The organism is Psychrobacillus sp. NPDC093180 (assembly GCF_044754065.1).
Taxonomy (GTDB): Bacteria; Bacillota; Bacilli; order Bacillales_A; family Planococcaceae; genus Psychrobacillus.
Window position 1 is genome coordinate 57,672 of sequence record NZ_JBIVOJ010000004.1, and the last position, 57,671, is coordinate 115,342.

54 protein-coding genes and 1 riboswitch (2 of these 55 cut by a window edge) are annotated in these 57,671 nt (G+C 37.1%); of the genes, 29 read left to right on the top strand and 25 right to left on the bottom strand.

Going from position 1 to position 57,671, the window contains the following annotated elements:
• Nucleotides 1-1,204: the 5' portion of a threonine ammonia-lyase IlvA gene (gene ilvA / locus ACIP9W_RS07400; RefSeq protein ID WP_400787756.1), read on the bottom strand. 59 nt of this gene lie to the left of the window's left edge; only the first 1,204 of its 1,263 coding nucleotides appear in the window; its start codon is at nucleotides 1,202-1,204; the stop codon falls past the left edge of the window.
• A gap of 235 nt (nucleotides 1,205-1,439) precedes the next feature.
• Between ilvA and ACIP9W_RS07405 the strand changes: the two genes are divergently transcribed.
• Nucleotides 1,440-2,360, top strand: a complete 921-nt coding sequence (locus ACIP9W_RS07405) for a DMT family transporter (RefSeq protein WP_400787759.1) — start codon at nucleotides 1,440-1,442, stop codon at nucleotides 2,358-2,360.
• On the top strand, nucleotides 2,357-3,106 hold the full coding sequence (locus ACIP9W_RS07410; protein ID WP_400787761.1) for an IclR family transcriptional regulator: 750 nt from the start codon (nucleotides 2,357-2,359) through the stop codon (nucleotides 3,104-3,106). The genes ACIP9W_RS07405 and ACIP9W_RS07410 overlap by 4 nt, the downstream gene beginning before the upstream one ends.
• A 37-nt stretch (nucleotides 3,107-3,143) precedes the next feature.
• Here ACIP9W_RS07410 and ACIP9W_RS07415 read toward each other — a convergent pair whose 3' ends face one another.
• Entirely contained in the window at nucleotides 3,144-4,130 is a 987-nt protein-coding gene (locus ACIP9W_RS07415; RefSeq protein ID WP_400787764.1) for a 5-oxoprolinase subunit C family protein, read from the bottom strand.
• Entirely contained in the window at nucleotides 4,127-4,855 is a 729-nt protein-coding gene (pxpB, locus tag ACIP9W_RS07420) for a 5-oxoprolinase subunit PxpB (protein ID WP_400787767.1), read from the bottom strand. The genes ACIP9W_RS07415 and pxpB overlap by 4 nt, the downstream gene beginning before the upstream one ends.
• A gap of 251 nt (nucleotides 4,856-5,106) precedes the next feature.
• Here pxpB and ACIP9W_RS07425 point away from each other — a divergent pair, with 251 nt between their 5' ends.
• Genes ACIP9W_RS07425 through ACIP9W_RS07435 form a run of 3 tightly spaced genes read left to right on the top strand, consistent with a single transcriptional unit; the run spans nucleotide 5,107 to nucleotide 7,913 of the window.
• A complete protein-coding gene (locus ACIP9W_RS07425) occupies nucleotides 5,107-5,868 on the top strand; it encodes a LamB/YcsF family protein (protein WP_400787769.1) in 762 nt (253 codons plus the stop codon).
• 13 nt (nucleotides 5,869-5,881) lie between these two features.
• Entirely contained in the window at nucleotides 5,882-7,102 is a 1,221-nt protein-coding gene (locus ACIP9W_RS07430; RefSeq protein ID WP_400787772.1) for an NRAMP family divalent metal transporter, read from the top strand.
• A 19-nt stretch (nucleotides 7,103-7,121) separates the two neighbouring features.
• Nucleotides 7,122-7,913, top strand: a complete 792-nt coding sequence (locus ACIP9W_RS07435) for a putative hydro-lyase (protein ID WP_400787775.1) — start codon at nucleotides 7,122-7,124, stop codon at nucleotides 7,911-7,913.
• A 64-nt stretch (nucleotides 7,914-7,977) separates the two neighbouring features.
• On the opposite strand, the gene gltC is transcribed toward ACIP9W_RS07435, so the two are convergent.
• Complete coding sequence (gene gltC / locus ACIP9W_RS07440) at nucleotides 7,978-8,880, bottom strand: glutamate biosynthesis transcriptional regulator GltC (RefSeq protein WP_400787777.1); 903 nt, start codon at nucleotides 8,878-8,880, stop codon at nucleotides 7,978-7,980.
• Between the two features lie 120 nt (nucleotides 8,881-9,000).
• Here gltC and gltB point away from each other — a divergent pair, with 120 nt between their 5' ends.
• The 4 genes from gltB (at nucleotide 9,001) to hisF (ending at nucleotide 17,100) form a co-directional block, all read left to right on the top strand.
• Nucleotides 9,001-13,536, top strand: a complete 4,536-nt coding sequence (gene gltB, locus ACIP9W_RS07445; RefSeq protein WP_400787780.1) for a glutamate synthase large subunit — start codon at nucleotides 9,001-9,003, stop codon at nucleotides 13,534-13,536.
• Nucleotides 13,537-13,553: 17 nt separating this feature from the next.
• Nucleotides 13,554-15,050 carry a glutamate synthase small subunit gene (gene gltD, locus ACIP9W_RS07450; protein WP_400787782.1) on the top strand — a complete coding sequence of 499 codons (1,497 nt, stop codon included), beginning with the start codon at nucleotides 13,554-13,556 and terminating at the stop codon, nucleotides 15,048-15,050.
• 659 nt (nucleotides 15,051-15,709) lie between these two features.
• Nucleotides 15,710-16,309, top strand: coding sequence for an imidazole glycerol phosphate synthase subunit HisH (gene hisH, locus ACIP9W_RS07455; RefSeq protein ID WP_400787785.1), 600 nt, complete (start codon nucleotides 15,710-15,712; stop codon nucleotides 16,307-16,309).
• A 14-nt stretch (nucleotides 16,310-16,323) separates the two neighbouring features.
• Nucleotides 16,324-17,100 (top strand): imidazole glycerol phosphate synthase subunit HisF, encoded by a 777-nt coding sequence (gene hisF, locus ACIP9W_RS07460; protein ID WP_400787787.1) that lies wholly within the window; start codon nucleotides 16,324-16,326, stop codon nucleotides 17,098-17,100.
• Nucleotides 17,101-17,187: 87 nt separating this feature from the next.
• Here hisF and ACIP9W_RS07465 read toward each other — a convergent pair whose 3' ends face one another.
• The 13 genes from ACIP9W_RS07465 to ACIP9W_RS07525 all read right to left on the bottom strand — a co-directional run bounded on the left by ACIP9W_RS07465 (nucleotide 17,188) and on the right by ACIP9W_RS07525 (nucleotide 26,517).
• Nucleotides 17,188-17,331: a YjcZ family sporulation protein gene (locus tag ACIP9W_RS07465; protein ID WP_400787789.1), complete on the bottom strand. Its 144-nt coding sequence runs from the start codon at nucleotides 17,329-17,331 to the stop codon at nucleotides 17,188-17,190.
• A 136-nt stretch (nucleotides 17,332-17,467) separates the two neighbouring features.
• Nucleotides 17,468-18,094, bottom strand: coding sequence for a sporulation-specific diadenylate cyclase CdaS (gene cdaS, locus ACIP9W_RS07470; RefSeq protein ID WP_400787791.1), 627 nt, complete (start codon nucleotides 18,092-18,094; stop codon nucleotides 17,468-17,470).
• 70 nt (nucleotides 18,095-18,164) lie between these two features.
• Nucleotides 18,165-18,386, bottom strand: coding sequence for an HAD family hydrolase (locus tag ACIP9W_RS07475; RefSeq protein WP_400787794.1), 222 nt, complete (start codon nucleotides 18,384-18,386; stop codon nucleotides 18,165-18,167).
• Between the two features lie 40 nt (nucleotides 18,387-18,426).
• Nucleotides 18,427-18,828 (bottom strand): haloacid dehalogenase-like hydrolase, encoded by a 402-nt coding sequence (locus ACIP9W_RS07480; RefSeq protein ID WP_400787796.1) that lies wholly within the window; start codon nucleotides 18,826-18,828, stop codon nucleotides 18,427-18,429.
• A 108-nt stretch (nucleotides 18,829-18,936) separates the two neighbouring features.
• Nucleotides 18,937-19,572: a spore coat protein gene (locus tag ACIP9W_RS07485; protein WP_400787799.1), complete on the bottom strand. Its 636-nt coding sequence runs from the start codon at nucleotides 19,570-19,572 to the stop codon at nucleotides 18,937-18,939.
• Between the two features lie 94 nt (nucleotides 19,573-19,666).
• Nucleotides 19,667-20,113: a branched-chain amino acid aminotransferase gene (locus ACIP9W_RS07490; protein WP_400787801.1), complete on the bottom strand. Its 447-nt coding sequence runs from the start codon at nucleotides 20,111-20,113 to the stop codon at nucleotides 19,667-19,669.
• Entirely contained in the window at nucleotides 20,110-20,676 is a 567-nt protein-coding gene (locus tag ACIP9W_RS07495) for an SLOG family protein (RefSeq protein ID WP_400787803.1), read from the bottom strand. The genes ACIP9W_RS07490 and ACIP9W_RS07495 overlap by 4 nt, the downstream gene beginning before the upstream one ends.
• Before the next feature lie 124 nt (nucleotides 20,677-20,800).
• Entirely contained in the window at nucleotides 20,801-21,991 is a 1,191-nt protein-coding gene (locus ACIP9W_RS07500) for a CaiB/BaiF CoA transferase family protein (protein WP_400787805.1), read from the bottom strand.
• Nucleotides 21,992-22,016: 25 nt separating this feature from the next.
• Entirely contained in the window at nucleotides 22,017-23,150 is a 1,134-nt protein-coding gene (locus ACIP9W_RS07505) for an alpha-hydroxy acid oxidase (protein ID WP_400787806.1), read from the bottom strand.
• Between the two features lie 12 nt (nucleotides 23,151-23,162).
• Nucleotides 23,163-23,939 (bottom strand): enoyl-CoA hydratase/isomerase family protein, encoded by a 777-nt coding sequence (locus tag ACIP9W_RS07510; protein WP_400787808.1) that lies wholly within the window; start codon nucleotides 23,937-23,939, stop codon nucleotides 23,163-23,165.
• Nucleotides 23,940-23,953: 14 nt separating this feature from the next.
• Nucleotides 23,954-24,625, bottom strand: a complete 672-nt coding sequence (locus ACIP9W_RS07515; RefSeq protein ID WP_400787810.1) for a methionine ABC transporter permease — start codon at nucleotides 24,623-24,625, stop codon at nucleotides 23,954-23,956.
• The gene (locus tag ACIP9W_RS07520; RefSeq protein ID WP_400787812.1) at nucleotides 24,622-25,641 is read right to left on the bottom strand and encodes a methionine ABC transporter ATP-binding protein; all 1,020 of its coding nucleotides are present in this window, start codon (nucleotides 25,639-25,641) and stop codon (nucleotides 24,622-24,624) included. Before ACIP9W_RS07520 ends, ACIP9W_RS07515 begins: the two co-directional genes overlap by 4 nt.
• Before the next feature lie 57 nt (nucleotides 25,642-25,698).
• Entirely contained in the window at nucleotides 25,699-26,517 is an 819-nt protein-coding gene (locus ACIP9W_RS07525) for a MetQ/NlpA family ABC transporter substrate-binding protein (protein WP_400787814.1), read from the bottom strand.
• 96 nt (nucleotides 26,518-26,613) lie between these two features.
• A riboswitch (SAM riboswitch) is annotated at nucleotides 26,614-26,727 on the bottom strand.
• A 149-nt stretch (nucleotides 26,728-26,876) separates the two neighbouring features.
• Between ACIP9W_RS07525 and ACIP9W_RS07530 the strand changes: the two genes are divergently transcribed.
• Nucleotides 26,877-27,383: a PPC domain-containing DNA-binding protein gene (locus ACIP9W_RS07530; RefSeq protein ID WP_400787816.1), complete on the top strand. Its 507-nt coding sequence runs from the start codon at nucleotides 26,877-26,879 to the stop codon at nucleotides 27,381-27,383.
• A gap of 447 nt (nucleotides 27,384-27,830) precedes the next feature.
• Here the strand turns inward: ACIP9W_RS07530 and ACIP9W_RS07535 are convergent, their stop codons facing one another.
• Nucleotides 27,831-28,994, bottom strand: coding sequence for a pyridoxal phosphate-dependent aminotransferase (locus ACIP9W_RS07535; RefSeq protein WP_400787818.1), 1,164 nt, complete (start codon nucleotides 28,992-28,994; stop codon nucleotides 27,831-27,833).
• An 85-nt stretch (nucleotides 28,995-29,079) separates the two neighbouring features.
• On the opposite strand from ACIP9W_RS07535, the gene ACIP9W_RS07540 reads away from it, so the two are divergent.
• Nucleotides 29,080-29,859: a carbon-nitrogen family hydrolase gene (locus tag ACIP9W_RS07540; RefSeq protein WP_400787820.1), complete on the top strand. Its 780-nt coding sequence runs from the start codon at nucleotides 29,080-29,082 to the stop codon at nucleotides 29,857-29,859.
• A gap of 182 nt (nucleotides 29,860-30,041) precedes the next feature.
• Nucleotides 30,042-30,527 carry a PaaI family thioesterase gene (locus tag ACIP9W_RS07545; RefSeq protein ID WP_400787822.1) on the top strand — a complete coding sequence of 162 codons (486 nt, stop codon included), beginning with the start codon at nucleotides 30,042-30,044 and terminating at the stop codon, nucleotides 30,525-30,527.
• A gap of 94 nt (nucleotides 30,528-30,621) precedes the next feature.
• On the opposite strand, the gene ACIP9W_RS07550 is transcribed toward ACIP9W_RS07545, so the two are convergent.
• Nucleotides 30,622-31,299, bottom strand: a complete 678-nt coding sequence (locus ACIP9W_RS07550; RefSeq protein ID WP_400788191.1) for a YczE/YyaS/YitT family protein — start codon at nucleotides 31,297-31,299, stop codon at nucleotides 30,622-30,624.
• A gap of 114 nt (nucleotides 31,300-31,413) precedes the next feature.
• Here ACIP9W_RS07550 and ACIP9W_RS07555 point away from each other — a divergent pair, with 114 nt between their 5' ends.
• Together ACIP9W_RS07555 and ACIP9W_RS07560 are read left to right on the top strand one after the other, a co-directional pair.
• Complete coding sequence (locus ACIP9W_RS07555) at nucleotides 31,414-32,286, top strand: LysR family transcriptional regulator (protein ID WP_400787824.1); 873 nt, start codon at nucleotides 31,414-31,416, stop codon at nucleotides 32,284-32,286.
• 147 nt (nucleotides 32,287-32,433) lie between these two features.
• Complete coding sequence (locus ACIP9W_RS07560; protein ID WP_400787826.1) at nucleotides 32,434-33,015, top strand: YitT family protein; 582 nt, start codon at nucleotides 32,434-32,436, stop codon at nucleotides 33,013-33,015.
• Nucleotides 33,016-33,073: 58 nt separating this feature from the next.
• Here the strand turns inward: ACIP9W_RS07560 and ACIP9W_RS07565 are convergent, their stop codons facing one another.
• On the bottom strand, nucleotides 33,074-34,351 hold the full coding sequence (locus ACIP9W_RS07565; RefSeq protein WP_400787828.1) for an MFS transporter: 1,278 nt from the start codon (nucleotides 34,349-34,351) through the stop codon (nucleotides 33,074-33,076).
• 192 nt (nucleotides 34,352-34,543) lie between these two features.
• On the opposite strand from ACIP9W_RS07565, the gene ACIP9W_RS07570 reads away from it, so the two are divergent.
• Both ACIP9W_RS07570 and ACIP9W_RS07575 read left to right on the top strand, forming a co-directional pair.
• Nucleotides 34,544-36,073 carry a Ppx/GppA phosphatase family protein gene (locus ACIP9W_RS07570; RefSeq protein ID WP_400787830.1) on the top strand — a complete coding sequence of 510 codons (1,530 nt, stop codon included), beginning with the start codon at nucleotides 34,544-34,546 and terminating at the stop codon, nucleotides 36,071-36,073.
• A gap of 18 nt (nucleotides 36,074-36,091) precedes the next feature.
• Nucleotides 36,092-38,200, top strand: coding sequence for an RNA degradosome polyphosphate kinase (locus ACIP9W_RS07575; protein WP_400787832.1), 2,109 nt, complete (start codon nucleotides 36,092-36,094; stop codon nucleotides 38,198-38,200).
• A 228-nt stretch (nucleotides 38,201-38,428) separates the two neighbouring features.
• On the opposite strand, the gene ACIP9W_RS07580 is transcribed toward ACIP9W_RS07575, so the two are convergent.
• On the bottom strand, nucleotides 38,429-38,707 hold the full coding sequence (locus ACIP9W_RS07580) for a hypothetical protein (protein WP_400787834.1): 279 nt from the start codon (nucleotides 38,705-38,707) through the stop codon (nucleotides 38,429-38,431).
• Nucleotides 38,707-39,591, bottom strand: coding sequence for a TetR/AcrR family transcriptional regulator (locus ACIP9W_RS07585; protein ID WP_400787836.1), 885 nt, complete (start codon nucleotides 39,589-39,591; stop codon nucleotides 38,707-38,709). Before ACIP9W_RS07585 ends, ACIP9W_RS07580 begins: the two co-directional genes overlap by 1 nt.
• Nucleotides 39,592-39,768: 177 nt before the next feature.
• On the opposite strand from ACIP9W_RS07585, the gene ACIP9W_RS07590 reads away from it, so the two are divergent.
• The gene (locus tag ACIP9W_RS07590) at nucleotides 39,769-41,238 is read left to right on the top strand and encodes a DHA2 family efflux MFS transporter permease subunit (protein ID WP_400787838.1); all 1,470 of its coding nucleotides are present in this window, start codon (nucleotides 39,769-39,771) and stop codon (nucleotides 41,236-41,238) included.
• A 191-nt stretch (nucleotides 41,239-41,429) separates the two neighbouring features.
• Here the strand turns inward: ACIP9W_RS07590 and pepF are convergent, their stop codons facing one another.
• Nucleotides 41,430-43,238, bottom strand: coding sequence for an oligoendopeptidase F (pepF, locus tag ACIP9W_RS07595; protein WP_400787840.1), 1,809 nt, complete (start codon nucleotides 43,236-43,238; stop codon nucleotides 41,430-41,432).
• 582 nt (nucleotides 43,239-43,820) lie between these two features.
• Between pepF and ACIP9W_RS07600 the strand changes: the two genes are divergently transcribed.
• From ACIP9W_RS07600 to ACIP9W_RS07650, 11 genes are all read left to right on the top strand, one after another.
• Nucleotides 43,821-45,023, top strand: a complete 1,203-nt coding sequence (locus ACIP9W_RS07600) for an ABC transporter substrate-binding protein (RefSeq protein ID WP_400787842.1) — start codon at nucleotides 43,821-43,823, stop codon at nucleotides 45,021-45,023.
• An 84-nt stretch (nucleotides 45,024-45,107) separates the two neighbouring features.
• Complete coding sequence (locus ACIP9W_RS07605; protein ID WP_142537096.1) at nucleotides 45,108-45,983, top strand: branched-chain amino acid ABC transporter permease; 876 nt, start codon at nucleotides 45,108-45,110, stop codon at nucleotides 45,981-45,983.
• A 13-nt stretch (nucleotides 45,984-45,996) separates the two neighbouring features.
• Nucleotides 45,997-46,947 (top strand): branched-chain amino acid ABC transporter permease, encoded by a 951-nt coding sequence (locus tag ACIP9W_RS07610; protein WP_400787845.1) that lies wholly within the window; start codon nucleotides 45,997-45,999, stop codon nucleotides 46,945-46,947.
• Nucleotides 46,937-47,725 (top strand): ABC transporter ATP-binding protein, encoded by a 789-nt coding sequence (locus ACIP9W_RS07615; protein ID WP_400787847.1) that lies wholly within the window; start codon nucleotides 46,937-46,939, stop codon nucleotides 47,723-47,725. Before ACIP9W_RS07610 ends, ACIP9W_RS07615 begins: the two co-directional genes overlap by 11 nt.
• On the top strand, nucleotides 47,718-48,425 hold the full coding sequence (locus ACIP9W_RS07620) for an ABC transporter ATP-binding protein (RefSeq protein WP_400788193.1): 708 nt from the start codon (nucleotides 47,718-47,720) through the stop codon (nucleotides 48,423-48,425). The genes ACIP9W_RS07615 and ACIP9W_RS07620 overlap by 8 nt, the downstream gene beginning before the upstream one ends.
• Nucleotides 48,426-49,063: 638 nt before the next feature.
• Nucleotides 49,064-50,242 carry an ABC transporter substrate-binding protein gene (locus ACIP9W_RS07625; protein ID WP_282245014.1) on the top strand — a complete coding sequence of 393 codons (1,179 nt, stop codon included), beginning with the start codon at nucleotides 49,064-49,066 and terminating at the stop codon, nucleotides 50,240-50,242.
• Between the two features lie 85 nt (nucleotides 50,243-50,327).
• Nucleotides 50,328-51,203, top strand: a complete 876-nt coding sequence (locus ACIP9W_RS07630) for a branched-chain amino acid ABC transporter permease (protein WP_400787849.1) — start codon at nucleotides 50,328-50,330, stop codon at nucleotides 51,201-51,203.
• Between the two features lie 13 nt (nucleotides 51,204-51,216).
• Entirely contained in the window at nucleotides 51,217-52,167 is a 951-nt protein-coding gene (locus tag ACIP9W_RS07635) for a branched-chain amino acid ABC transporter permease (protein ID WP_400787851.1), read from the top strand.
• Nucleotides 52,157-52,945, top strand: coding sequence for an ABC transporter ATP-binding protein (locus ACIP9W_RS07640; RefSeq protein ID WP_400787853.1), 789 nt, complete (start codon nucleotides 52,157-52,159; stop codon nucleotides 52,943-52,945). The genes ACIP9W_RS07635 and ACIP9W_RS07640 overlap by 11 nt, the downstream gene beginning before the upstream one ends.
• Nucleotides 52,938-53,645: an ABC transporter ATP-binding protein gene (locus ACIP9W_RS07645; RefSeq protein WP_400788196.1), complete on the top strand. Its 708-nt coding sequence runs from the start codon at nucleotides 52,938-52,940 to the stop codon at nucleotides 53,643-53,645. Before ACIP9W_RS07640 ends, ACIP9W_RS07645 begins: the two co-directional genes overlap by 8 nt.
• Nucleotides 53,646-54,623: 978 nt before the next feature.
• A complete protein-coding gene (locus tag ACIP9W_RS07650; protein ID WP_400787855.1) occupies nucleotides 54,624-56,168 on the top strand; it encodes a sensor domain-containing diguanylate cyclase in 1,545 nt (514 codons plus the stop codon).
• 43 nt (nucleotides 56,169-56,211) lie between these two features.
• On the opposite strand, the gene ACIP9W_RS07655 is transcribed toward ACIP9W_RS07650, so the two are convergent.
• Entirely contained in the window at nucleotides 56,212-56,580 is a 369-nt protein-coding gene (locus tag ACIP9W_RS07655) for a hypothetical protein (RefSeq protein WP_400787857.1), read from the bottom strand.
• Between the two features lie 88 nt (nucleotides 56,581-56,668).
• Here ACIP9W_RS07655 and ACIP9W_RS07660 point away from each other — a divergent pair, with 88 nt between their 5' ends.
• Nucleotides 56,669-57,115, top strand: a complete 447-nt coding sequence (locus tag ACIP9W_RS07660; protein WP_400787859.1) for an OsmC family protein — start codon at nucleotides 56,669-56,671, stop codon at nucleotides 57,113-57,115.
• 47 nt (nucleotides 57,116-57,162) lie between these two features.
• On the opposite strand, the gene trhA is transcribed toward ACIP9W_RS07660, so the two are convergent.
• Nucleotides 57,163-57,671 carry the 3' portion of a PAQR family membrane homeostasis protein TrhA gene (gene trhA / locus ACIP9W_RS07665; RefSeq protein WP_400787861.1) on the bottom strand. 139 nt of this gene lie beyond the right edge of the window, so only the last 509 of its 648 coding nucleotides appear in the window; its start codon lies off the right edge, out of view; it ends in the stop codon at nucleotides 57,163-57,165.

Consider the following 57,671-nt stretch of genomic DNA (forward strand, 5'->3'; position numbering starts at 1 on the left):
TCTCAGTTAAGCGAGAAATAAGAACATCATAATCTTCTTTATGTTTTAATTCGATTCCTACTAGAGCTGGACCGCTTTCTTTGTTGTTTTTCTTCGTATATTCAAATGTCGTGATATCATCCTCAGGTCCAAGCACTTTATCTAAAAATTGGCGTAGTGCTCCTGCTCTTTGTGGGAAATTCACGATAAAGTAATAGAGTAGTCCTTCATACATAAGCGATTTTTCTTTTATTTCTTGCATTCTGCCAATATCGTTATTTCCACCACTTATGACGCATACAACTGATTTTCCTTTAATTTCTTCTTTATAAAAGTCGAGTGCGGCAATCGGTAGTGCGCCAGCTGGTTCTGCGATAATTGCGTGTTTATTGTATAGATCTAAAATAGTTGTACAAACCTTTCCTTCTGGTACGAGTACGATATCATCTACATACTTTTTACATGTTTCGTACGTTAAATTACCAGCGCATTGTACCGCAGCACCGTCTACAAATTTATCGATTGTCTCCAGAACAACAGGTCCTTCATTGGCCAAAGCTGCTTTCATACTTCCAGCTCCGGCTGGTTCCACACCAATTATTTTCGTAAAAGGGGAGAGATTCTTTATATAAGTAGAAACTCCGGCTATTAGTCCGCCACCGCCAATGCTGCCGAATACATAATCCATCGACTCTTCAATATCATTCATGATTTCTACCGCCACTGTACCTTGACCTGCGATGATATCTAGGTCATCGAATGGATGAATAAAAATTCTATTTTCAGTTTCCGCAAAAGCAGTTGCGCTCGCAGCAGAATCATCAAATGTATCGCCTACAAGGGTGATTTCCACATATTCACGACCAAACATTTTCACTTGGTCAATTTTTTGTTTTGGCGTTGTTAGCGGCATGAATATATTAGCGGATATTCGCAATTGGGCACATGCATAAGCTACGCCTTGTGCGTGATTTCCAGCACTTGCACATACGATTCCTTTTTCCCTGGCTTCTTGTTCCATTGTTTTAACTTTGTAATAGGCGCCTCTTAGTTTAAAAGAGCGAACATGTTGTAAATCTTCTCGTTTAATATAAATGGTCGCCCCGTATTTTTCTGATAAGTAGTCATTTTTTTGCAATGGGGTATGTACAACCACATCCTTTAAAAATTGATGTGCAATGAGTACATTTTCTACGTGAATGGATTTCGTGTTTGTAACTTGCATAATATTGATGCCAACCTCCAATTTAATTTAAACATTTATTCATTTTAACACACTAAATCGTGAAAATTCTAGATTAGTGGGATAATTCTTAATAATATATCGATAGTGTCATAATAATTAACTGAAAACAGTATGCTACATGTTTTAAGTAGAAAAAAATCTAGTAGGCTGTTTTATTTTTTGGGTGTATAGTGGAGTAATAGAGTGGGTACAAAGGGGAAAGGAAGTTGCTGTGTTGAAAAAGATTTGGGCGAATTCTACTGTGTTACTTTTATTTCTTGTTTTTTTATGGGGTGCAAGTTGGCCGATTTATAAATTTACATTACCGTCAACTCCTCCTTTATTGTTTGCGGGAATGCGTGCTGTCATCGGTGGAACTTTACTAGGAATTATTTTGTTGAGACGACTAGATAAGATTAATTGGCGTGAAAATTGGCGTTTGTATTGTATTACTGCATTATTTAATACGATATTGTTCTTCGGTATACAAACGGTGGGGCTTAATTATTTACCTGGTGGATTGTTTTCCATTCTTGTGTATTTTCAACCGGTGCTTTTAGGTTTGTTTGCGTGGATCTGGTTAGGGGAACAGATGAATGCGGTTAAAATAATCGGTCTATTAATTGGTTTTCTCGGTATCGTCGTAGTAAGTCTGGATGGATTAACTTTTCATGTTTCTGTAATTGGAGTTGCTTTAGGCTTAGTGACTGCGGTATGTTGGGCTTTTGGTGTAATTTATGTAAAAAAAGTAAGCCATCGATTAGATGCATATTGGATGGTTTCATTACAATCGATCATTGGCGGGGCATTTTTATTAGGGACCGGCACTATTTTTGAAAGTTGGTCGGATATTATATGGAATGGTAGATACTTATTTGGTGTCAGTTTTGGTGCTGTTTTTGGCATTCCATTAGCCTATATTATTTATTACAAGCTGATCAATGAAGGGGAGGCAAGTAAAGTTGGTGCTTTTACTTTTCTTGTCCCAATTATCGCCGTATTTTTAGGAGTTGTTTTTTTAGGCGAACCAGTTACTTATTTGCTTCTGATTGGGTTAGTAATGGTAGGGTTAAGTATTTTTATCGTTAATTATCGAGGGAATAAGGAGCTTCTTAGCATTAGAAAAGCAAATAATAAAATAAAGGAGAGCATATGAAAAATAAAACAGTTGTCCGTTCCATGGATATTTTAAACTTGTTTATGGAGCATGCTGCGTTGTCATTTCAAGATATCATAGAATTATCGAGCATTCCCAAAACATCGGTTTATCGAATGCTCTTAACTTTAGAGGAAATGGGGTTTATAGAAAAGGGAGCTGATTCAAAATATCGTTTAGGTCTCCTATTTCTTACGTACGGAAATTTGGTTTCATCTAGATTAGATCTTCGTCAAATTGCCTATCCTATAATGCAAGAATTACATAAAGAGTTAAAAGAAGCGATAAATCTCATCGTTAAACAAGGTGATGAAGCGATTTATATTGAAAAAGTCGATGTTTTTCAAAAAGTTCGTTTGTATACTGCGATTGGAAGAAGAAGTCCGTTATATGCCGGGGCTTGCTCAAGAGTTATATTGTCATTTTTGCAAGAGGAGGAAATAGAAAGTTATTTAGAAAATATCCAATTAGAACCTTTCGCGTTAGGCACAATTATAAACAAAGAACAATTGATAGAAAGTATCCAAAGTGCAAGAACTAATGGCTATACAATTAGTCATTCAGAATTAGAAAATCATACATCAGCAATCGCAGCACCTATTTTTAATTATAAGGGGGAAGTTATTGCTGGAATTAGTATCGCTGGAATTGAAGCGAATTATCAGAATGAAAATGTAGCGGTTTTCTCCCAAAAAATAATTGCTGCTGCAAATGAGATTTCCGAAAAACTAGGCTATATTAGATAAGAAAAGTCCTCTAGCATGATTAGAGGACTTTTTTTGATTAATGAAACAATTTGTAGTGTATAGCAGTTTTTAAGTTATGTATGAACTGCTCATTTTTTAGTAAAACAGTCTCCGCTTCTTTCAATGACACTTCCTTAAATCGTATGGTCGAGCTTGGTTGGAGCTGTGCCAAACTCGGTAAGTCGGCAGAAATTACTTGTCCAAATTTAGGATAGCCACCAGTGGTTTGTCTGTCTGCCATGAGGATGATAGGTTGACCACTTGGAGGGATTTGAATTGTTCCAAATGTCACACCTTCTGATAATAGTTCGAATTTTTCCGAAAGGGAAAGAGAAGGACCTTCTAAACGATATCCCATGCGATCGGACTGAACTGTTAATGTATAGGGTTCTTGAAAAAATAATTGTTGGCTTTCTTTGTCAAACCGTTCAAACTCGGTGCCTTTAAGTACACGAATGATTGGTTCTTGTTTGAAGTTTATTAGTTCATTGAAATTAACGGACCAAGGGACATTTTTATCATCTAGATGTTTAAGAAGTGCTTCACTAAGGGTACTTTTTACACCGATGTTTAGTTTATCTCCTTTTTGCAGAGCTCTGCCTTCGAATCCGCCAATACTTGCTCGGATATATGTACTTTTGCTTCCCATCATTTGCGGGATATCTATGCCCCCAGCAAAAGCGATATAGGCTCGACTTCCTTTAATGGCTGAATGGAACTTTAAGATAGAATTTTTCTTTACGAGCACAGGACGCCATAAAGGAGCAATTATTCCATCAATCGTCGTAAGAAAATCTCCTCCTGTAATGGCGATTAACGTATCTTCTTCAAATTGAAGAGTAGTTCCGTATATAGTAATCTCGAGAGCAGCCTCGTTTTCTTTATTGCCAACTAAAATGTTGGCCAGGCGTAAAGAATAACTGTCCATTGCACCACTAACAATTACCCCATACTTTTGGGAACCGTATCTTCCGATGTCTTGAACTGTTGTTAGCAGCCCTGGATGCAACACATTTATACTCATTGTTTCATCTCCTTATACTCTAAGTATTCACTAGGAGAAATAGGAACAAATTTAATCTTATCTCCTGGTTGAAGTAAAGTTGGGGGAGACATTTTAGGAAGAAATAAATCTAATGGCGTTCTTCCGATAATTTGCCATCCTCCAGGAGTTTCCAGCGGATATATTCCAGTCTGTTTACCAGCAATGCCAACAGATCCAGGCGGTATGGATAACCTAGGTGTTTCTTTTCGGGGTGTTGCAATGCGAGTATCCATTCCACCCATAAAAGGAAAACCAGGTGCAAAACCTAGCATATAAACTAAGCATTCTTCTCCCGAATGAATTTGAATAACTTCTTCAGGAGTCATTTTGTGATACTCGGCAACATTTTCTAGATCAGGTCCCAGCTCTCCCCCGTAACATACTGGTATGGACACAATTCTTGGACTTTCATTTTTATCGATCTTAACCTGCTCGACTAAATGGTTTATATGGTTACGTACTTTTACAAAAGCAGTTGATGCCCCTAATTGTGAAGTATGAACAATATATGGATTGTAATAGACGGTTATATTATTGTAAGCAGGCACCAGTTCAATGAAACCTTCAAATGGATGATTGGTTAATAGTTCTGAAAGGTTCTTCACTTTTTCGTGAATAGTTGGATCCATACCTTCCCCAAGCTGTACGATTAGTGCAGAATCTCCCAATGGTTTCATGGTTGCTTTTATCTGTTGATTGGGCACAAAAACAGCTCCTTTGGTTTCGCAATTTGGTACTTCAGTTCCTAAATATGAATTATAGTAATAATTATAATTCTCTAAAAATAAATTACAAGTTAAATAATATCTTACTGTTATATAGCAAACACAAAATAATATCTATTCAGAAAAATCTAACTGTGCTAAAATTGTTTTATGTTTCAAAACATGAGTTCCGTATTTTGGAACCAAAAGTATTTTCGTAGGACAAGTATTTACTTCAGGAGGGGATAAGAATGTTTCGAGTAGATTTAAATTGTGACCTAGGGGAAAGTTTTGGTCGATATAAACTAGGAGAACAAAAAGAAATATTGAAATATGTAACTTCCGCAAATATTGCTTGTGGATTTCATGCGGGAGATCCAAGTGTAATGAGAGAAACGGTCAAGTTAGCAATTGAAAATGGCGTAAAGATAGGTGCTCATCCTGGATTGCCAGATTTAAATGGATTTGGTAGAAGAGAGATGAATATATCTTCTCAAGAAGCTTATGACCTCGTTGTTTATCAAATTGGCGCTTTAAATGGGTTTTTAGCTACTTTTGGAGAGCAGATGCAACATGTGAAGCCTCATGGAGCTCTGTATAATATGGCTTCTAAAGATTCGGAGCTCGCACAAGCAATAGCTCAAGCGGTATACGATGTTTCTCCCAAATTAGTATTATTCGGTTTAGCAGGTAGTAAATTAACGGCTGCTGGAGAAAAAATTGGTTTACATACAGCCCATGAAGTATTTGCAGACCGTACTTATCAGTCAGATGGATCACTAACTTCTCGTCAACAAACGGATGCACTTATAACGGATAAGGACCAATCTGTTGAACAGGTAGTTAGAATGGTCACTGAAGGAAAAGTAATTTCTCAACAGCATACAGAAGTGTTGATAAACGCTGATACGGTTTGTATTCATGGGGATGGGGAACACGCTGTATCTTTTGCTAAATATATTAAAGAAACTTTGGAGAGAAACAGTATTGTAGTTTCCGCAGTGTTCGAATAAGGGGAGAATTGGTATGGGAAAGCAAAAAATAGAGACAGCTAATACAAATAAGAAAGTCGGAAAAAGCGTCTTACTCGGTGCAGCATTTTTAATGGCCACATCTTCTATAGGACCTGGATTTTTAACACAAACAACGGTCTTTACTCAGCAACTTGCGGCTAGTTTTGGATTCGTTATTTTAATTTCTTTATTGCTCGATGTTTTTGCCCAAGTGAATGTGTGGAGAATCATCGCAGTTTCAGGTTTACGTGGTCAGGAAATCGCTAACAAAGTAATACCTGGTTTAGGCGTACTTTTAGCAATTCTTATCGTAATGGGTGGACTAGCTTTTAATATTGGGAACGTTGCTGGAGCAGGGCTTGGTTTAAATGCAATGCTTGGTATGGATCCGATTACAGGGGCTATAATCAGTGCAGCATTTGCGATTTTTATATTTGTTGTAAAAGAAGCAGGAAAAGCGATGGATAAAGTTGCTCAAGTTGCCGGTTTTGTCATGATCATATTAATGGTATATGTTGCTGTTATTACATCGCCTCCGGTAGGAGAAGCTGTTATCAATACATTTGCTCCAGCCGAAATAAGTATATTCGCTATAGTGACACTTGTTGGTGGTACTGTTGGAGGATACATTACTTTTGCCGGGGGGCACCGTCTTTTAGATGCTGGAGTAAAAGGTGTGGAATCGTTACCACAGGTGACAAAAAGCTCTGTTACTGGAATTGCTGTGACAGGAATCATGCGAATTGCTCTATTTTTAGCAGTGCTTGGTGTTGTGAGTCAAGGATTGGCAATTGATCCGGCAAATCCACCGGCATCCGTCTTTCAACTAGCAGCTGGTGAGATTGGATTTAGAATGTTTGGTGTTATTATGTGGGCTGCAGCCATCACATCTGTTGTAGGAGCGGCTTATACATCTGTTTCATTTATCCGTTCATTCCATCCGTTGATTGAAAAATACCATAACTGGATTATTATATTATTCATTTTATTATCGACTCTAACATTTGCCTTAGTCGGACGTCCGGTCAATATTCTCCTTCTTGTTGGTGCACTAAATGCACTAATTTTACCGTTAGCGCTTGGAACCATGTTGGTAGCTGCCCATAAGAAAAATATAGTTGGCGATTATAAGCATCCACTTTGGTTAACGATCACGGGGGGATTAGTAGTGGTTATTATGGGAGTGTTAGGTATTATGACGCTAATTGAACAAATTCCATTGCTATTTAAATAACGAGGAGTGTGTGATAAACATGTTAGATTTTGAAACAATGTCGCCAAATGACTTGCGTGCTAAAATTCGTGTTGGAGAAATTACTGGTCCCACTGCTGGAATGGCAAAAGGTTATACACAAGCGAATTTAGCCATCTTAAAGAAAGAACATGCATTTGACTTTTTACTGTTTTGCCAGCGAAATCCAAAATCCTGCCCTTTAGTGGATGTAACAGAGATAGGATCATATACGCCAAGTTTAATTGGAAATGAAGCAGATATTCGAACGGATATTCCTAAATACCGCATATATAAAGACGGTGTTTTTACTGATGAGGTTACGGATATTAAAGAATACTGGGAAGAGGATATGGTCGCATTTTTGATCGGCTGTAGTTTCACATTCGAAACACCCTTACTTGAAGCTGGTATTCCAATCAGGCATATAGAAGAAGGATGTAATGTGCCGATGTATAAAACAAATATCGCGTGTGAAAAAGCAGGAGTTTTTGAAGGACCTACGGTAGTAAGTATGCGTCCGATGTCTCATAAGGATGCAATTCGTGCCATTCAAATCACTTCTCGATTCCCTGGTGTGCATGGTGCTCCTATTCATATTGGAGATCCTTCACAGATTGGAATCTCGAATATTGAAAAACCGGATTTTGGAGATGCCGTAACGATTAAAGAAGGAGAAGTCCCTGTATTTTGGGCTTGTGGAGTTACACCACAAGCGGTTGCAATGCAAAGCAAGCCTTCGATTATGATTACCCATGCGCCTGGTTGTATGTTCATAAGTGATTTAAAAGATGAAAAGTTGAGTGTTCTATAGTATATTTTTTCATAAAAACTTATAAAAGACAGGGAATCGTGAAACTCGCGATTTCCTGTCTTTTTCATTGATACTGTCCGAGTACAGCGAAAAAACGAACAACGAATTGATGAAACACCTTTTCAGAAGGAGACAAATCCCTAGTTGCTGGGCTAATGATACCAACTGTTCTTCTAATAATCGGCGATTCAATGGGCAACTTTACTGTAAAACGCGGTGTCGCATTATAGAAAGAACTTTCTGGTAGAAGGCTTACCCCCATACCTGCTGCAACTAATCCTTTTATAGCATCCATATCTTCACCTTCGGAAGAGGTGTTGGGAGTGAACCCTACGGAATTACAGGCATCTAGTGCAATCTTGCGTAATATATATCCTTGTGGAAATAAAATAAAATCATCCTCCAGCAAATCCTTTAAATGAATTTTCTCTCGTTTTGCCAATCGATGAGAAGTGGGCAACAGTGCCGAAAAATTTTCGGTGAATAAGATGGATGTGTTGATCGAATGATCCTTAGGCGGAAGAGGTCCTAGGAATGCAAGATTCAGCTCTCGATTTTTCACAGCGTCTATTAAATAATGATAAGACCCTTGTCTCAGGTGAAAAGCGACATGCGGGTATTCTTTTTTAAATGCGGAAATAACAGTCGGCAAAAAATGGCCCGCTAAACTAGTAGGAAAGCCTATTTTAATCGTCCCTTTATCCGGATCCAAATATTCATCGATTTGCTTTTTGGCATAATCGATTGCTTGTAATGCGGAAATGCTATGCTCTAAGAAAATCTTCCCTATTGGTGTCAGTTTCACATTTCTCCCAACGCGTTCAAATAATTCCACTCCAAGCTCGTCTTCTAAATTGGCGATTTGCCTGCTAACTGCTGACTGAGCCACATGCAAATGAATTGCCGCATCCGAAATATGTTCCCGTTCGGCTACTTCAATAAAGTACCTCAACTGGCGTATTTCCATCGTTTCCTCCTAATCTATCTAAAATATAGATGATTTATATCCAAATTATATATTGTTTGTATTAGTTTGAAAACATACAATATTCCTAAGTTAGTTTTTCTAGAAGATGGAGGGATTCACATGACATTTCATCAAATACCAAAAGCACAAGGCATGTACGATCCTGCGTTTGAACATGACGCATGTGGGATAGGTTTATATGCACATATAAAAGGTAAGCAAACACATGACATTGTCAAAAAAGGTTTAGAAATGTTATGCAGACTAGATCACCGTGCAGGGCGAGGCAGCGATGGTCAAACTGGGGATGGTGCTGGCTTAATGGTCCAAATTCCAGATGTCTATTTTCGTGTTGTTTGTAACAAATGGAATTTGCCGGAAAGCGGGGCATACGGCGTAGGAATGCTATTTTTTACAAATAACACGGAAGAACGCCAAGCGATTGAGCAAAAAATAAACGATACAATCACGGCAGAGGGGCAAGAGCTTATCGGCTGGCGAACTGTGCCGATAAACGCAGAATGCTTAAGTGAAAAAGCAAAAGAGACAGTACCAGTCGTTCGTCAAGTATTCATTAAAGCAGTAGATACAACTGACTCACTTGCATTTGAACGCAAATTATACGTTATCAGAAAACAAGTGGAGCATTGGGCGCAACAACAAGAGCAGAAATTTTATTGCGCGAGTCTTTCTAGTCAAACAATTGTTTATAAAGGATTGCTCACCCCCGAAGAAGTGGATCTTTTTTACGTAGATCTGCAAGACGAGTTATTTATGTCTGCATTTTCATTAGTACATTCTCGTTACAGTACCAATACGTTTCCTAGCTGGGAAAGAGCTCATCCAAACCGATATATCGTCCACAACGGGGAAATCAATACGTTACGGGGAAACATTAACTGGATGAAAGCACGAGAACAACAATTTGTATCGAAAGCATTTGGAGATGATCTACCAAAGCTGTTACCAATCATTGATACAAACGGTAGTGACTCTTCAATGCTTGATAATGCGTTTGAATTTTTTGTACTTGCCGGTAGAACACCTGCCCATACAGCGATGATGTTAATACCGGAGCCTTGGACAGAAAATCCACATATTGATGAGGGGAAAAAGGCTTTCTATGCCTATCACAGCAGCTTAATGGAGCCTTGGGATGGACCAACTGCCATTTCATTTACAGATGGTAAGCAAATTGGAGCCATATTAGATCGAAATGGATTACGTCCGGCTCGCTATTATGTGACAAAAGACGATTATATTATTTTTTCATCTGAAGTAGGCGTAGTAGACGTAGAGGAAGACAATATTTTAATCAAAGAACGTTTAAGTCCAGGAAAAATGTTACTTGTCGATTTAGAGCAAGGACGTATTATTTCAGACGAAGAAATTAAATCCGATATGGCAAATGCACTACCGTATGAAAAGTGGTTAAACGATAATTTAGTAACGATTTCAGCAGAAAATGAAAAATCGGAGCTGATAGAGGATCTTTTATTCAAACAAAAAGTATTTGGTTACACATATGAGGATATTCAAAAATATATTGTTCCACTCGCTCTAGATGGGAAAGATCCAATTGGCTCAATGGGTAGCGATACGCCACTTGCCGTGTTATCGGATCGACCACAATCGTTATTTAATTATTTTAAACAACTATTTGCACAAGTGACGAATCCTCCAATCGATTCAATCAGAGAGCATATTGTCACCTCTACGATGACATTGCTTGGAGCAGAAGGAGATTTACTGCAACCAGCAGAACAAAATAGTAAACGAATCTTTTTAGATACACCGATTTTAACCAATTGCCAACTTAAACAACTAATAGGCATGAAGTCAAAACATTTTCAAAGTGCCACTATCTATCTTGATATGTCAGAAGACTTAGAGAATGATTTGAATACTATTTCTAATATTGCGGATGAGTATATAGCGCAGGGGATAACCTTGCTTATCCTATCTGACCGACAGTCAGACGTAAATCATACAACCATTCCTGTATTACTTGCAGCAAGCAGTCTACACCAGCATTTACTACGTACAGGGAATCGAACAAAAATAAGTATTATCGTGGAGTCTGGAGAGGCAAGAGAGGTGCATCAATTCGCAGCGCTAATTGGCTACGGCGTGGATGCGATCAACCCATATCTTGCTTATGCAACGATTGCAGAAGCAATCGAAAATGGGCATATTACGACAAGCTACACAGAAGCCGTAGCGAAATATAGTAAAGGCATAGCTGATGGTGTCGTCAAAGTAATGTCTAAAATGGGAATATCCACTGTTCAAAGTTACCGTGGTGCACAAGTTTTTGAAGCGGTAGGCATTAGTAAAGAAGTGATTGATCGTTATTTCACAGGAACGGCCTCTCAAATAGGTGGAATCAATCTAAAAACAATTGCTGAAGAAGCAAATAAACGATATCAAGCAGCACACGAATCGAAGGAAGCTTCTTTAGAATCTGGTAGTGATTTTCAGTGGAGAAGCACAGGAGAACATCATGCGTTCAATCCGAAAACAATTCATACGCTCCAGTGGGCCACTCGCAGAGGGGATTATGGTTTGTATCGACAATATGCTGAAATGGCGAACGAAGAACGGATCGGATTTTTACGTAATTTATTGACATTCAAAAAAGATGCTAAACGTATCCCGTTAGATCAAGTGGAGTCAGTTGATTCGATTGTTAAACGATTTAAAACAGGAGCGATGTCATTTGGTTCCCTAAGCAAAGAAGCTCATGAAACACTAGCAATTGCCATGAACCGAATTGGTGGGAAAAGCAATAGTGGGGAAGGTGGAGAGCATCCAAGCCGCTATGAACTAGATCCAAACGGAGATAATCGTCGCAGTGCTATTAAACAAATTGCATCTGGTCGATTCGGTGTAAAAAGCCATTATTTAGTGCAAGCAGATGAGCTGCAGATCAAAATGGCGCAAGGCGCAAAACCGGGAGAGGGCGGCCAGTTACCTGGCAATAAAGTCTATCCATGGGTAGCGGATGTTCGTGGTTCTACTACTGGAGTTGGATTAATATCTCCGCCTCCACATCATGATATTTATTCCATTGAGGATATGGCGCAATTAATTCATGACTTAAAAAATGCAAATAGGGCTGCACGAATAAGTGTGAAATTAGTCGCTAAATCAGGTGTTGGAACGATCGCAGCAGGTGTTGCTAAAGGTGCGGCAGATGTCATTGTTATTAGTGGATATGACGGAGGAACTGGTGCCTCTCCTAAAACAAGTATTAAACATACCGGGCTTCCGTGGGAGCTCGGTCTTGCCGAAGCCCACCAAACGTTAATGTTAAACGGACTTCGTGATCGTGTCAGGCTCGAAACGGATGGAAAATTAATGACTGGTAAAGACGTTGTAATGGCTGCTCTACTCGGTGCTGAGGAATACGGCTTTGCCACTGCTCCACTTATCGTCTTAGGATGTGTCATGATGCGGGCTTGTCATTTAGATACTTGTCCAGTCGGTATTGCGACTCAAAATCCAGAGCTCCGTGATAAATTTACTGGAAGTGCAGATTACGTTGTTAACTTTATGAAATTTGTAGCAGAAGAAGTACGTGAATATATGGCGTTGCTTGGTTTTAGAACGGTAGAAGAAATGGTAGGACGTACGGATGTGCTAGAAGTAAGCGATCGTGCAAAAGAGCATTGGAAAGCGAAACAGCTGAATTTATCGGCTCTTCTTTATCAACCGGAAGGAACTCGAACGTTTAAAACAGTTCAAAATCATAAAATAGACCAAACTTTTGACTTAACACAATTGTTGCCAAAAGTAGAGCATGCGATTTTAAGCGAATCGAAAGTGGACTTAAATTATCCAATCGCAAATACAGATCGTGTAGTAGGAACGATCATTGGAAGCGAAATTTCTAAATTGTATGGAGCTAGAGGGTTAGCGGAGGATTCTATCACCCTTCGATTTACAGGGGCAGCTGGGCAAAGTTTCGGTGCATTTGTTCCAAAAGGGATGTCGATGTATGTAACAGGGGATGTGAATGATTATTTTGGAAAAGGTTTATCTGGAGGAAAACTAATAGTTTCAGCGCCGCTAAAAGGGTCTGCTGAAGGTAATGTGATTGCTGGAAACGTTACGCTTTACGGTGCAACAAGTGGAACTGCATTTATAAATGGTCGTGCTGGGGAGCGCTTTGCAGTTCGCAATAGCGGAGTAGATGTTGTTGTAGAAGGAATTGGGGATCACGGATGTGAATATATGACGGGTGGTCGTGCTGTCATACTAGGGGATGTTGGAAAGAATTTCGGCGCAGGAATGTCAGGCGGAATTGCGTATGTACTTGTTGATGATAACTTGGACGGATTTAAACAAAAATGCAATATGGAAATGATTGGATTGGAACGAATCGATTCTTCGGAAGAAAGTCATGAAATTCGCCAATTAATAATGGATCATTACTACTACACAAAGAGCACGAAAGCAATGAACATACTGGATCAGTGGGATGTATTTGTTCAAAAGTTCGTCAAAGTAGTACCGAATGATTACAAATTAATCCTTACGAAAATTGCCGCGTTAAAACGCAATGGTTTGACAGATGATGCAGCGGCAATGCAAGCATTTTTAGCTACTTCTGCAAAGCAAGATAAGAAGCAAACTGTACTTGCGAAAAAATAAGAGAGGGGGAATGACAAATGGGTAAGCCTACTGGATTTATGGACTATGAACGAGCAAAAGGAAAGGAAGTAGCCCCTCTCAAACGTATTAAAAATTGGAGGGAGTATGCTGCCAAGTTAACGGACGAAGCACTCCAAACACAGGGTGCAAGATGTATGGATTGTGGGACTCCTTTTTGTCATATGGGAATCGAAATTCGAGGGGCAACGGCTGGCTGTCCAATCAATAACTTAATCCCTGAGTGGAATGATTTAGTATATAAAGGGAAATGGCAAGAAGCACTTGAAAGGCTTTCCATGACGAATAATTTTCCGGAATTTACCGGCAGGGTTTGTCCAGCTCCTTGTGAAGGATCTTGTACACTGGCTATTTCGGATCCTGCGGTTTCTATAAAAAATATCGAACGGACGATTATTGATAAAGGATTTGAAAATGGGTGGGTCGTACCAAGAATTCCTTCTATGCGTACTGGCAAAAAAATTGCTATTGTAGGATCGGGACCTGCTGGACTTGCAAGTGCCGATGAGCTGAACCAGGCGGGACATTCTGTCACTATTTTCGAACGTGCGGATCGCGCTGGAGGGTTACTTACTTACGGTATACCTAATATGAAGCTCGAAAAAGATGTGGTGGAACGTCGCATTCAGTTATTGAAGCAAGAAGGCATCGATTTTGTATTAAATACAGAAATCGGTAAGGATATTCTCGCAGAACAACTGAAGGAACAATTCGACGCTATTATTTTATGTATCGGCGCACAAAAACAAAGAGAGCTTCATATGGAAGGCAGCACATCAAACGGCGTGCATCTGGCTATGGACTACCTAACTTCCACAACGAAAAGCTTGCTCGATTCAAACTTTAAAGACGGACTATTTATCGATACAAAAGGGAAGGACGTCATTGTGATCGGCGGAGGGGACACAGGCGCAGACTGTGTCGCAACTGCCATTCGACAAAATTGTAAATCGGTTGTCCAGTTTGGGAAACATCCACAGTTACCAGCTACAAGAGCAGAAGATAACTTGTGGCCAACCGATCCAAATATTTATAAATTGGAATATGCATATGAAGAAGCGGAAGCAAAATACGGCAAAGATCCTCGTGAGTATTTGATTCAAACAACGAAAATGGTGCCAGATGATAAAGGGAACTTGAAAGAGCTCCATACGATTCAAATGGAGAAAATACTTGGAGAGGATGGATATCATTTTTTTCGAGAAGTTCCTGGTTCTGAAAAAATTTGGCCTGCACAATATGTATTTGTCGCTATAGGCTTCGAAGGTCCTGAGCTAACGCTAGCCAACCAATTTGGGGTTAATATTGTAAATAAAAAAATTGCTGCTTCTACTAAAGATTACGCGACAAATGTGGAAGGAATATTTACTGCTGGAGATGCAAGGAAAGGGCAAAGCCTCATTGTTTGGGCTATAAAAGAAGGGCAAGAAGTGGCCAAAAAAGTGGATGCATACTTGATAAAAGAAATTGAAGGCGTTCGATCAGCTAGCGTCTGAGCTAGCAAGAACAAAGTGCAAGCGGCGAGCAGCACTAATTCCTTCTAATTATGCAGTTACAGAATAAATGTTCCTAGTAAATGGCAAAGGGCAACCAAACAGAGTTGAAAGCAATCAGTTCTAATCTGGAAGCAACCAAATGACAGCGGAGAGCAACTAGTGGCAGTCTGAAAGCAACCAAATTACCCGTGAGAGCAACCAATATTTCATAAATAAGTTTACTTGGAATGAGACTACTATAATAATGGAGCATTATTTAGGGTTACTATACAAGAAGTATCTGCTTTATCAGCTTTGTTGCGTTTAGCTGACATTTGGTCGCGTCACACCATTTACAGGAATAATTATCTCCTGAATTTCAATGTTAAACAGTGTCGCAATTAGCTAACGATCTATTTTATGGCGATTATAGCGAAGTGGCGTTGCCACATGATGTGGCGTACTTGGCTTTCGTTCGCACCGTAGCGAAAATCCAAGTGGACTCTTTATCTAATTACAAAGTCGGACTCTTCCAAAAAGCCTATATGCTAAAAATTTAATTTCTTAAAACCCAGTCACTATAATGATTGGGTTTTACTTTGTTAGCACGCTAAAGTTTTTCTGTTTTTTTCGTTTGATTGATGGCATAATAGAAGAATACTACTAATGGAGGCAAAACAATGATTGGTATAATCGATTATGGAGCAGGAAATTTACATAGTGTTTTAAAAGCAATCGACCGTCTAGATTATCAAACGAAGCTTATTACAAATCCAGAGGATCATGATGAAGCAATCACAAAGCTTATTTTACCGGGCGTCGGAAATGCAAAAGTTGCGATGAATGTATTAAATGAATCTGGCTTGACTAGTTACATGAAAGAGGCAGTTGCAAAAGGGATTCCTCTTTTAGGCATTTGTTTAGGGATGCAGCTTCTTTTAGAAACAAGTGAAGAAGGAGATGTGGAGTGTTTAGGACTGATCAAAGGTAGCGTTCCATTATTTAAAGAAACAGTCGAAAAGGTACCTCATATGGGGTGGAACCAAGTGCAGGATGTGCAAAATCATTTCTTGTTTCAACACATTCCACAGCAAACTGACTTTTATTTTGTACATTCTTTTTATGCAAATCCTACCGAACAAAAGGATGTACTAGGCGTAACTAATTATGGTTTAGATTTTGCTAGTGTGATTGGGAACGAACAAGTGATGGGCGTTCAATTCCATCCAGAAAAAAGCGGGAAATATGGCATTCAATTATTAGACAACTACTGTAAATGAGGAGTTAAACATATATGCTTAGAAAAAGAATTGTTCCAGCAATCGATGTATTGAATGATAAGGCAGTAAAGTATGTACAGTTCCGTAATCCAACGATCATTGGAGACCCGGCTGAGCTTGGAAAAAAGTATTCAGAAGATGGAGCAGATGAATTAATATATCTGGATACTACCGCTTCCCTTAAAAACCAAGAGCTTAAGCTGGAGTGGATTCAAAAAGTCGCAGAGCAAGTATATATACCCTTTTCTGTAATAGGTGGTGTGCGCACATTGGATGACTTTAAACGTTTACTTCGTACTGGTGCAGATAAAGTTGGCGTAAACTCTGCAGCCGTTTTGCGACCTGAACTTCTACGTGAAGCCGCCGACATTTATGGAAAACAATGTGTTGTGTTAGGATTAGATGCAATGCCTATCTATAATGAAGAGGAAGAAATTATTAGATGGGAAGTATATACACATTCCGGTCATGAAAAAACTGGAATGGATGTTGTAGAGTGGGCACAGCAAGCGACAGATCTTGGGGCTGGAGAAATCATTTGTACAAGCATCCATAAAGATGGCATGAAAAACGGCTATGACATCGAGTTGATTAAATTACTATCTGAAAAAGTAAATGTCCCAATCATCGCTTCTGGAGGTGCAGGTAAGATCGAGCATATCGAGGAAGTTTTCACAGAAGGTCAAGCGGATGCGGCACTTGTAGCTTCTATGATCCATTACGGTGATTACACGATTTCAGAAATTAAGGCCTATTTACAAGAAAAGCATATAAATGTACGAATACAATAAAAACATAATAAAAGAAAACAGCACAAAGGGCAGATGCTTAAAATCTGCTCTTTGTGCGTATTTTACATGAATGTACGATTATGCTTCTTATGAAAGATAAGTTGCCCCTACGATAATTAGAAGAATAAATAACACGACGATCAATACAAAACTTGAACCATTGCCACCATAGCCGCCACCTTCGTAACCACCACTATAGCCGCCGTAGCCACCACCATATCCAAAGCCCATATACTTTCACCTCCAACGTAAGGATAAAGGAATATAGAAATTCATCCCTCTTCTTATGTTATGTCAAAGGTAAAAATGGCTTTGGACTTCTGCGTCAATAATTTTGAAAATGATTAAACGAATAGCATAAAAGAAGTTAAAGGATAGCAGAGCTTGTTGTAATAATAGGATGGAGCTCTCCGTTTAGGGCAAAGGAAACCTTTCCTGTCTCTTCGGAAACAACGAGTACAAGCGCATCGGACCTTTCCGATAAGCCAATTGCTGCACGGTGACGCGTACCCAGCTTTTTTTCACCTACAAATATGCCCGACAAGGGAAGGACATTTGCAGCAGAAAGAATTTCATTACTACGAATTAAGACGGCACCATCATGAAGAGGATTTCCTGGATAAAAGATGGATTCTAATAAGGAATGCGTTAACTTTGCGCCAAGAGGAGTACCAGGGCGAATAATCGTATCGACAACGTTCTCTCGCTCGATCACGATTAAAGCACCATGCCTTTGTTTGGAAAGATGCTGAACGGCAGTAGAGATATCTAAATACCGATCAGTAAACGGAGAAAGATAACAGTTTAAATAAAAGGACGCCGCCATCGCTTCTGCTTTTTCGAAATGTTCTTTAATAGTTGCTAGTTTGCCTAATAGACAGAAATTATCTTCCGATAATGTTTGTAATCCTAGATCAACTTCAAGCGAAACTTCTTTAAGCTCTTGTATCAATCGTTCTTTCAGTGGAGAAAAATCGCAATTACCGTTTCTCATGCATCATTACCTCGTTTTTGATAGTTGGTAATACAAGTTTGCCCTGATGTATTAGCTTCATTCCTAAACTTTAGATAATCTCCCAGCCGCGTTCTTTTGCTACGTTCAGAAGTTTTTCTTCCGGTTTAACTGCAATAGGATTACCTACAAGCTCTAGTACTGGCAGGTCCGAAAAGCTGTCTCCGTATGCGTAACTATTTTCCCAATCAATTGGCTGTCCTTCTAGTGCTTGTAATATATGCTCCGTTTTTCGAGTGCCATTTACATGGTCGATAAACGTTTTTGTATCCACTTTATTGTCTTTATAGAAAATTTCTGTGCCGATAATTTGGTTAAAGGAAATTCCTTCCAGCTGTCACCTGATGCAAAAACTGTGTATAGGCACCAGAAACAAGCAATATATGTATATTTTCAGCTTGATGCTTTTCGAGTCTTGCTAAAACTGCTTGATTGAAATCTTTTTGAACGGCTTTGGTTAGCTCATCAAAATAGGTGACTATTTCTTTTTCTGCTATCCCATCAAAAGCTTCAATGTATAGTTGCATCGAACGGGCTTTCATTTTGGCATCTGGATACAGCTTTAACTTATTCGCAATATAAGGCGGTACGATGGATCTGTAAAAGCGTTTATATTTTGTTCGATAAATGGGGTGTTCTTTTAAATGATTCATCAACAGTTTGAATGTCTCTTCTGCATATAGTGTTCCGTCAAAGTCAAAAATTGCAACTCGCATTCCATTCACCTTTTCTTTCTATGTAGTTGCTATCTATTATAACGTAAATGGAAAGAAAATAATGGATAATAAAAACTCATCCCTACTGCAAATAGGGATGAGTTCGTATTATTGTACTTGGTTGTTCATCGATTGATGACCAGGTGCGTAAGAATTAAGTATGCCTTGCATATCTTGCTGCGTTAACTGTGGAACTTGGTAGTAATGATGTTTGTTTTGATAAATAGCAAGCTCATATGCCATTTCAATACAGTTAGGAATAGAATCTGCAAGAACTCGTCTTACAACTGGATTTGTTGTTTCCAATGCAGCTGCAGTTTTTGCAGTCGCAGAAGCTTTTGCAGCACCAAGTAAATACCCGGAAATCATTTCGTCTGTAATTTCATTTGGTCCTTGAATCGGCTTTTTCGGCTGAGACGGCTTCATTCCATAGATGAAATCATTGCCACCTTGCATTTTATAGCTAGAAGTAGGGTGAGAAGGATCTTTACCTGTTTTGAAACATTCAACCGTAATATTATATTCATCCAAGGCAAATGCATATTGACGATTTAAAATATTGAGTAGTTCTTGGTCTTGCACATGTGGTCGAAGTATTGTTTTCAAATTCAATCCTGAAAGAGCCGTCGATAATACTTCATGCACATCGAACAATTCATGACCGCCATGATTCATTTGTGGTGGTACATTTCCTGTTTGCATATTTTGATGTGTTTGACCTTGACCAAATGAGTTTTGATTCATTCAAATATTTCCTCCTTGTAGAAAATGTGATGGGACATCCTCTATAGTTTGGTCAATTGAATGGCTGATATACAAAATCACTTGGATAAATATATTAAAGTTCGAGTGCTTCCACTAAAGAAGAGATGAAGGATTGTAGAAATTGATATGCTTCTTCTATCGTAAAGTTTTCGCTGAATTGATCAATGTAATTTAACGGCAGATTAATTTCCCATAAGCCTTCATCTCCAGAGAACATCATGCTATAGTTCATTTTTTCTTTGTTATAATGTTCATCTAAGTAAGTGGCTATTTTAGATGCCAATTTCTTTTGCACAGCAAGTCCAAACATTGCTGTGTATACTTCAAATACTTCGTCGTATTCTAAGACAAGACCATCTACTTTTAAATCATTTAAGTTTTCTGATTGTAAATAAGCATATTCATTTTTCTTTTCCTTGAAATGAGAGAGGGGAGTGGATAAAAATTCCATCGAATCCTTAGATACAAGCTCTTCTGTTTCTTTATCATATCTTTCACATATTACATTTTGTTTACTCATATAAAATCATTCCTCGTTTCTTCTGCTATTTCTTCCGCAATTGTTTGAAGGTCATAAGCATCAATCGTAAAAAGTGTATAATTTTCTTTTTCCATATAGATTTGCGCTAGTTTTTTTATAAAATTCGGAGAGCCTTCGTTTTCTTCATCGTAAACAATAAGTATACCATCCGAATTACGAAGTAAAAATTTATTTTTTTCGATGAATTGCCAAGGTGCTTCATACGGTCTTTTGGTTAAACTTGTTTCATAATCGGCTTGAAATAATAAGCTTCTATATTTTTCTTGTTTTAGCTCATTCCAATTTTTTTCTTGCTCTAAAAAAGGAGTGATAATGGCGTACTTTAATGAAGGAAATCTTTCCTTTAATTCAAGTACGACTTCAGCCGTCCAAGTTTCGACACCTTGCTGTCCACTTAGTATTACCCATTCCAATCCCTCATCCATAAGAGCGATTAATTTGTTTTTGATCGCTTGCTTAATAACTGGAATACCTGGATGCGAATCATTAAAGATTCCTAATTCATGTGCTTTATAACCTGTTACAACTAATCGCTTTACCATTTATATTACCTTCTTTGAATGACATCTCCATTTAATCTTACCACTTTATGGTCCCTTTATAAAACTTCTGCTCATTAAAAAACGTCTACTCTATTCGAGTAAACGTTCAGTTTAGTTACATTTTCTAAGAAAGGACATGCTTCTTTTGGAAAGTATCAATTTCTTCAACCGAATAACCAAGCTCCGTTAGCACTTCTTTATTATGCTGACCAAGAAGGGGTGCGGGGCTTTTAAATTGACCTGGTGTCTCTGAGAATTTAGCAGGAAAGCCAAGTGTCTTCATCGTACCAGCAACAGGATGCTCATATTCTAAAATCATTTCTCTTGAAAGAATATGTTCATCTGCCAGTGTTTGATCGTACGAGTAAATTGGTCCAGAAGGGATACCATGTTTGTCTAACAGATCCAGCCAGTAGGAGGAATCATGATCTTTCAACACATTCTCCAATTCAACTTCTAATTCATCTACATGGTGAGCTCGTATACTATTCGTTAAAAATCGTTCATCCTCGATCCATTCCGGTTTATTAATCACAGACATGCAAAACTTTTCCCATAGCTTTTGATTTGCTGCACCAATAAGGATGAAGCCATCTTTTGTTTTATAGCCTTGATAAGGAGCAGATACACGATGTGCTGTACCGTTTCTACGAGGGACTTCGCCTTTACCGAAAAAGGCAGCCGCTTCCCACACTGTCCAAGCTAGACCTGAATCGACTAGTGATACATCTATATATTGTCCGTTACCGGTTTTTAGACAGTGAATATAGGCCGCTAAAATGGATTGAATAGCTGTTTGAGCAGCTGCGATGTCATGAATGGCAATCCCAACTTTAACAGGTTTTCCAGTTCGTTCACCGGTCATATCGATTAGACCAGACAAACCTTGTGCCATTATGTCAAATCCGCCTTTATTCTTGTAGGGACCTGTTTGACCATAACCTGAAATGGAACAATAGATCAGCCCTGGATTGATCGATTTCAGCGTATCATAATCGATGCCAAGTTTTTTTGTAACGCCTGGACGATAGTTTTCTATAAAAACATCAGCTTCTTCTATTAACTTATATAAAACTTGTAAACCTTCATCTGTTTTTAAGTTAAGACAAACCCCGCGCTTGTTGCGGTTTACCATCATATACATATAACTTTCTTCATTAATATAAGGTCCCATCGTACGAGTGTCGTCACCAAGTGGAAATTTCTCTACTTTAACAACATCCGCACCCATATCTCCAAGAACCATTGTGCAATAAGGTCCCGCTAATACTTGAGATAAGTCGATCACTTTCATACCTTTCAATGCTTGTTCCATCTAAACTTACCACCTTTAATAAACCTCAGCTTTTAACTACTTTCAACTTATGAAGATCAGTTACATGACTTACACCACTTAAAGAAATGGAGACTTTAGTTTCTTCCAGGAAGCTTTCTAATACCCGTTCAACGCCTGCTTGACCACCAGCAGCTAATCCCCACACAAAAGGACGACCGATACATACAGCAGTAGCGCCAAGTGCAAGAGCTTTCAATGCATCCGCGCCACGTCGGATTCCACTATCAAATAACACCGGGATTCTACCATCGACTGCTTCCACTATTTCAGGAAGGGCATCTATGCTTGCGACTACACCATCTAACTGGCGTCCGCCGTGATTCGATACGATAATGCCGTCGATTCCTTTTTCAATCGCAAGCTTTGCATCTTCTGGATGCAGAATGCCTTTAATCAGTATCGGTAAAGAAGTCTGTTCTTTCAGTTCGGCAATAGCGTCCCAATTTAAGGATGGATGATATAGATAATCTACGATGCCATTAATAATAGAATCCTCGGTTTGATCCGGAAGGGAAGCCATAAACACAGGATCCGTTATAAAATTCCCTTTTGCAATTCCTTTTTTTAGTGGTGAAAATTGGTTGCGCACATCTTCTTCACGCCATCCGAGCATAACAGTATCAACAGTTACGACAATCGCTTTGTACCCAGCTTGTTCGGCTCTTTTTACGATATTATAGGAAATTTCTTTGTTTTTGGACCAATACAATTGAAACCATTTGGTGCTTCCTTCTGTCGCTGCAGCAACTTCTTCTATTGAATAGCTAGAAACGGTGCTTTGAATATAAGGGAAGTTATACTTCGCTGCTGCTTTTGCTACTGCTATTTCTCCGTCTTCATGCGCAATTTTGTTCATTCCAACAGGAGCAACGAAAAGAGGGTGAGGGTATATTTGACCGAACAGTGTAATCTCCGTATTTAAGGAAGAAACGTCGTTTAGAAACCTAGGAACAATGGAATACTTAGCGAATGATTCTGTGTTTTTTCGAAGTGTTTCTTCACCGCCAGCTGAAGAGCGTATATAACCGAAAGGACCGACTTCTAATTTCTCTTTAGCCGCTTGTTCCAATTCAGCAAAATTTATGGGATATTTTTCATTTGAACTTATATTTTTTAGCAATAAATCTAAGTTTGACATGCGTACCACTCCTTATGAAAAATTAGGTTTTCTTTTTTCTATAAACGCAGCAATGCCTTCTTTATAATCGGCTGAACTAAATGAATCCAAAATAAGTTGCTCAATTTCTTTTGTTTCTGCAATTTCTCCGTCGATAATCGATTGGATCACTTGTTTAATGCCGTTATTTGCAACAGAGGATTTACGAATAATTTGTCCCGCAAACGCTAAACACTTTTCTTCGATTTCATCCATTTCATACACATAATCGATTAAGCCAATTTCTTTTCCTTCTTCAGCACCAATCAATTTAGCCGTGTATAATAATTCCTTTGCTTTTGAGGGGCCAACTAAGTTCACCAAACGTTTGGTGCTCGTTAAATTATAGATAATTCCGATATTAGCCGCCGTAATGCCGAGTTTACTGCCAGATGTAGCAAATCTAAAATCACAGGAGTTAGCAAGCTCTAAGCCGCCGCCAATTGCCAATGTTTTAATAAGGGCAATCGTAGGCTTTGGAAAACGATACAGTTTTTCAATGGATTCGAGCGTTGCATCATTATATTCTTTTGCTTTTTTAGCAGAAAATCGATTTTCCAGAAACTCCGAAATGTCTGCGCCTGCTGAGAAAGCTGTTTCGTCAACACCTTTTAGGATCAGTACTTTAACTTGTGAATCGACTTCCAATTCCTCTAGTATTGTTCCTAACTGTTTAAACATAGCAAGGGAAAATGAATTTTTCTTCTCTGCCCGATTAAAAATAAGAGTAGCTATTGCTCCATTCTTTTCTACAAATAAAGTGTTCGACATGTAAGAACCTCCAACTAATCTTTTTTCAGTTTTACAGCAAGTCTATTTCCAATAGATTGAATGCTTTGAACAAGGATGATTAATATGAAGACAGTTGCATACATAACATCGACTTCATAACGCAAATGTCCGAAACGATAAGCTAAATCCCCAAGACCTCCAGCACCGACCATCCCAGCCATTGCCGTTGCTCCTATTAAACTTACAGTAGAAATAGTTAAACCTAAAATAATTGAAGGGCGTGCTTCGCGTAATAATACATGCCATATAATTGATCTAGTTTTAATCCCCATTGCTGTATAAGCTTCAATCACACCATTTTCCACTTCGAGTAACGCTGACTCCATCAAACGTGCTATATAAGGCGCTGTATAAATAACGAGAGGGACGATTACGCCTTTTACCCCAATAGTCGTACCAACGATAAATTTTGTAAATGGTAGAATAAAAAATAGTAAAATGATAAATGGAATAGAACGAAGTATATTGATCAATAAGTTGCTTGTTTGGTATAAAAACTTATTTGCCAATGCTTGACCTGGTCTAGTTAATACGATTAAAATTCCTAGCGGTATTCCGATAAGTACGGAGAAAAACAAAGAAATTCCCACCATTTGAAATGTTTCCACAACCGATTTTCCGATGATCGGTAGCCATTGGTTGATAAATGTGTCTAGTCTACTCATGATTGTCCCTCCAAGTTCTCAACACCTACGCCACTTTCTTCTAAAAACTGTAATGCAGCGTTTACTTGGTCTTTTTCTCCTATTAAATGAATGACAATGTTTCCAACAATGCCGTTTTTCAATTCGATAATATTAGCGGTTAGAATATTTGGTTTAACATTAAATCTTTGACTTACTTCTGCAAGCAATGGCTGCCCAGTGCTTTCACCTACGAATGTTAACCGAGTAACCGCTCCCGTAACATGTAATTGTGAAATTAAAGCAGGGGATAGATTGCGCTGACTAATCGTACTTAAAAACTTTTTAGTTGTAGAATGTGTAGGCTTTGTAAATAATTGAATCGCAATATTTTGTTCTACAACATGCCCGTTTTCCATGACATATACATGATCACAAATTTTTTGGATAACATTCATCTCGTGGGTGATGAGCAAAATAGTTATTCCTAGATCTTTATTAATTTTTAAAAGTAGATCTAAAATAGAATCGGTTGTTTCTGGGTCAAGTGCGCTAGTTGCTTCATCACTTAATAGAATTTCTGGTTCTTGTGCAAGTGCTCTTGCAATAGCAACACGTTGCTTTTGACCACCAGACAACTGATTTGGATAATTTTTATGTTTATCTGTTAATCCAACAATCTCTAGATATTTTTCTGCTCTATTTTGAACTTCTGCTTTGTTATAACCAAGAAGTTTAAGAGGAATCGCAATATTATCATAAACAGTAGCTGTTTTTAGTAGGTTAAATCCTTGGAAGATCATTCCTATTTTATTGCGAGCTTCACGTAATTTGGGAAGGGGGAGGGAAGTGGTTTCTACTCCATTAATATAAACCTTGCCTTCTGTTGGTCTTTCAAGTAAATTTACACAGCGAATAAGTGTACTTTTACCAGCACCACTATATCCAATAACTCCATGAATTTCTCCTTTTTTTACATGGATGTTAACATTATTTACTGCCTTTACTTTGCCGTTTTTACTATTGAATTCTTTTGAAATATTTTCTAAAACGATCATTATATGTCTTCCTTTCTAAAGAAAACGTTACCGAAGTCGGTAACGTTCTCAAATTCTTTACTCATCCCAGCTAGGTAATACAGATCCTTGAAATTCTTCTTCGATGAATTGTTTTACTTCTTCTGATTGATAAGCTTTCACAAATTTTTGAATCGTAGGGTCATCTTTATTCTCCGCACGGACAACCACATAGTTCACATATGGAGAGTTAGATGACTCTAGTAAAATAGAATCTTCTTTTGGATTGATCCCAGCATCTAGTGCAAAATTTGTATTGATGGCAGCAGCGTCTACTTCACTTAACTGCTTTGGAATTTGAGCAGCTTCTAGCTCAATAAATTTTAAGTTTTTTGGATTTTCCTCTAGGTCATAAATAGAGGCAGTTTCTCTTTTGTCTTCTTTAATTTTGATAAGTCCATTTTCTTCTAAAATATATAACGCACGAGCGCCATTTGTTGGGTCATTTGGTAATCCGAAAGTTGCACCCTCTGGAAGTTCATCCATTGACTTGTATTTATCTGAATATACGCCCATTGGGTTTAAAATCGTTTTTCCAACCGGTACTAAGTCCGTGCCATGGTCTTCGTTAAACGTGTTTAAGAAAGGTTCGTGTTGGTAACTGTTAGCATCTAAGTCACCCTCAGATAAAGCTGTGTTTGGTAATATGTAGTCAGAAAAAACTTTAATATCCACTTCTAATCCATCTTTAGCAGCTACTTCTTTTGCTTTTTCTACGATCTGTTCATGCGGTCCAGCAGTTACACCAATAACTAATTTTTTTTCGTCTAACGCTTTATCTCCACTACTAGAATCATCGCCACACGCAGCAAGTGCTCCAGTTAATAGTACGCTTAAAAGTAATCCAAATTTCTTCATTGTTGCTTCCTCCTAATTATTATTAGGAATGTTGAATAAATATAAAAGCCTCTCTTTCAAAAGAAAGAGAGGCACATAAAAATACGTATTTGTCCTCTCTTATCTTCCAAAACAATACGTTTTGCAGGATTTAGCACCTTTCTACATAACTAGTATGTAGATGGTTGCCGAGCTTCATCGGGCCAGTCCCTCAGCTACTCTTGATAAGAGATGTAAGCTATTAAATTTTTCATCAGTTCCATGAGAATTAATTTACTACATCAATTTACTAAAGTCAACTTATTTTTTCTAATTGAAATATTCAGTCCAAATAGTTTAAAGTAATTATCAATAAATAAATATACAAGGATGATGAAAAAATGTCAGCAGTTAGAGTAAATTATGCAACTGGACAACTCGGCAAAACAATTGGTGCGAGATTAGTATACGGAACAGATCTGCTAGAAGGAATCGAACAATTATGTGCAGAAAATAAGATAGAATATGCAACGATTATCAGCTGTTTTGGTAGCTTTCAAAAAAGTGGGTTTGTGTATTTAGTTCCGAATGATGCCTCGATAATTGGCGTTGGATATAATGACCTTGTAGTAAAGGAAGGACCAATCGAGTTTTTACAAGGTACGGGAGTTATTTGTAAGAGAGAAGGAGAATACGAGACTCATTTTCACGGGACAATGTGTGATCAAAAAGGAAATATTTTTGGAGGTCATTTTATCAAGGGGAAAAATCCAGTTATAACAGTGGATCTCGTTCTTGCAGAAGTTACGGGGATGGAATTTCAACGTAAATTTGATTCAGAAACAGGGGCCAATCAATTTTATCCGGTAGAGAAAGATGCGACGGAACCGAAAAGAATAGAGAAGTAAGGAATGGGGCGATTCCAAGATGACTTTTTGGGGTCACCCTTTTTATTTTGAGTGAAGCGCAGCTAAAAACTAGTTTTATACTGACTTTAATCCAATAACTGGCAAAGGGCAACGAACCAATCACTGAAAGCAATCTGTTCTAGTCTATAAGCAACCAAATTAGCATGAGAGCAACCAAATTCCTTATGAAAGCAACTAATTCTCAGAACAGCAAGTTTACTTGAAGTGAGATGCCGATGACTGTTACTCCCATTCTAGAACGTTGCGCAAACGGTGAATATTGTTGCGCGTTTGAAAGGAAACGTTGCGCAAATGGCCCAAAATGTTGCGTATATGAACTCGAACATTGCGCATTTACAAAGTAACACCTTAGAACGAGCCAAACTCCTCACTAAAACAAACAAGAAGACTGTCCTAAAGGTAATACCTTCGAGACAGCCTCATTTTTTAAAACAACTCTAGTTTTGCAATTCGTTCCACAGCTTCTACTAATCTTTCTTCATCAACTAACAGACCCACACGTACGTAGCCTTCGCCAAATGTGCCAAATCCATTACCAGCGGCAACAGCTACATCTGCTTTAGCGAGTAATAAATCTGCGAACTCTTCGCTCGAATACCCTTTCGCAACAGGTAACCACGCAAAGAAAGATCCTTTTGGAGCTTTTACATCCCAACCAATTTTTGAACATGCCTCTACTAATGCATTTCTTCTATCTTCATACAATGAAACCAACTCATCTACACATTGTTGACTCTTATTTAGTGCAGCTGCAGCTGCAGATTGAACTGCAGGGAAGAGGCTAACAAATAAATGATCTTGAATGATATTGATCGCTTCAATCATTTTAGCGTTTCCTACTGCAAATCCAACTCGCCAACCAGCCATATTGTATGTTTTGGACAGTGTGTACATTTCTACTCCGACTTCTTTTGCGCCATCTACTTGCATGAAGCTTAAAGGTTTTTTCCGGTCGAATCCTACGGCACCATATGCGAAATCATGAACGATCGCAATATCCGACTCTTTTGCCAGTTTCACTGTCTCTTCAAAAAATTCTTTAGTTGCTATAGCACCTGTTGGGTTATTCGGATAATTTAAATACATCAATTTAGCGGCTTGTTTTTGTTCTTCTGTTAATTTGCTGTAATCTGGTAAATAATCATTTTCCTCTAGTAGGGGCATCGTATCAAAACGAACATTTGCAAGTCCCGCACCTGACAAATAATCTGGATATCCTGGGTCTGGAAGAAGCATTAACTCTTGCTCATTCATTATTGCGAGTGGTAATTCTACTAATCCTATTTTGGTGCCGAACATAATGGCTACTTCTGTGTTCGGATCAATGTCGACATTGTATTCACGTTTATAAAAATCAGCAGCAGCTTGTTTCAAATCATTTGTACCTCTAAAAGGAGAATATCGATGAGATCCAGGATTAGCAGCTGCATCTTGTAGCGCTTTTACAATATGTTCAGGCGTTGGTTGATCTGGATTTCCTTGTCCGAGATTGATGACATCTCTTCCTTGTGCTACAGCGAACGTTACCTTTTGAACGAGTGTAGCAAAAAATTGTGGGGGTAGATTTTTTAATCGATTTGAAAAGTCCATGTACATAACCTCTTTTTTTTAATAGTTGCATATATTAGACAAATCTTATAATCTTTTTAGTATTATGTCTATAGGTGGTGTCGAGATGAAAGTTGCTTGTGTTCAATTAGATATTGTTTTTGGTGAGCCAAAAGAAAATTTTCTCAAGGTAGAGGAAAAGATTAGAGAAGCCGCATCTTTAGGGGCAAATACAGTGGTATTACCTGAAATGTGGAATACGGGTTATGATTTAACTCGTCTTGAAGAAATCGCTGATGTGAACGGCGAAGAAACGAAAAAATTATTATCTCAACTCTCAAAAGAATTAAATATACATATTGTTGGAGGTTCTGTTTCAATCAAAAAAGGCGACAAATTTTATAACACTATGTATGTGACGAATGCTTTGGGTGAAGTCGTAGGGGAATATGACAAAGCTCATTTGATTAAATTAATGGATGAACATCTTTACCTAGAAGCAGGTAGTGAGAAGAATGTATTTACGCTTGATGGAGTCAAAATGGGCGGGATCATTTGTTATGATTTGCGTTTTCCTGAATGGACAAGAGCGCATTCGTTAAACGGTGCTAAGGTGATGTTTGTACCAGCGCAATGGCCGGCTAAACGAATCGATCATTGGAAAATTCTTTTGCAAGCAAGGGCAATCGAAAACCAAAGCTTTATCATAGCAGTGAATCGGGTAGGAAGCGATCCTCATAATGAATTTGGTGGAAATTCCATGGTAATAAGCCCTTGGGGGGAAATTATATGGAATGGTGCAAACGAGGAGTGCATTGAAATCCTCGATTTAAATCTAGAAGAAATTGAAGAAATACGTGCGCGCATTCCAGTCTTTTCGGATAGAAGAGAAGAACTATATAGATAAATGAAACTGTAGACAATCTCTAAAAGAGTGTCTACAGTTTTTGTGGTGAGTTAGAGAGAAATTTAGTAAATTTCTGCTATTATATGAACCTTTAAAAAAGTTTTAACCAAGTTAATCTATCTTCTTTTTGTAATTTTCAAATATATTAAAGTATAGTAGTATGGAATCATAAAGGGGGACTTATGATGAGAAATGAAGTTCATGCAATTCAAGATGATTACCCAGAGGATTTCGCTTGGTGTTTTGGTTGTGGGAGATTAAATGAGGAAGGGCATCATTTCCGAACAGCTTGGAACGGAAATCATACGGAAACAATTTATGATCCAAACGAAAAGCATACCGCGATTCCTGGCTTTGTATACGGCGGATTAATCGCTTCGCTGATCGATTGTCATGGGACGGGCTCTGCTTCACTTGCGTTACATCGTAAAAATGGCTTTGAACCTGGAAGTGGGGAAGCACCACCAAGATTTGTCACAGGTTCTTTGCATGTAGATTTTCTAAAGCCAACTCCACAAAATGTAACATTGAAAGCGGTGGGAACGATTGAGGAAATTCATCCGAAGAAATGGAAAGTCACAACAGAGGTTTTTGCTGGAGATACGCTATGTGCTAAAGGGGAAGTAGTAGCGGTCGTTATGCCGGCAACATTTGCACTACAAAACTAATTAAGAAATGAATTAATCAATTGATAGCTATAGTTTTACCTAAAAAGTGTTAAGCGGCTTGACTTAGTCATACCTCTTAATACTTTTTTGATATTTAAACATTTATTTCTTCTTCATTATTTTTAGCAATCCATCGAACTAAATATTTTTGATAGTGGGTCATTAACCAACCTACTATTTTACCAATAAAATATGCAGCAACTAGCGTGCCAATCCCAATGGACCCTAATGAGTGTATGAAAATAATACATACTAAACCTGCTACACAAACATTTAATAAGTCACTAGAAATCTTGGCTTTACTAAATTTCATTTTAAACTTTTCACTTATTGCATACGTTAGGGCATCATACGGCATTAATGGAAATTTTGCATTGAAATATCCTAGTAAGCCAATAGAAACAACAAATAAACTTATCATTAAAAAGACACATCGCATGACAATTGATTCGGGTATAGGTAGCAATTGTACTAGGGACAAGGTTGCGTCCATAAAAAATCCAAACAAAAATGTAATAATTAACTGTACGATAGATTCTTTCAAATCGAATCGTTTACTCAAAATTACTTGGATAATAATGAATAATATATTTGCTACTATTGTCATCATCCCGACTGATAAACCGAAAGATAGAGAAAATGCATACGCTAATGAAGAGACTGGTGATACACCAAAATCTGCTACAATGGAAAAGCTGACACCAAGGGATAGAAAAAACAACCCAATTACGTACAAACTAAGTCTTTTGATGGTTATATTCATATGACTCATCATATTCTCCTTTCTACATATAATCTATTTTTCATAGTAGCACGTAATTTGTTATACGAAAAATATATATTTGGTATACTCATCATATGAAAACACATATAACGGAGTGAGATAATGGATATACGACAATTACATTATTATAGAGAAATCGTCAAACAAGGGAGCATTTCAAAAGCAGCAGAAATATTGCATATTGCGCAACCTCCATTAAGTCAGCTTTTAAAGAAGCTTGAAACAGAGCTAGGTACAACTTTAATCTATCGTTATCGTCAAAAATGGGAGTTATCCGAAACAGGACAGTTATTATTTCAATATGCGGACCAATTATTAAACCAAACAGAAGAAGTCAAAAGGCGTATACATGAAATTGAAGAAGGTACTGCAGGAACCGTACGAATCGGAGTGTCTTCTGCATGTTCTAATATGTTAACTGATTATATTGCAGAATTTAGAACAGAGTTTTCGCAAGTCAAAATCAACATTTTCTCTGGGGATTCGGAAGGACTATTAAAGAAGTTAACACAAAAAGAAATTGATATTGCTTTACTGATAAGACCAAATGACACGGAGCAATATGTGAAAAAATCCTTGAAAAAACAGCCTGCCATTCTCATGGTTCCTAATAGTTGGACAGCCTCTCTCTCCGCTCAACCTACTGTAAAAGAAATTGCCCATCTACCGTTTATCATGCTAGGTGCAATGGAAGGACACTCTTTTCATGAAAAAATAAAAAAAGCGTTTGATGAATTTGGGTTGAAACCAAATATTATTGTAGAATGTAGAGATCTTCCAATGGTCGTTGCGCTTGTGAATCGAGGGCTTGGCATTTCCATTATTCCGAGAATGCACTACGAATCATTTTTCTCCGAACACTTTAAAATATACGAGCTGCAACAATTTGATTTTAGTGTGGAACCAGTTTTGATGAAATTAAAAGAGGAACCTATTTCAAAAGTCTCTGCACAATTTTGGGAGATGGTGAAATAACTCCTGATTATATGAAAAAGTAGCAATCTCCAACACTTAACCCACGAATCATTCTTAATATGCAATGAACTTTTTTGAACGCCTTCTATTTTCCTGTGTATTTTTGTGTGTCAAAACATATACATGAATTAGTGGAAGGTGGGGAAAATGTTTTTCATACACAAATCGCTCGTTATTATTATGGGAAGTATCTTGATAGCAATAGGGATTAACCTTTTTTTAGTTCCTTTTCATTTACTGGACGGTGGGGGAATTGGACTAGGTTTAATCATCCATTATTTACTGGATATGAAGGTTGGTCTTGCAATTTTATGTATAAGTACGCCTATTTTCCTCTTGGCATGGGTTTATTTTCGTTCGTTTTTTTACAACGGCATACACGGATTGCTGTTTTCGTCTGTAATCATTGATTTTTTGTATCCATTACATATCATTGGTGAGAAATTTATAACTTCTGAAATGGTTGGTGCACTAGGTGGCGGTATATTGATCGGGCTTGGAGTAGGTAGTATGCTCCGGTTCAAAATTACGGTTGGCGGAACCGATTTACTTGCGCAAATGATGGCGAAGCCTTTGGATATTAATCCTGGTTTGTGTATTTTGTCTATTGACGTTTTGGTCGTTTCTTTAGGAAGTATCTTGGTTGAATCTGTTTCTTTGTTATTTTCTTGTATTACAGTCCTTTCAGTGGGGATCACTACCTCGTTAATCGTAAGGAAACATTATTAAACACTTCGTAAAAAAAGAGAGGTTTGTAGAAAATTCTACTACCTCTCTTTTTTATCGATTAAGTTGCACTCACTTCATCTACACTAGGACTAGTCTTTGGCTCTGGTACTCTTGACAGAATGATGAGCCCAACAATAAATAAGATGACTAAACTAAATACACCATAGTTCGATTTACCTGTTACTTGTGCAGTGAAAGCAACTAATAACGGTCCCATAATAGAAGCGAACTTACCGAAAATATTATAAAAGCCGAAAAACTCATTGGAATTTTCTTTCGGTACAAGCTTTCCAAAATAGGATCGGCTAAGTGCCTGGATTCCACCTTGGGAAGTGGCAACTAACATTGCTAAAATCCAAAAATCCACAACGGTTTCTAAGAAAAATGCATACGTACATACTATAATATAGACAATAATTCCTACATACAGCATTTTCTTTTCGGAAAACTTTCCTGCAAGCCACCCATATAACAGTGCGAATGGTGCTGCGACAACTTGAGTAGCAAAAAGAATGATTAATAGACTTGTGGCGCTAAGACCCAAATCTGTGCCATACGCGGTAGACATATTAATGACGGTACCAACTCCATCAATATAAAAAAAGTATGCTAGTAAAAATAAGAACAATGCTTTATATTGACGAATTTCTTTAAAAGTTTTACCTAAGCGTTTAAAACTTTGGATAACAGGCTTTCCTTCTCGTTCGATAAAATGAATCTGTTTGACGTTTTTGTACAGTGGAATAGAAAATACAACCCACCAAATTGCTGTAATGAGAAATGCGATTCGACTAGCATTAGTAGTAGATAACGCAATAATTCCCTGTTGAGATAACACAATGATGATTATACTTACTAAAAAGGGTATAGTACTACCAATATAACCAAGACTAAACCCACGAGCCGATACTTTGTGCATTCGTTCGTTTGTCGTCACGTCGACGATAAAACCATCATAAAACACATTAGCACCAGTTGCGCCAAGTGCAGCTAACGTATAGAAAATGAGCAATAGTAACCAATTATCGAACGGTACAAATGCAAGCATTGCTGTGAATGTCACACCGAGTATAAAGAAAAACGTAAAAAACTTCTTTTTCATTCCACGATAATCAGCGATTGTACCTAAAATAGGTCCAAGCATTGCTAATATAAAGGTGAATATAGCAATCGTATACCCTAAATAAGCTGTAGAATCAGCAGCATCTACCCCCGCTGCTGTCGCTGAAGATTTATAAAATATAGGAAACACTGCGGTAGTAATAATGATTGAATATGCTGATGAACCCCAGTCGTAAAGTGACCAACTGTTCTCCTCTTTGGTGAACTTTTTCATCTGTCTGTTAATCCTCCTATCGTTATTTTCTCTTATTGTACATGATACGAAAGGATCAAGGGAAAAAATCATAAAATATTACGTTAATTTAACAAACTATGAATAGTATAAAGCTTTCAAATAAATTTACAAAACATTTACAAATATATCGGGCAGTAGCGTTTAAAATAAATAATAGAGGAGCAAAAGCTAATGGACACAATGACAAATCGAAGAGCAATAATTGATATAGGATCGAACTCTATTCGACTCGTAGTATACAGTTACAACTCATTACAAGGGTTAGTGGAGCATCATAATTTTAAAACGGTTGCGAGGCTTAGTATGTATATCGATTCAAAAGGTAATTTAAAGGAAGACGGCGTTCAAGTGTTATTAGAAACATTAACGAAATTCAAAGAAATACTGAAAGATATACAAGTCAACCATGTTTTTGCGGCAGCAACTGCAGCTATCCGCCAGGCAGAAAATAAGGAAGAGATTTTAGCATACATAGAAGACAAATTAGGTTTATCCCTATCAATTTTAACAGCTGAACAAGAAGCGTATTTTGGCTATTTAGCAGTTATTCACTCAACAAATATACCAACAGCTGTAACTATTGATATGGGTGGGGGAAGTACGGAAATCACATTCTATGAAAACAAAAAGCTAGTCCATATGCATAGCTTACCATTCGGTGCAGTGTCATTAAAAAGAAGATTTATGGAAAATGCGGAAATGAGTCCAGAAGAAAGAAGCGAGTTAAGTAACTATGTTATGGAACAGCTTCAACCGCTTACTTGGATACATAGTCTTCAAGTTCCGATTGTTGCAATCGGAGGAAGTGCACGTAACATTGCGCAAGTGGATCAGCAGAGAAAAGATTTTCCTTTGAATGGAATTCATCAATATGAATTGCAAGCAATAGACTTAGAAGACATTAGCTCACAATTTGCTAATTGCTCATTAGACGAACTAAAAAAAATAGATGGCTTATCTAGTGATCGAGCAGATATTATTGTTCCCGCACTGGAAACTTTTCGACTGTTTATGGATGTGGTAAAGTCACCTTCTTTTATGTATAGCAAACGAGGCTTAAGGGAAGGTATTATTCTGTCCGAATTGGTAGAGAAATATCCAAAAGAGTTTAATGTGAATGAAGTTGCGCAAAATGCAATTCGTCATATTTTGGGGAAATTTCATGTGAATGAAGAAAATACATTACACTTATATGATATTTTTACAACTATTTACGAGCAATTTATTGAATGGAATTATATAGAACCGCTAGAAAATGAGCAATTATTGCGTTATGCATACATATTATTTTATATAGGTGAACATATAGATCAAGATGCCGCAAGTCAGCATACTTTCTATCTATTAACCAACTTAAACGTAGATGGACTTTCCAATGAAGAAAGGTTAATAATAGCGCTCCTCTCCTCCTATAAAAATAAGGATACGTTTAAACAATATGTATCTGCGTACGAAAAAATCATCTCAGGAAATGAAGCTAAAAAACTAAGGGATATTGGAGCTTTGATTCGTTTTACAAAAGGCATGGATGTGTTAGGGCGTTCGAATATTAAACAAGTTACATTAACACAAGCGACAGATGAAATAGTTCTAATCTTTTCCGTTGCTGGCAATTGTCTGTTAGAGAAATACCAGGCAGAAAAGTTAAAAAAACATTTGGAGAAAATCGTAAATCATCAAGTCATATTAGTGTTTAACTGAAATGGAGGATAATATATTGTGACCGATAAAATAGTAGATGATCATCCATTTAATGATTATGCAAATTATAATAATAGAGAAATTAGTTGGTTAGCTTTTAATGAGCGGGTTTTACAGGAAGCTGAAGATGATACTAATCCACTGTTAGAACGTTTAAAGTTTTTAGCTATTTTTAGTTCTAATTTAGATGAATTTTTTATGGTGCGTGTGGCAGGACTTCAAGATCAAGTGAGAGCGGGCTTTAACAAACCGGAAAACAAAGCGGGGCTGACCCCTAAAGAGCAATTGGCCCAAATATCAGCGATTACTAAGAATCTTGTAGATAGGCAAATGGCTATATATACAGAGTTAGTAGAAAATCAGCTACCACAGCATGGTATTTCCTTATTGAAGTATTCTCAGTTATCGAAAGAACAAGTGAAAGAATTACAAGTTATTTTTGATGAAGAAATATTCCCGATACTAACGCCAGTAGCAGTAGATGCTTACCGACCTTTCCCAATATTATTAAGCAAAACAATGAATATATTGGTGATGGTAGAAAACGAGAGTGGCAAAGGTAAACACAATGAACAAAATAAAATTGCGATTGTACAAGTTCCTTCTGTATTAAGAAGATTTATCCAAGTAAAAACAAAGGATGGCACCTTTGCCGCAGTATTATTAGAAGATGTCATAATTGCAAATATAGCTAAACTTTTCCATGGATACGAAGTAAAGCATGCAAATCCCTTTCGAATTACTCGGAATGCAGATTTAACGATTCATGAAGAAGGGGCACGTGATTTACTAATTGAAATAGAAAAGGAACTTAAAAAACGGAAGTGGGGAGCGGTAAGTAGGCTTGAAGTAAAAACGAGCCAAATCCAGCAAAGGGTACTCACCTATTTATTGGAGCAGCTAGAAATACATCGAGACGATGTGTACAAAATACATGGACCACTTGATCTTACTTTTTTATTTTCTTTTATCCCATTTTTTGAAGGAAATTATAACAGGCTCTTCTATGAACCTTTTATCCCGCAACCACCAAAAGATTTAGCAAGCGATGAAGATATTTTTGCAAAAGCATTAAAACAGGATTTGTTTTTTCATCATCCCTATGAATCCTTCCAGCCTATCATCGATTTCATAGATAAGGCAGCGGATGATCCTCAGGTGTTAGCGATTAAACAAACACTGTATAGAGTGAGCGGAAACTCACCCATTATTTTGGCTTTAAAAAGGGCTGCTGAAAATGGAAAACAAGTGACCGTTCTTGTTGAATTGAAAGCGCGATTCGATGAAGAAAACAACGTCCATTGGGCCCGTGAACTAGAAAAAGCGGGTTGTCTTGTTATTTATGGCATGCATAATTTAAAAACACATTCGAAGATTACTTTAGTTATCAGAAGTCAAAACAACCGTATTGAACAATTTGTCCATTTAGGAACGGGAAATTATAATGATAAAACTGCTCGTATATATACTGATATGGGGATTATTACGACCAATAAGAAAATTGGGTCCGATGCGACACAGTTTTTTAACTATTTAAGTGGTTATACAAATAAACCAGAATACAATAAGTTGGTAGTCTCTCCGTATGATATTCGTGACAAGTTTTTATATTTGATCGATGAAGAAATAGAATATCATCGAGCTTACTCCAATGGACATATTAAACTTAAGATGAATTCACTGACGGATAAAGACCTAATCGTTAAATTGTACGAAGCTTCAGCTGCCGGTGTAAAAATCGATTTAATCGTGCGTGGCATATGCTGCTTACGCCCAGGAATCGCGGGTGTGAGTGAGAACATAACGGTTACAAGTATCGTAGGAAGATTTTTGGAACATTCTAGAATCTATTGGTTTCATAGGAATGGATCGAGTAGATTATATTTATCTTCTGCAGATATGATGACTCGTAATATGGTCAAGCGAGTGGAGATTTTGTTTCCTGTGCTAGCGCCAGCTATTAAAAAGCGAGTAATGGAAATTATAGATATCGAACTGCAGGATAATGTTAAAGCGAGAATACAAGATTCAGAGGGTATTTATCATTATAAAGAAGTGGATGGAAAGAGGATCAATAGCCAACGGATTTTTCTAGAGAAAGCATCTAGCCATATCCAGCATGTATAACTGTTTAATGCATAGGAATGCGATAAAGTCGCATTTCTATGCTTTTTTGTGGTTAGGAAGTTGTTAGTTCGTCTTTTTTCATAAGCAAAAATATAATATTTAGCAATGAAAGCAAAACAAAAAGACCTCAGTCGAGTAGAATACCGAACTCAGGTCTTAGAAACTGCTTAATGTAATTTGGTTGCTTTTTTAGGCTTTCTTGTATTTCGCTTTTCGAATGGAAAGGATCTAACGCTTTTTAAGTTTTTCGGATTCTTCAGAAACGACGAAAGCAAGATCTTCATTGCCGAAAAGTTGGAGCACATTTAAAAGTGTTTCTGTGTCTACTGTTATTGCATCATTGTCCGTTTCTTCAATAGCTTTTTCGAGAAGTAAGTTCTTTTCTTGCTGGGGATAAGCTTGTGCATACAACGTTGATGCATTTAATTGATGGTTTGCACACCAGCTGGCAAACAACTGAATCATCACATTTTCATCCGCTTGATATTGGGAAATCACTTTGTCCATTATGCTTGACCTTCTTTCCATCCGTCTAAAAGCTTCCACAGTTTGTACATAATAATAGTAGATTTTTGTTCGAGCTGACTTTCAGTAAATGCTTCTGTTAAGGCTGGGACGATATTTTCTAGCAAAAAGATTCTGGGTGTTTCTTTCGACAATTCTTCTAATACAAACTCAATTGCTTGTATGGTATTCGAAGAAAATGCTTCTTTTTCTTCTAAATAAAAGGTATGCAACAGCTCAATTACATGCTCCTTTGTAACAGATGATGTTTCTGTATTTAATTTGAAAAAGGAATTATTCAATAGAGAATCATTCGTTTCCGCCATGTCATAAATGATTGTTTTAATTCTTCTCAGGATAAAATGAATTAATTGATCAAAGGAAATATTAGCAGATTTATTGATCCAGGGGTGCTGTAGTTGCTGGATCATACCAAGTGTAAGAACTGCACAGTCTGTCGCTACATTTTTTGTCTGTTCACCGAAGACATCTACTAATCGACTAGAAAGCCAGTTGATTTCTTCCATATAATTTCGTTTGATCAGATCACGAAGATCCACATCTTGTGAATTAATAATAGATGCAAAAAGAGGAAATAGATTATGCTCCTGAAAGACGATAAATCGAACGGACATTTGTTTGGATAATACATTTATATCCGAACTATTTTGTTGCGCATGAATTTCTCTTCTTTTAATCAATGTTTCATTTCTTGCATTTTCGAGAATAGCTATAATACATTCATTTTTAGATGAAAAATAATTATAAAACGTACCTTTTGATACATTTGCTTCTTCAATTATATCGTTCACGGTAGTAGACCTAAAACCTTTTTCAATAAATAGTCTTTGTGCCGCTATTAATACATTTCGTTTTTTAGTGTTCATAAAGTAATCACCTTTAGACTAGTAGTATAATTCTTATAATAACTGTTAAATCAACGTTTATCAAACTATTTTAGTTGATTAAAATATTTTGTTTGCTTTTTTTGGACGATGAGTATAAAATATTCAAGTGTTATAAGACAGAAACGAAGCTTTAAAGAAATAGGAGGAATGAAAGTAATGGAAGAAATGCAACAAAAACCCCCATATGCAATGATTGCAATCCTCTTTGTAGGAGCATTCATTGCGTTTTTGAATAATACACTATTAAATGTAGCATTACCAACGATAATGATCGAATTTGATGTAAAACCAGTTGTAGTGCAATGGTTAACGACAGGTTATATGTTAGTAAACGGGATTTTAATACCAGCCAGTGCCTTTTTTGTACAAAGATTTTCCAATAGAAAATTATTTATCACGGCGATGGTACTTTTCACAGTTGGTACATTATTAGCTGCTTTAGCTCCAGTATTTGGAGTATTAATCGCAGCACGAATGATTCAAGCGGCAGGTTCAGCAATGATGATGCCACTTCTTATGAATGTTATGTTATCCGCATTCCCAATTGAACGTCGCGGAGCTGCGATGGGTATGTTTGGATTAGTTATGATTTTAGCTCCGGCAATTGGACCTTCTTTATCAGGTTTTATATTAGAACATGCCGAGTGGCGAGCATTATTTGAAGTAATATTACCGTTCGCGGTAATTGTTTTATTGTTTGCTATTTTTAAACTTCGCAACATTACACCTAACAGTAAAGTGAAATTAGATGTATTTTCCCTTATTTTATCCAGTATAGGATTTGGCTCATTATTATACGGGTTTAGTACTGCAGGGGATAAAGGTTGGGGAGCCCCAATCGTTTATGGAACAATCATCATCGGATTTATCGCACTTGTTCTGTTTGTATGGAGACAGTTAACACTAGAAGAACCAATGCTGGATGTTAGAATTTATAAATATCCTATGTTTACTTTGTCATCGATTATTTCGATCGTTGTATCTGCAGCGATGTTTTCTGGAATGATTTTAACTCCGCTTTATGTACAAACAATACGTGGAATTTCACCATTCCATTCAGGTTTATTGATGCTACCTGGTGCACTTGCGATGGCGATCATGTCACCAATCACAGGGAAGATTTTTGATAAATATGGTGCTCGAATATTAGCAATCACTGGGCTTACAATTACGGCGATTGCAACACATTTCATGAGTGAATTTACGCAAGATACTAGTTACTATTACATCATGGGAATTTATACGCTTCGTATGTTTGGTATGTCGATGGTTATGATGCCTATTATGACTAACGGTTTAAACCAATTACCGATGAATATGAATCCACATGGTACTGCGATGAATAATACATTGCAACAAGTATCTGGGGCAATTGGTTCTGCGATATTCTTAACAATCATGAACGCTAGAATGGAGACTTCTGCAGAGAGACTTGCTGGTGAGGCGGCAGCAGCCGGTAATATGCCAACAACTCAAGAAGGACTTGCTCAATTTAAGATTGATTTAGGTATGAAAGCGATGTTAGAAGGTATCAACCACACATTCTTTATCGCGACACTTGTTACTGTAGTTGCATTAGTATTATCTTTATTTGTGAAGAGAGTAAAAGTAGGGAAAGCAAGCTAAGCCGGCGACGGTTTAGCTTTTTTCTTAGGAAATAAAGTTTAGTTGGAAAAAAGAGCTTGTTAGTTGGAATTTTGGGGCATTTAGTTGGAATTTTTCAATGTTTAGTTGGAAAAAAGCCCACTTTAGTTGGAAAACATAAAAGGGAGCATGAAGTGGTCATTCACTTCATGCTCCTTTTAAATTTTCAAGACTTATTGTTCAATTTCTTCTGTAAGACTGATTAACTCGTCGATAAGAGATCCTATATAAGCAATCGTATCTCTTAATGGTTCTTCTGTCGTAATATCTACGCCAGCCATTTTCGCGAGCTCTACAGGTGATTTAGTACCACCAGCTTTTAATACGTTTGTCCACTCATCTACAGCTACTTGACCTTCGTTTAAAATGCGTTTTGCAACTTGCGTAGAAATTGTTAAACCAGCACTATACGTATAAGGATACAGTCCCATATAGTAATGCGGTTGGCGCATCCATGTCAGTTCAGCACCCTCCGATATTTCTACTGCATCACCCCAGAATTCTTCTAACACACTTCGTTTATAGTCGTTCAAAATTTGAGCATTGACATTCAACCCTTGATCAACACGTTCATATACCTTGCGTTGATAAGCTGCCTCCAGTAAATGTGTCACAAAATTATGGTAGTACGTGCGTGCCACAATAGAAGCAATGACCCAGCGTTTAAATTTAGGATCATCCGAGCTTTTTAGTAAATGATTGGCTACAAGCATCTCATTCATCGTGGAAGGGGCTTCGATAAAATACAAAGAAGGTCTTGCATTGAATATTGTTTGTTCTTTATTTGCATGATAAAAATGACCGGCATGTCCTAGCTCGTGAGCAAGAACAAATACCTCATTCATTCTAGAAGACCAGGAGATAAGGATATATGGATGATTACCATATGGACTAGAACAAAATGCACCTGTTGACTTGCCAGTGTTTTGTGCAAAATCGATCCAACGTTCTTTATAGGAACGTTCCACCATCTCCAAGTATTCTTCGCCCATTATAGCCAATGCATCATCTATATATTTTTTCGATTCTTCTATCGAAATGGTAGGCTCATAGTTTGGGTCCAAAGAAATTTTTAAATCTGCAAAGGTCATTTTTTCTAAGCCATGTACTTTTTGAAGCAATTTTGCATATTTGCGCATATGCGGTGCAAGTTCATTCATGATTAAGTCAATTTGTCGATTGTAAAGAGTGCGATCTACTTCTTGGTTGAATAGTAAGTAATCAATAACGGAATCATATCCACGAATATCAGCGGTTGTTTTTTCCATTTGTATATGCATGTCATAGGTTATAGCAGTCGTATGTTGATATTCTTTTAACTTCGAAGAAAAAGCATCGAATGCAGCTCGTCTAAGAGCAGGATCTGATTCGGCTTCCCAATCATTTTCAAAAGACACATAGCTAAGTGGATGTGATTTTCCATCTACGTCAAAGTTGTCGAAAGAGATATCTTGCATTTTGGTCGTGTTATATAATTTGTATGGCGCATTAAAGGAAGCGGAGTATGCGGCAAGTGTTTTTTCTACTTCGGGATGCAATTGGTATTTTTTCTTTTTTAATAGCTTATCTAGATAAAGTTGGAAGTTAGGCGCAAGCTTTGCCGCTTCTACCATGACTTCGTCCGACAACTCTAATAATTCACTTGTAACAAAAGAAAGTTCACTACTAATTTTAGCGGATAGGGAGCTAAACTTATTGGCTCTCATTTGTGCTGTCGTGTTTGTTTGATCTGTGCTAAGAGATAGACTTGCATATGTCCCTGCAGGAACAAGTTTTTCATAGATAGCGGAGTAATCGGTTAATGCTTCTGCTGCTAAAGAAGGACTATTAATGGTACCTTTATATTTTTCGGAAAATAGCTGAACTTCTTTCTCAATTTCTTCTAAAATATTTGTAAAGTCTTCTTCACTTGCAAATAAATCAGCTAAATTCCATGTTTCTTCCACTTTTACTTCTTCACGATTGGGTAACTTTTGTACCATTTTTATCTCTCCTTTTATTCGGGTTTAACAGGCTGAAATACCCTCACTATGTCTTTTGTATTAGGAAAATAATCAAATAAATGAAGATAAACAACCTGTAAATCCCATATTGGTTTGGACCAACTGAATGTTGGTCACTCAGTCCTTGCCTGAGTTCAATTTATTGCGGTTGTCGAACTAATTAATAGTATACAGAACAAAAAGTGAAAAGTAAAAATAATCATATATTTCTTTAATTAGAAAAAAATAACTAATATATTAGTTATAATGATAAAAAAATCCATTTATTTATAAGATTAATAAGATGATATTTAGATATTATTTTAGAATATGAATGTTGTGAAAATGCTTATTTTAAAGGCTTTTTCATGATTTTAAAATTATTATATTTATAGAATATCTGAAATTTCCGAAGAAAAAGAAAAATATGTATAGACTGAATATAAACTTTGTTTTACAATGAAATTGTTCACAACAATAACTTGATTAATTCTGAATAGTCTCTTACCAAAAAAAGAGAATGGTAAGTAGTATGACTTATATATTCAGAATTATCAAACTAAAACAAGGGGGTTTTATTTTATGAAGAAATCGAAATTTGCTTCATTATTTCTTGCTTCTTCTCTGCTAGTTGGGATGCTAGCGGGATGTGCAGCAGGAGAAGAAGGTAGTAGTCCAAAAGGCTCAGAAAGTAGTAGTGCTAATGGGGGGGAGACTATTAAAATAGGAGCCAATCTTGAGCTTTCGGGTGCAGTAGCATCATATGGTACATCTGAGGCGGATGCTATCGATCTAGCTGTTGAAGAGATCAATGCTGATGGTGGTATTGATGGCAAAAAAATAGAACTTATTAAAGTTGATAATAAATCGGACGCTGCGGAGGCAACAAGTGCTGCGATTAAGTTAACTAGTCAAGATAAAGTAGTAGCAATTATTGGAGCTGCTACAAGCGGTGCCTCAGTTGCTCAAGTACAAATTGCAACTGATACTAAAACACCAATGATTTCTCCTTCTGGTACTAGTACGACTGTAACTGTTGGAGACGATGGAAAAGTAAATCCATTTACATTCCGTACAGCATTTATCGATCCTTTCCAAGGTACGGTAGCTGCAAACTTTGCTTCTAATGAATTGAAAGTGAAAACTGCAGCAGTTTATGCGGATAATGCTAGTGATTATGCGAAAGGTCTTGCAGCTTCTTTCATTAAAGATTTTGAAGCAGCAGGGGGTACTATTGTTGCGGAAGAGTCTTATGTTGCAAAAGATACTGATTTCCGTTCTACATTAACACGTATTAAATCTTCTAATCCGGAATTTGTATTTATCCCTGGATATTACGAAGAAGTAGGATTGATTGTTAAACAAGCTCGTGAATTAGGAATTAACGTTCCATTAATGGGGGCAGATGGTTGGGATTCTCCAACAATCGTTGACTTAGCTGGAGCAGATGCATTAAATAACACGTTTATTATTACTGCCTATTCAGCTGATGATCCAGATGGAAAAGCGAAAGCATTTGCAGAAAGCTTTAATAAGAAATACGGAAAAGAGCCTAACTCATTCAACGCACTTGGATACGACTCAGTTTATTTGTTGAAAGATGCAATTGAACGCGCTGGTTCTACAGATGGTACGAAAATTAAAGAAGCAATCGAAACTACTGATCAACTAGAATTAGTAACAGGGTTATATTCTGTTGATGAAAATCACCATCCGATAAAATCAGCTGTAATTATTGAATTTGTAGATGGAAAACAAGTATTTAACACGAAAGTTAATCCTTAAGATAAGCCTGATTATAGAGGGGGGATTATATCCCTCCTCTTTTTATTATAAGTTGAAATCTAGAGACTTTAGGAGTGAAACTTTATGGAATGGTTACAGCAATTGATTAACGGTATTTCACTCGGCAGTATATATGCATTAATTGCCCTAGGCTACACGATGGTTTACGGAATTATTAAATTGATCAACTTTGCACACGGTGATGTGTTCATGGTTGGTTCTTTCATTGGATTTTATTCGATTACTGTCTTTGGGTTAGGTTTTTTCCCAGCGCTTATTTTATCGATGGCAGCCTGTGCATTGTTTGGTGTGATTATTGAACGTATTGCATATAAACGCTTACGAAATGCAACAAGAATAGCGGCGCTTATAACGGCAATCGGTGTATCGTTATTGATTGAATATGGGGTGATTTATATTAGAGGAGCTCAACCAGAAGCATATCCTAATATATTCTCCAATAAATCTTTTGAATTCTTAGGTGCACAAATTAGCATTCAATCTGTTCTTATTCTGTCGGTTTCCGTTGTACTGATGATCTTGCTGCAGTTCATTGTACATAAAACGAAAACAGGAAAAGCGATGCGGGCTGTTTCACATGATGTAGAGGCTGCGAAGCTAATGGGAATTAATGTAGATAATACGATTTCTGCTACGTTTGCTATTGGTTCAGCTTTAGCAGGGGCTGCTGGTGTAATTTTTGGGGTGTATTACACAAAGATTGATCCTTTAATGGGAGTCATTCCGGGCTTAAAAGCATTTGTTGCCGCAGTTCTTGGAGGAATTGGAATTATTCCTGGCGCAATGGTTGGCGGTCTTGTACTCGGAGTTGTAGAAACGATTGTTAGTGCTCTAGGATTCTCTTTATGGAGAGATGCTGCGGCATTCATTATCCTCATCTTAATTCTGATTTTCAGACCTTCTGGAATCTTTGGCAAAAATACCCGAGAGAAAGTGTAGGTGGTATATAGAGATGAAAAAGTCTAAACAGTTTTGGCCATTTATTATAGTAGCGGTATTAGTGTACGCAGTTGTGCAGTTTTTGATTTCAGCTGAAATCATCAATCAATTTTATTCTAATACGCTAATATTAATTGCCATCAATATAATTTTAGCGGTAAGCCTACATTTGGTAATCGGTATAACTGGACAATTTTCAATAGGTCATGCTGGATTTTTGGCTGTAGGCGCTTACATTTCAGCTATTGTCACTATGAAATTACATCTTCCATTTGTAGTTGCTATTATTATAGGTGGTATTGTAGCTGCTCTAGCGGGATTAATTGTTGGTATTCCAAGTTTAAGACTCAAAGGAGATTATTTAGCGATTGCAACACTTGGATTTGCGGAAATCATTCGAATTGTGTTCTTAAATATTGATGCAGTCGGTGGTGCTGCCGGGATGCAAGTTTCCCACTTAACTACTTGGACATATGCGTTTGTTTGTCTCGTTATTACCCTTGTAGTGATTGTCAATTTCACAAACTCGAGGCATGGTTTAGCGGCCATTTCCGTTCGAGAAAATGAAATCGCATCAGATGCGATGGGGATAAATACTACGTATTATAAAGTAATCGCATTTGCAATCGGCTCATTCTTTGCAGGAGTAGCAGGTGCATTATTTTCACATAACTTTTATATTATCCAGCCAAGTCAATTCGGCTTTTTAAAGTCATTTGATATTCTCATATTCGTAGTACTAGGGGGGCTTGGTAGTCTCTCAGGTGCAGTACTGTCAGCTATATTATTAACGGTAGTTTCTACTTATCTGCAAGGATATCCTGAAACTCGTATGATTATTTATAGTCTTGTGTTAATTTTAGTAATGTTATATCGACCTAAGGGATTAATGGGCACGATGGAAATTACAGATTATTTCAAGCTATGGAGAACGCCAAAAGGAGGCGGTCAACATGGAAAATAAGCCTTTATTGGAAGTAAAAAATACCGGTATTCAGTTTGGTGGTTTAAAAGCTGTTCAAAACTTAAACATGGTATTAAATCAAGGAGAATTAGTTGGTCTGATTGGTCCAAATGGTGCTGGGAAAACGACTAGTTTTAACTTGTTAACGGGTGTATATGTACCAACTGAGGGAGATATCATTTTTAACGGGGAACGAGTAAATGGTTTGCCTCCTTTTAAAGTTACTAGAAAAGGAATAAGTCGTACATTTCAAAATATTCGTTTGTTCAATGATTTGTCCGTGTTGGAAAATGTAAAAGTTGCCTATCACTCACTTGCTAAGCATAATATTCTCAGCTCTGTATTACGCTTGCCTTCCCATTTTAAAGGGGAACAAGAAATGGAAGAGAAGTCCATTGAGTTTTTGAAAATTTTCAATTTAGATAAGTATAAAGACGAGCTAGCAAAGAATTTACCATACGGGCAGCAACGAAGATTAGAGATAGCTCGTGCTTTGGCAGCAGGACCAAAACTTCTATTATTGGATGAACCGGCAGCTGGTATGAACCCGCAAGAAACGAAAGATTTAATGGATTTAATCGCATTTATTCGAAATAAATTTGATTTGACTATTTTGCTTATAGAACACGATATGAATTTAGTCATGGGTGTCTGTGAACGAATTTATGTACTTGACCATGGTCAGCTTCTTGCGGAAGGATCACCAGAAGAGATCCGTAACCATCCTAAGGTTATTGAGGCTTATTTAGGGGAGGAAGTTCACGATGTCAATGCTTAAAGTAGAAAATATAGATGTATTTTACGGGAATATTCAAGCCCTTAAAGGTGTCTCGATCAATGTAAATGAAGGGGAAATTGTAACACTGATCGGTGCAAATGGTGCTGGTAAAAGCACTTTATTGAAAACGCTATCAGGATTATTAAAACCGAAAAATGGAAAAATAGAATTTCTCCAAAAATCCATTGCTGGCAAACAAGCACAATCTATCGTGAAATCTGGTATGTCGCATGTTCCTGAAGGACGTCGTGTATTTGCTAACCTTACAGTAGAAGAAAATCTAGAATTGGGAGCATTCTTACGGAAGGATAAAGCGGGTATTCATAGCGATATGCAAAAAGTGTACGAGATTTTCCCGAGACTACTAGAACGCAAGAAACAGCATTCTGGTACACTTTCCGGAGGAGAACAACAAATGCTCGCAATGGGTCGTGCTATTATGGCAAAGCCAAAGCTAGTTTTACTAGATGAACCATCCATGGGGTTAGCTCCTTTAATGGTTAAAACAATCTTTCAAGTAATTGAAGATATTAACCGAGATGGTACAACCGTTTTGTTGGTTGAACAAAACGCAAATATGGCTCTTTCTGTTGCAAGTCGTGGGTATGTGATCGAAACTGGCAAAGTTGTTCTATCAGGTCCAGCAAAAGATTTGCAAGCAAGCGAAGAAGTAAGACAAGCATATTTAGGCGGACACTAAAAAGACAAGGCTGTAAATAGGTCTATAAATCGAAACAGGTATAGAAAAAGACTCTTTTTCTATATCTGTTTTTTTATACACTTTTTTAGTATCTAGTAATTTATACAGCGCATGATAGAAAGCGGGACTTAAGGAAAGCTATTTTTCTACTTGCTGAAACATAATTTCTTATTTTCGTTATCTAGTTTGCATTCCATTAGTACCAGATGAACCCTTTTTTATTGCGGATACCGTACTAATTTTGAGTACAAATAATTAAAAATAAAATAAATTGATGACCTGTAAATTTAGTATAAATTAACAATAATACCAGACTTATCGATAAAAAAGACCAATTAAGTCTATCTTTAAAAATAAAATTTAAAGTAAAAATTTTGGTAATATATAGAATACATTATACACAAAACCTAATATCTACAAGGGTTTATAAATACTTATAAAATATTATTCTAATGTAATTTCTGAAATTTTAGAACTGGGAGAAAAATTATTGTAGACTGAATAAATACTTTGTTTTACAATGAGATAGTTCATACGAATAAATTGATAGTTTCTGAGCGGTTACTTATTAAAATATAAAATTAAGAAGCACGACTTATAAATTCAGAATTATCGAACAAAATAGGAGGTTATTTAAAATGAAGAAATCAAAGTTTGCTTCATTATTTCTTGCTTCTTCTCTTCTAGTGGGAATGCTAGCAGGATGTGGAGCAGGGGAAGAAGGTAGTGGTTCTAAGGGAGGAGACGAGATCAAAATCGGTGTTAACCTAGAACTATCTGGTCCAGTAGCATCATATGGATCATCTCAAAATGACGGATTTAATTTAGCAGTAGAAGAAATCAATGCCGCTGGTGGTATTGATGGGAAACAAATTAAATTAGTAACCGTAGACAATAAATCGGACGCTGCTGAATCAACAAGTGCCGCGATCAAATTAACAAGTCAAGATAAAGTAGCTGCAATAATTGGGCCTGCAACAAGTGGTAACTCTGTAGCACAAGTGCAGATTGCTAATGACAGCAAAACTCCAATGATTACACCATCTGGCACTAGTCCAACTGTAACAGTTGCTGATAATGGTTCTGTTAATGAATATGCATTCCGTACATCATTCATTGATCCATTCCAAGGAACTGTAGCTGCAAACTTTGCAGCAAATGAACTGAAAGTAAAAACTGCAGCAGTCTATGCCGACAACGCGAGTGACTATGCAAAAGGTCTTGCTGCTTCATTTATTAAAGACTTTGAAGCTGCTGGCGGTAAAATCGTACAGCAAGAATCTTATGTAGCAAAAGATACAGATTTCAGATCTACGTTAACTCGTATTAAAGGTGCAAATCCAGAGTTTATCTTTATTCCTGGTTATTATGAAGAAGTTGGTTTGATCGTCAAACAAGCTCGTGAACTTGGAATTACAGTTCCTTTAATGGGTGCTGATGGATGGGATTCACCAACAATCGTTGATTTGGCTGGAGCAGAGGCGTTAAACAATACATTTGTTATTAATCACTATTCTGCAGAAGATCCAGATGGAAAAGCAAAAGAATTTGCAGATAAGTTTAATGACAAATACGGAAAAGCACCGAACTCATTTAATGCACTTGGCTACGACACTGTATATTTATTAAAAGATGCAATTGAGCGTGCAGGTTCTACAGATGGAACAAAAATTAAGGATGCTTTAAAAGCTACAGATAATCTAGATTTAGTAACAGGTTTATATTCAGTGGATGAAAACCACCATCCAGTTAAATCGGCTACAATCTTAGAATTCGTAGATGGAAAGCAAGTATTTAATACGAAAGTTAATCCTTAAGAGTTAGCCGTAAAATGGGAGGGATTGATATCCCTCCTTTTTATCTACACAAAAAGAAATTGAACGCATAAGGGAGTGAAACTTCATGGAATGGATACAACAATTGATTAACGGTATTTCACTCGGAAGTATATACGCATTAATCGCCCTCGGTTACACGATGGTATACGGCATTATTAAATTAATCAACTTTGCACATGGTGATGTGTTTATGGTAGGCTCGTTTATCGGTTTTTACTCGATTACTGTTTTTGGACTAGGATTTTTCCCTGCGTTAATTATATCTATGGTAGCTTGCGCGTTATTTGGAGTGATTATCGAACGTATTGCATATAAACGTTTGCGTAATGCTACACGCATTGCGGCACTTATAACTGCGATTGGTGTATCTTTACTAATAGAATACGGCGTAATTTATATTCGCGGAGCTCAACCGGAAGCTTATCCGAATATTTTCTCCAACAAAACATTTAGCATTTTAGGGGCTCAAATTAGTATACAATCTGTATTAATTCTTTCTGTTTCTGTCGTTCTTATGATTTTGCTACAATTTATCGTCCATAAAACGAAAACAGGAAAAGCGATGCGCGCTGTTTCACATGACGTAGAGGCGGCGAAGCTTATGGGGATTAATGTAGATAATACGATTTCTGCAACGTTTGCTATTGGTTCAGCTTTAGCAGGGGCTGCTGGTGTAATTTTTGGAGTGTATTATACAAAGATCGATCCTCTAATGGGGGTTATTCCAGGCTTAAAAGCATTTGTCGCTGCGGTTCTTGGGGGAATTGGAATTATTCCTGGGGCAATGGTTGGTGGTCTAGTACTCGGAGTTGTAGAAACGATTGTTAGTGCTCTAGGCTTCTCATTATGGAGAGATGCTGCGGCATTCATTATCCTTATCTTAATTCTGTTTTTCAGACCTTCTGGAATCTTTGGCAAAAATACACGGGAGAAAGTGTAGGTGGTATAGAGAGATGAAAAAGTCTAAACAGTTTTGGCCATTTATCCTATTAGCTGTATTAGTGTATGTAGTCATCCAAGTACTGATTTCAACGGAGATGATGAATCAATTTTATTCTAATACGCTCATACTTATCGCCATTAACATTATTTTAGCTGTCAGCCTACATTTGGTTATTGGGATTACAGGTCAATTTTCTATTGGTCATGCAGGATTTTTAGCTGTAGGTGCATATGTATCCGCAATCATAACGATGAAATTACAATTACCTTTTGCCGTAGCGATAATTGTAGGTGGGGTTGTTGCAGCATTAGCAGGACTAATTGTAGGAATTCCAAGTTTAAGATTAAAAGGCGATTACTTGACAATTGCAACACTTGGATTTGCGGAAATCATTCGAATTGTGTTCTTAAATATTGATGCAGTTGGTGGCGCTGCTGGGATGCAAGTTTCCCATTTAACTACTTGGACATATGCGTTTGTTTGTCTCGTTATTACCCTTGTGGTGATTGTCAATTTCACTAACTCGAGACATGGTTTAGCGGCCATTTCCGTTAGAGAAAATGAAATTGCATCGGATGCGATGGGGATAAATACGACTTATTATAAAGTAATCGCATTTGCAATTGGCTCATTCTTTGCTGGAGTAGCAGGTGCTTTATTTTCCCATAACTTTTATATTATCCAACCAAGTCAATTTGGCTTTTTAAAATCTTTTGATATTCTCATATTCGTAGTTTTAGGTGGTCTTGGTAGTCTATCAGGTGCCGTTCTTTCAGCAATTCTTTTAACGATAGTTTCTACATATCTTCAAGGATATCCTGAAACTCGTATGATTATTTATAGTCTTGTACTAATTATAGTAATGTTATATAGACCTAAGGGATTAATGGGCACGATGGAAATTACGGATTACTTCAAGCTTTGGAGAACGCCAAAAGGAGGCGGCCAACATGGAAAATAAGCCTTTATTGGAAGTGAAAAATACCGGTATTCAGTTTGGTGGTTTAAAAGCTGTTCAAAATTTGAATATGGTACTAAATCAAGGAGAATTAGTTGGTCTGATTGGTCCGAATGGTGCTGGGAAAACGACTAGTTTTAACTTGCTAACCGGAGTTTATGTTCCTACTGAAGGAGACATTCTTTTTAATGGAGAACGGATTAATGGGTTACCTCCTTTCAAAGTAACTAGAAAAGGGGTTAGCCGTACGTTCCAAAATATTCGCCTTTTTAATGAACTTTCTGTATTAGATAACGTCAAAGTTGCTTACCACTCTATAGCTAAGCATTCTATTATAAGTTCTATTTTAAGACTACCTTCCCATTTTTCTGGTGAAAAAGAAATGGAAGAAAAATCGATAGAATTCCTAAAGATTTTTAATTTAGACAAGTATAAGGATGAGCTAGCGAAGAATTTACCATATGGACAGCAAAGAAGATTAGAAATTGCTCGTGCATTAGCAGCCAATCCAAAACTTCTTTTATTGGACGAACCGGCAGCAGGGATGAACCCGCAAGAAACAAAAGATTTAATGGAATTAATCGCGTTTATTCGAAATAAGTTCGATTTGACTATTTTACTCATTGAACACGATATGAATTTAGTTATGGGTGTTTGTGAACGAATTTATGTGCTCGACCATGGTCAGCTTCTTGCGGAAGGATCACCAGAAGTGATTCGAAACCATCCTAAGGTTATTGAGGCTTATTTAGGGGAGGAAGTTCACGATGTCAATGCTTAAAGTGGAGAATATAGATGTATTTTACGGGAACATTCAAGCCCTTAAAGATGTATCAATTAATGTAAATGAAGGAGAAATTGTCACATTAATCGGGGCAAATGGTGCTGGAAAAAGTACATTGTTAAAAACTTTGTCGGGATTATTAAAACCGAAAAAAGGGAAAATTGAATTTTTGGACAAATCGATTTCCGGTAAACAAGCGCAATCTATCGTAAAGGCCGGGTTATCACATGTTCCAGAAGGACGTCGTGTATTCGCAAACCTTACTGTAGAAGAAAACCTAGAATTGGGAGCATTCTTACGGAAAGATAAAGCGGGAATCCATAGCGATATGCAAAAAGTGTATGATATTTTCCCAAGACTATTAGAACGTAAAAAACAACTTTCAGGAACACTTTCTGGAGGAGAACAACAAATGCTCGCAATGGGTCGTGCTATTATGGCGAAGCCAAAACTAGTTTTACTAGATGAACCTTCGATGGGGTTGGCTCCTTTAATGGTTAAAACAATCTTTCAGGTGATTGAAGATATTAATCGCGATGGCACAACTGTATTATTGGTCGAACAAAACGCTAACATGGCGCTATCTGTTGCGAGTCGTGGGTATGTAATCGAAACTGGTAGAGTTGTTCTATCGGGTCCTGCAAAAGATTTACAAGCAAGCGAAGAAGTACGCCAAGCATATTTAGGTGGTCATTGACCAACGAAACTTTCACTAAGTTTTAGTAACTTGGTGAAAGTTTTTTTAGGTTTAGGAGATTATAAGCTCTATGGCTTGGTTAACAGTATAGGGGAACTGCGCGGTAGATAATTGATGAAGTTGTCCGCTAGATTTTCACTGCAGTCGTACGCTTTCCGCCGGGTGAGCGATGAGCCATTCCCTCCGCTTAGGGCGTCGTTGGAATGTCTCATTTTGCTCCCTCATCCGGCAGGAGTCGACGCCTGTAGCAAAAATCAATGGTAAATTCTTTTTTATTTATCAACGACTTACTAAAAACAAAATTTTAAATAGTATTTAGCGTTCGCAAATCCAATAAATGGCTAAGGGCAACCAAACAGCTGTTGAAAGCAACCAGTTCTAGTCTGAAAGCAACAAAACGAATGTTGAGAGCAACTAGTTCTTGTGTGAAAGCAACCAATTTTCATAAAACAAGTTTATTTGGAAGTGGGACGCCGATAACTACCGCAAGTTTCCCTATGATGTGCGACATACCTATATTTAATTTCATTACATATCGAGCACCTACATATTTATGCTTGTTTAAGATATTAGATAATTTTTATTTGTGAGATCATTTTTGATCAACAAGATAAAGATCAACTTTTTAAATAGCTGGAATTAGTATGTAGAGCGAGGAGAGGTGCGTTCAGCCTAATTATATGTTGAATTACTAAGTTGGAATTCTAACAAAACGTTGCTAGAGACATATCCTGTTAGAACCGAAAATCCAATCGGGCATATGCTTTTCGGCATAGCGGCAAACTTTAGATTCAACTAAATTACTTATGAAAGCAACCAGTTTATCTAAAGAAAGAAACAAAACAAGGACGCATCATTATTGTATGTGTAATATTTCCTGTTTTTTTAATTTTTAATTGTAAAAGTATCAATTGTGAAGGGAAAACTGTAGTTCAAATGCTATAATGATTTGGAATGCTTTTTGAAGGGGAAAATATTATGAACAAAACACTTAAATTTTGGATTCTTACACTGACTACTTTTACGATGATAGCCATTTTAAGTAGTTCCCTTTTTTCTAGTTATCTAGTAACGAAGAATAGTTTGATCGAAAAATCGTTAGAGCAAAATGAAATGTATGCGATGAAATTAGGCAAAATGTCTGAAGAAGTTTTTAAAGCAATGGAAGCAAATCTAGAAGCGAGAAAACCTGATGTAATTGAACATATCGATAACCCTGAAGAACTAACAAAAATATTAAACCAGTTATTAATAAGCGGTAAAAACTTTAATTCACTTTCTGTAATAGGAAGTGATAAAATCGCGATAGCAACCTCTCCGGACGTTGGTATTGCAGGCGAGAAAATAGACTCTCCCGGAGTGGAAGAAGCACTTCGTAAAAAAGAAAATATTATAACAAAGCCGTATAAAGCTATAACAGGTCGGCTACTAATACTTGTTTCTACGCCATTATTTGATGATTCAGGTACATATCTTGGTATGTTAAATGGTACGATTTATTTGCAAGAAGATAACTTCATTCAAAGTATTTTAGCGGAGCATTTTAGTCAGGATGGTTCCTATGTTTTCGTAGTAGATGAAGCAGGAACATTAATCTATCATCCTAACACCGTAAGAATAGGAGAAAGTGTTCGGGCTAATAAGGCGGTTCAAAGCTTATTGAATCGAAAAAGCGGTGCACAAGAAATCTATAATACACTAGGTGTACATGTGCTGGCTGGCTATTCATATATCCCTGAAAGTAAGTGGGGCGTTGTTTCACAAACTCCTTATGAGAGTAGTCTACAACCTATAAATGGAATCATTACGAAAATGTTTTTTTACTCATTACCATTTGTTATTCTTTTTTTCTTATTAGCTTATTTATTATCGGAAAAACTTGCTTCACCTTTGAAAAACTTGGCGCTATCAACGATGAATGCGCGTTTAGAAGGTGTACCGGGGGACAGCGGTAAAGTTTCTACCTGGTATTTCGAAGCAAAACAACTGACTGAAACAATTGCCAATTATCGAAAGCTGCAAGAGGAAGAAGTGGCGAACTTTAAGCATCAGTCATTAACAGATCCACTTACTGGATTGAAAAACAGAAGATACTCAGCATTGTACTTTGCTGACTTATTGGAACAACACACACCTTTTTCTATTATTAGCATTGATATCGATCATTTTAAACGCGTGAATGATGAATACGGCCATCAAACAGGGGATGAGACATTACAATTTTTAGCGAACAAGATGATGTCTGTTGTTTCAGAAAAGGATGTTTGTGTTCGACTAGGTGGAGAAGAATTTGTAATTATCTCACCTAATGGCTCTTTGAAAGACACGTATAATCTAGCAGAAAAATTACGTAAGGAAATAGAAGTTAGCATTCTTTCACAAAATAGAAAGATAACGATATCTGCTGGTGTTGGAGAGTATAAAGCAAACAAAGAAAGCGTGAATGAACTCTTTAATCGAGTTGATGAGGCGTTATACGTAGCTAAATCGGAAGGAAGAAATAGAACCATTATTTCTCCGTAAAAAAAGAAGTTTTTCTCGCTAATTTGGCGGAAAAACTTCTTTTTCACTTGTTCTTCTTTAAAATATACAAAATACCTTCTACAATCAGTCCTATTACTAAACCAAAGGAAGTAAAGATAAATAACGAAAGAATTCCAACTAGATCACCAAATTCTTCTGCTCCAACAAGAAAAGAACGAAATAATTCAAAGAATCCAATGACAAGTCCTAGCGTAAAAATATAAAATCCTTTATGTAATTTATACATTAACAAGGCAGCTGCTATTACCCCAACAGCAACCGAAAATGCAGCAAAAGCGACGAAGTTCATGATAACTAAATCTTGACCTAGTATGTATCTTACGCCTAAAATAAGTAAAAACATCGATGAAACAATCATAATACCAGCAATTTTATTGTGACTTTTTAGCAAAAGGGATCCCTTCTTTCTCTTTACTAATCATACTGGAAATCGTATGTTTTTCCAACTACTGAATAAATACAAGAAAGGAATGATAGAAGTGGCTGAACATTATTTCCATTTAAAAGCAAATTGGCCAGGCAATCGGAATGATGTAGGAGAAATTCAGGCAGAACACTTACATACAAAAGTGTCGATACCGGTAGAAATGGATGGTCCTGGAATTGGGACAAATCCGGACGAAATGTTACTAGGAGCAGCTGCTACTTGTTATATTATTACGCTTGCGGCAATGCTTGAACGTAGTAAAATTATGAAGCATGCACTAGATATGGAGTCAACTGCAGTGGTAGATGTCACAAATGGCGTTTTTACATATAAAAAAATTATTCATCGTCCAGTAATAGTTATTGAACATGAAAAGGACCTGGCAATGACTGAGAAACTAGCAAAAAAAGCAGAAACGTCTTGCATGATCAGCCGTGCAATACAAGGAAATGTAGAATTACAACTAGAGCCAACTATTACCGTTTATACGAAAAAATAATCAAAAACGCCCTTTGCTTGTGCAAAAGGGCGTTTTCCGTTTTTATGCTAAATCACATAGACAAATACACAGATAAAATGACTTATTGTCCCGAGTAAGATGAAAATATGAAAAATCTCATGGAATCCTAACTTTTTGATAAAGGGGATATTAGGCTTGATACCGTAAATAACTCCACCGATCGTATAAAATATTCCCCCTAATAGTAGAAAAAAGAGACCTTGTGTCCCAAGTACTCCCGCTAGTGGAGAAGCCAATATGACAATGATCCATCCCATTCCAATATATAAAGCAGTAGAAATCCATCTTGGACAATTGAACCATATCATCTTAAATAATATCCCGCTAACCGCCATTATGGAGATAATACTAAATAACGTATAACCAGTAGTACCTTTTAAAGCGATTAAACAAAATGGGGCATAGGTTCCTGCTATCAATAAATAGATCATCGAATGATCTAATCGTCGTAACTGATGAATTACATGATCCTTAGCGATAACCATATGATAGGTTGCCGAAGAAGCGTACAATAAAATCATACTCACTCCAAATA

What these genes read in the sequence shown, in the direction of transcription:
- ACIP9W_RS07410 (WP_400787761.1), top strand. Translation starts at nt 2,357, where the DNA reads ATGAAAAATAAAACAGTTGTCCGTTCCATGGATATTTTAAACTTGTTT.
- ACIP9W_RS07415 (WP_400787764.1), bottom strand. Translation starts at nt 4,130, where the DNA reads ATGAGTATAAATGTGTTGCATCCAGGGCTGCTAACAACAGTTCAAGAC.
- ACIP9W_RS07425 (WP_400787769.1), top strand. Translation starts at nt 5,107, where the DNA reads ATGTTTCGAGTAGATTTAAATTGTGACCTAGGGGAAAGTTTTGGTCGA.
- ACIP9W_RS07430 (WP_400787772.1), top strand. Translation starts at nt 5,882, where the DNA reads ATGGGAAAGCAAAAAATAGAGACAGCTAATACAAATAAGAAAGTCGGA.
- ACIP9W_RS07435 (WP_400787775.1), top strand. Translation starts at nt 7,122, where the DNA reads ATGTTAGATTTTGAAACAATGTCGCCAAATGACTTGCGTGCTAAAATT.
- gltC (WP_400787777.1), bottom strand. Translation starts at nt 8,880, where the DNA reads ATGGAAATACGCCAGTTGAGGTACTTTATTGAAGTAGCCGAACGGGAA.
- gltB (WP_400787780.1), top strand. Translation starts at nt 9,001, where the DNA reads ATGACATTTCATCAAATACCAAAAGCACAAGGCATGTACGATCCTGCG.
- gltD (WP_400787782.1), top strand. Translation starts at nt 13,554, where the DNA reads ATGGGTAAGCCTACTGGATTTATGGACTATGAACGAGCAAAAGGAAAG.
- hisH (WP_400787785.1), top strand. Translation starts at nt 15,710, where the DNA reads ATGATTGGTATAATCGATTATGGAGCAGGAAATTTACATAGTGTTTTA.
- hisF (WP_400787787.1), top strand. Translation starts at nt 16,324, where the DNA reads ATGCTTAGAAAAAGAATTGTTCCAGCAATCGATGTATTGAATGATAAG.
- ACIP9W_RS07465 (WP_400787789.1), bottom strand. Translation starts at nt 17,331, where the DNA reads ATGGGCTTTGGATATGGTGGTGGCTACGGCGGCTATAGTGGTGGTTAC.
- cdaS (WP_400787791.1), bottom strand. Translation starts at nt 18,094, where the DNA reads ATGAGAAACGGTAATTGCGATTTTTCTCCACTGAAAGAACGATTGATA.
- ACIP9W_RS07480 (WP_400787796.1), bottom strand. Translation starts at nt 18,828, where the DNA reads ATGCGAGTTGCAATTTTTGACTTTGACGGAACACTATATGCAGAAGAG.
- ACIP9W_RS07485 (WP_400787799.1), bottom strand. Translation starts at nt 19,572, where the DNA reads ATGAATCAAAACTCATTTGGTCAAGGTCAAACACATCAAAATATGCAA.
- ACIP9W_RS07490 (WP_400787801.1), bottom strand. Translation starts at nt 20,113, where the DNA reads ATGAGTAAACAAAATGTAATATGTGAAAGATATGATAAAGAAACAGAA.
- ACIP9W_RS07495 (WP_400787803.1), bottom strand. Translation starts at nt 20,676, where the DNA reads ATGGTAAAGCGATTAGTTGTAACAGGTTATAAAGCACATGAATTAGGA.
- ACIP9W_RS07500 (WP_400787805.1), bottom strand. Translation starts at nt 21,991, where the DNA reads ATGGAACAAGCATTGAAAGGTATGAAAGTGATCGACTTATCTCAAGTA.
- ACIP9W_RS07505 (WP_400787806.1), bottom strand. Translation starts at nt 23,150, where the DNA reads ATGTCAAACTTAGATTTATTGCTAAAAAATATAAGTTCAAATGAAAAA.
- ACIP9W_RS07510 (WP_400787808.1), bottom strand. Translation starts at nt 23,939, where the DNA reads ATGTCGAACACTTTATTTGTAGAAAAGAATGGAGCAATAGCTACTCTT.
- ACIP9W_RS07515 (WP_400787810.1), bottom strand. Translation starts at nt 24,625, where the DNA reads ATGAGTAGACTAGACACATTTATCAACCAATGGCTACCGATCATCGGA.
- ACIP9W_RS07520 (WP_400787812.1), bottom strand. Translation starts at nt 25,641, where the DNA reads ATGATCGTTTTAGAAAATATTTCAAAAGAATTCAATAGTAAAAACGGC.
- ACIP9W_RS07525 (WP_400787814.1), bottom strand. Translation starts at nt 26,517, where the DNA reads ATGAAGAAATTTGGATTACTTTTAAGCGTACTATTAACTGGAGCACTT.
- ACIP9W_RS07530 (WP_400787816.1), top strand. Translation starts at nt 26,877, where the DNA reads ATGTCAGCAGTTAGAGTAAATTATGCAACTGGACAACTCGGCAAAACA.
- ACIP9W_RS07535 (WP_400787818.1), bottom strand. Translation starts at nt 28,994, where the DNA reads ATGGACTTTTCAAATCGATTAAAAAATCTACCCCCACAATTTTTTGCT.
- ACIP9W_RS07540 (WP_400787820.1), top strand. Translation starts at nt 29,080, where the DNA reads ATGAAAGTTGCTTGTGTTCAATTAGATATTGTTTTTGGTGAGCCAAAA.
- ACIP9W_RS07545 (WP_400787822.1), top strand. Translation starts at nt 30,042, where the DNA reads ATGATGAGAAATGAAGTTCATGCAATTCAAGATGATTACCCAGAGGAT.
- ACIP9W_RS07550 (WP_400788191.1), bottom strand. Translation starts at nt 31,299, where the DNA reads ATGAGTCATATGAATATAACCATCAAAAGACTTAGTTTGTACGTAATT.
- ACIP9W_RS07555 (WP_400787824.1), top strand. Translation starts at nt 31,414, where the DNA reads ATGGATATACGACAATTACATTATTATAGAGAAATCGTCAAACAAGGG.
- ACIP9W_RS07560 (WP_400787826.1), top strand. Translation starts at nt 32,434, where the DNA reads ATGTTTTTCATACACAAATCGCTCGTTATTATTATGGGAAGTATCTTG.
- ACIP9W_RS07565 (WP_400787828.1), bottom strand. Translation starts at nt 34,351, where the DNA reads ATGAAAAAGTTCACCAAAGAGGAGAACAGTTGGTCACTTTACGACTGG.
- ACIP9W_RS07570 (WP_400787830.1), top strand. Translation starts at nt 34,544, where the DNA reads ATGGACACAATGACAAATCGAAGAGCAATAATTGATATAGGATCGAAC.
- ACIP9W_RS07580 (WP_400787834.1), bottom strand. Translation starts at nt 38,707, where the DNA reads ATGGACAAAGTGATTTCCCAATATCAAGCGGATGAAAATGTGATGATT.
- ACIP9W_RS07585 (WP_400787836.1), bottom strand. Translation starts at nt 39,591, where the DNA reads ATGAACACTAAAAAACGAAATGTATTAATAGCGGCACAAAGACTATTT.
- ACIP9W_RS07590 (WP_400787838.1), top strand. Translation starts at nt 39,769, where the DNA reads ATGGAAGAAATGCAACAAAAACCCCCATATGCAATGATTGCAATCCTC.
- pepF (WP_400787840.1), bottom strand. Translation starts at nt 43,238, where the DNA reads ATGGTACAAAAGTTACCCAATCGTGAAGAAGTAAAAGTGGAAGAAACA.
- ACIP9W_RS07600 (WP_400787842.1), top strand. Translation starts at nt 43,821, where the DNA reads ATGAAGAAATCGAAATTTGCTTCATTATTTCTTGCTTCTTCTCTGCTA.
- ACIP9W_RS07605 (WP_142537096.1), top strand. Translation starts at nt 45,108, where the DNA reads ATGGAATGGTTACAGCAATTGATTAACGGTATTTCACTCGGCAGTATA.
- ACIP9W_RS07610 (WP_400787845.1), top strand. Translation starts at nt 45,997, where the DNA reads ATGAAAAAGTCTAAACAGTTTTGGCCATTTATTATAGTAGCGGTATTA.
- ACIP9W_RS07615 (WP_400787847.1), top strand. Translation starts at nt 46,937, where the DNA reads ATGGAAAATAAGCCTTTATTGGAAGTAAAAAATACCGGTATTCAGTTT.
- ACIP9W_RS07620 (WP_400788193.1), top strand. Translation starts at nt 47,718, where the DNA reads ATGCTTAAAGTAGAAAATATAGATGTATTTTACGGGAATATTCAAGCC.
- ACIP9W_RS07625 (WP_282245014.1), top strand. Translation starts at nt 49,064, where the DNA reads ATGAAGAAATCAAAGTTTGCTTCATTATTTCTTGCTTCTTCTCTTCTA.
- ACIP9W_RS07630 (WP_400787849.1), top strand. Translation starts at nt 50,328, where the DNA reads ATGGAATGGATACAACAATTGATTAACGGTATTTCACTCGGAAGTATA.
- ACIP9W_RS07635 (WP_400787851.1), top strand. Translation starts at nt 51,217, where the DNA reads ATGAAAAAGTCTAAACAGTTTTGGCCATTTATCCTATTAGCTGTATTA.
- ACIP9W_RS07640 (WP_400787853.1), top strand. Translation starts at nt 52,157, where the DNA reads ATGGAAAATAAGCCTTTATTGGAAGTGAAAAATACCGGTATTCAGTTT.
- ACIP9W_RS07645 (WP_400788196.1), top strand. Translation starts at nt 52,938, where the DNA reads ATGCTTAAAGTGGAGAATATAGATGTATTTTACGGGAACATTCAAGCC.
- ACIP9W_RS07650 (WP_400787855.1), top strand. Translation starts at nt 54,624, where the DNA reads ATGAACAAAACACTTAAATTTTGGATTCTTACACTGACTACTTTTACG.